Below are 42,101 nucleotides of genomic sequence, written 5' to 3'. Positions count from 1 at the left end.
CTAACAACATGATAACATATTTATTGAAATAAAATCAACTGCTAAAAAGTCGCCCGCTTATGGGCGAGGCTTTAAACCCAATTTTCTGGTAACCACAAAATACTCCGGAAATATTGGCTAAAATATAGCTAGTATTAAGTAAGGGTTTGCTCACTAAACCCCTACTCTTTATATTAGCCATGAATGTAAATTTATTCCATCACTTCAAGCCTTAATATTTTTTTTGTTTAGCAAATAATTAAGGTAAAAAGCCTCTCCTTTAAAGGAGAAACAAGCGGTCGTTTTCGGCTGTCGCCGACATGAAACGGTAAGCATTCCGAAGTGCGTCATATCCAATCTCCCCTTGAGAAGAAAAAATTTTCACGCTCCGCATCAATCAATTCGTTTTAGGGAGAGGTAATTATCAATTATCCATTAATGAAAAACACTCTCTAATTTTGAATACGCACCTATTTAAACAACTATGATAAATTATATTCGTTGCTCAAAAAATCCAGAATTTTTTGTACTACTATATCTGGCATCTGTTCAGCCAAGTTATCCTCGCCAGAATTTATTAAATAAAGTTTAGCCATTGGTAATAAATCAGCATAGTATTTACTCATGGAAAGAGCAATATCTGTATCTTTATAACCTTGTAAAATCAATGTTACTACTTTTAAAGAAGCCAATTTTTTTGCTAACAATTCAGCTTTTATCTCTACCCACCTCCGCTGAAATAAAATTTTATTTCCTGTTGAATCAAGCAGTAATTTTTGTCTAATTTGTAGTAGTTCCTTGACCTTCGTTTCAATCCCTAATAACCTAGCAAAAGGATATATTAATCGCAAAATTAAACAGAAAAAAGAAAATCTCGGAGCTAACCAAGCAGACAATTGCCAACGTACTTTTACATTAGGAATATCAATTCCTTCAGGAGATAATAAAATTAAACCCAATAATTTATCTGAATATTTAAGAGCATAACTGGCAGCTATCCAACCTCCGAGAGAGTGAGCAACTAAATATACCTTTTCCAAGTTTAAGGCATTTATATATTCAGCCAAAGACTCTACCATTTGACTAATTGAGTAATGAGTAGAAGAAAATTGCGATTCACTAAATCCAGGTAAATCTGGCGCAAAACAATGGTAATTTAGACTCAATCCCTCCATAATTGATAACCACTGACTACTGTCATACCAAGTTCCATGTAGAAAAACTATATAATTTGAACCAGTACCAATTTCACGCCAAAATAATAGCCCACTAGACAACTTGACACGAGAATTAAGCCATAAAAAGTGCATAAATATTCACAGAGAATAGAATATCAATCAATCAATTAATTAATTAATTAGAGAAATGTTTAGTCTAGAATTGTCAACCCACTCAAATAATCCTTTAATTGTCGAGCATAGTCATAACCAATATCCTGTGGTAAAGATGTAAGTTCAAAAGCTTGAACATGACTAATCTCTAAGGTGTCTTTAACATCCATATTTCCACGAACATCAGCTTCCACCAGAATATTAATAGAATGTACTCTTGGGTCTCGATCGGGTGCAGAATATACTCCCACCAATCTACGAATTTTTACTAATTCTAACCCTGTTTCTTCGAATAACTCCCTTTTCACAGTGGTAGAAATATCTTCGCCCCATTCAACCATACCTCCTGGTAGAGCATATTGATTATTATCGCGGCGACGAACGAAAACTATCCGGCCATCAGGTAAAATAGGGACTACACTGACACCGATAAGAGGATGGCGGAATATTAAGCCAAGTACAGTTTGTCCAACTTGCCATAATCTACGCATAGGCTTGGGTATTAAAGCTAAAATAGAAAGCACTTTCAGTGATTATTTTTATATTTATAGCGAACAAAAATTTAATTTGTAAACTTAGATTAAATTCTTAGTTAATTATGTTTTTTAGTAAGCATTCAGTTATCTTCTATGATTATTCTCAGCCATTAAATTATTGCCTTTTAAGGAGGAATAAATATGGCAAGCTTTGAAGGAGGAGTAAATATGGCAAGGTTGAAGGATAATTAAAAGTTACTATCAAAGTATATCAAGTAGAGCGTGGTAAATTTTGTAGGTTATGTATCAAATTTAAATTAGCTCTAAAGTCAGTTACATCAGTAGCTTAAGGCTTTTGATGTTCAATATACAACCTCTTTTTTTCAGCAAACCCTACTTGGGAATGAGAATTAAATAAAGTCTAGAATTTTTTGGAAATAACTCAGATGATATCGAGTGTAGGCAATTTAACTTGTGTAGATAATAAAATCCTCATTCCTTAGCTAATTTTTCCTATTAATTCAAAAGCTTTTACTACAGTATTACCCAGTGAAAACTGTTTGCCCAGGATAACCTAGAAAAAGCTAATCGCTAATACTTAAATACTTATCCTTGTTTAAGGTAATTAATCATAAATCAAACATAACTAAGTTAAGTATACTCTTTTCTTTATTGAGTTTAAGTCCAGTCTATTCAGGGATGATCTTTTGTTCCAAAATATCATATTTAGTTCAATTCAGATATTGTTTTTCTGATTTTCAGAAAATGGCTGAAGTTTTTTCTATCAATATTTCAAACATAAAAATAAGTCAAAATCTTGACAATTTTAATAATTTAGGTCAAGCAAATTATCATCAAAAGCTTAGTATAATATTGGACATATTGTTATATCATCATCAATTTATAGTTAATCAATTTTTGACAATTGCGTATAAATTTTTATTTGGTTGCTGTCAGGTAACTGAAAGTGATACTGCGTCAAAGCTTAAATGTTGGTTTAACATTTTCTAGAAAACCAATATTTGGGCTTGATTTTTCTAGTTCCCTATTTCCCTACTTTAAGGTTAACAAACCACTACTGTAGAGTTAGCAATTAGAGAAACAAAATCAACTTTCGACTTTTGCATTTTGACTTTATATTCTGGTGGCAAGCATTCAGCCGTCAGCTAGCCTCTTGCCTCCTGCGGAGGAGCTACGCTTTTTCCTGACGTAATGCTCCGAAACATGGCGCGCAGCGAAACAGAGGAACTACGTTAACAGCTAGCCTCCTGGGTTGTAACTGCCTTAAGAGCTATTGCGTTTGGTGTAGAATAAAAGTTTTACTAATTTAGTCAGTATTAAATACTACTACAAAAGCCTGCTTCCTTGACCTTAAAGTCCATAATTCATTTAAACCTCATTTAAGAGCGAGGTCTTATTGCTGAGAGCTGACAGCTAATAGCTGAATGATTACTTCAGGTAATGGGCAAACAGACAAATAAATAAATTTGGGCGTCGTCATCTTTATGTACTTCTTGATTGCCCATTGCCCATCACCAATAGTTAATTTTAGTTAATCTTCTAGACTATCTATACTGAGGGGTACCATATCACCATTAGTCGTAAGTCCTAATAACATCGCTTCACTTGGTCGTATGACTTTGCCAGTAAGTACACATCGTTCCTCTTGTTGAGCTGTTGCAGGTAGACTAGCTCGAATATCCGAATTGGACAACTGTGGCCGATAATCGCCAGACTTTTGCTGGACATAAGTCCAGAGGATATCTCGAATCAGAGCTTGATAGCCTTTATTATTAGCCAGTTTTTTTAGTCTATCCTTTAACTCCTTTTCTAGACGAATACTAGTAACTTCCATGTCAGTAGTCGAGGTTTTGGGAATTGTGTACATGATTTTTTTTCTCCTTAAAATTTAGGTAGACATCTCTGTAATATTAGTGTAGTATAAAAAAGGTTGGATTTGAAACCTACTTTTTGAGAGCCTTCTTGTGAAATTTTCATTTAGCCAAGCCATCGATCAGTCAAACAGCAACCTATTCAAGGGTTGTGAGACTACTTCATGGTTGAGTTTGGGGAAAATCTTATGTGATGGAAGAGATTTTGCCATTGATTATGGAGGCTTAGGACTAATCAAAAAAATTCATCACATTTTTCAGATTGAATGGCCAAAGATCAGGTCAAATCAATTAGGAAGGGGAAGGTACAGGCCGAAAATATCTGTACATAACTCAGACTAAAAGGTATAAATATCTTTTTTCTAGCCCCCGCTTCCGAAGAAACAGAAGCAGGGGCTGTTAGTTTTAGATAGAATCGGGAAATAAAGAAATAAAAGTGAATTTTTGAATTTGGACAATTAATTGAGAAACCAGTCCCTATAAAAAATCTAAAATTTTAAATTAGGAGGTAAAGCAGTGACCAGTATGACTCAAGTATTAAACCAATCTGTAGTAGTATTTTCTCAGAATTACCTACCCATGACCCGCGTAAATATCAAGCGGGCTATTGCTCTATTGGTGACTGGTAAAGCTGAACCTCTAAATTTTGATAATGGAAGTGGCTGGCCTGTGCGTTCTCCTAGTTTGGTTTTATATGTGCCGGAACAAATTCGCTTAACGATGGCCTCCCAAGAACGGGTGTGGAAAGTTCCTCCCGTCAACCGAAGGGAAGTATTAAAGCGAGATCATCATCGTTGTCAATATTGCGGTACTACTAAACGTTTAACCTTAGATCATGTTATTCCTCGCTCAAAAGGTGGTAAGCATAGTTGGGATAATGTAGTTACCGCTTGCGAAAGGTGCAATGCTTTTAAAGGTAGTCGTACTCCTACTGAAGCAGGGATGAAATTATTCAATCAACCGAAGACACCAATACATCCGACTATTGCATTTGCTGAACAGTTCTGGCGCGAACGGCAACACGAGGTTTAAAAGTTCCTATTTTTCTACAGGAGTAGACCTAAAAAGTTGCTCATAAGTTTCGTTAGTTCTAGTGAAGTAACTAGAGCTAAATTTTGATGCCGTCATTTGAGAAGATAATGGCAAGGAAATTATCCAAGGCGCCAGATGTTGTTAACAAAACTAATTTCAATAACTGCAAAGAGTTTTGAGTTTTGAGTTATAGATTAATTACTCAATAACATCCGAAGCTCTTCATATTAAAAAAGGAGAGACCACCGGGAATGCTAAAGTTAACTTATACTGAATCTGGCTTTTATATCGAACGTTTGGCTCAATCTCCCGAACAGTTGGTAGCACTACGGGTAATGTTGGCTATGCGAGTTGGTCAAAAAATTGTAGTTGAACCAAGTTCTGCAGCTTTTTTGCTACCTGTAAGTTTACCTGATTTGTCGATGTTGGAGGTAGCTGTACAAAAGGAAGGTGGGGAAGATATTGCCCTTTGTGTTGCTGATGATGAGTTTGTCGAAGTTAGTTTAGGAGGAATTTGGATTACAGTAGATCCAGAACAAGAAAATGGAATTTTTATCGCTACCTTAAGCGATCGGATTGAGTTGTTACTTTTTAAGTTGTGGCAAGCAACTGAGGCAAATGCGTCAGTGAGTCAGGAAACCAGTGATTGGTAAAATTCTAAATAGGCAATATATAAATGTGGGGATGTTCTATAGAACATCTCTACAAAAATTTCAGGGAATATTCTCTTTTTTATCAGGAACGCGATCGCCAATCATCCAAAAGTAGTTTCAAGTTAAAAATCAGATAAGACAAGTAAACTATAGATTTAACTTATCGCGTTAGTAATTAAAATTGTTTATTTTAATCAAACAAGCTCCTATTTTTCCCAAATTATTACAAAATATTTCACGCACTTGCGTTATTTCATGCATTTGGTATCATTATCTGTACATAAGGTATTGTGCTAATGTTGTGTGTAAAAGTAAAAGATTCTGTCTTGAATAAAGCTACAAGCAAGTATTTACGTTAAAATTATTTAGACTATTCATATTTTTGGCAAAAGCGGATAACCTCAAAACGATAAATTTTAGATTAGTAGAAGTGCTTAAGTAATTATGGCTATTGACAGATGACTTATTATAGGGTAAATAAATTGCTTTTCCAGATTGAAATAGAATATTTTAGGAATGCTCAAGAATAATAGAATTGATTTAAAAATATGAAATTGAAAGTAGTTTCTAGTAAAAAAATAATCTTACTTGAGTTGTCAAATACTGTAGATTTCCTAGAATAAGTTTTTTGATGAGATTTTTATAACTTCTTGCTTCTTGCTCCTTTCTTACATTTTTTTTCTCACAGCGATCGCCAATCAAAATATCTCAACTGAAGTTAGAAAGGCGATAGTCAAAAATTAGAAATTTGCAATCTAGTCGAATATCAGAAATTTAAGTGGGTAGAATAAATTGATTGATGAGATTTTTCCAACTTGTTCCTTTTTTATTCTTTCTTCTTCCTTAATGCTATGTCTTACAGTGAATTTACTCTCTAACAACTAGAATCTGAATTTAATCTGATACTTCAGTAGCGAGTAGAATTATTCAAGTTGATAGAATCTGTAAATCCTAGTGCTTTACTGAAATAAATTTTAGCTGAAAATATTCCTTTAGCATTAGAAATTGATACAGAAAAAGCTCGTTCATAATTGATTATTTATCCAATTATTGTAGAACTCATAAAATATTTCAATCGCCAAATTAGTTTATTTTCTGGCACAGAGTTTAATGTAGATAAAAGCAAGGGATTAACGGGAAGATGTGATTTTATTATTAGTTATTCTCCGAAACAGTTAGAAATAACTGCTCCTGTGGTGACAATTGTTGAAGCAAAAAATGATAATATTAAATCTGGATTGTCTCAATGTATAGCAGAAATGTTGGCAGCTCAGTTGTTTAATCAACAAAAAAATAATCAAATTTTTTGTATTTATGGAATTGTGACAACAGGGAGTAATTGGAAGTTTTTAAGATTGACAGAAGATCGAGTTGATCTTGAAGCTGGCGAGCATTTTATTGGGAATTTGGAATCTCTGTTTGGAATTTTAATTTATATCATTAAAGAGGGAGTAGGGAGTAGGGGAAAATATATTGATAATTACGGAATTTCAGATTTTTGGCTCTAACTGTTCCTGGAGAAAACAAATCTTTTAAGAATTAAGAATTATCGGTTGTGTTGAACAAAGTTTGAGCAAGACTTATCCATAGGAGTCACCTAATAAAAACTCTAAAAATGTGGGGTTTTGGTTCCTCAAGCTAATCTACAGAATTTCAGATTTTTGGCTCTAACTGTTCAATGAGAAAACAAATCTTTGAAGAATGAAGAATTATCGGTTATTTTGAACAAAGTTTGAGCAAGATTTATCCATCAGAATAACCTCAGAAAAATTAGCAAAATGTGGGGTTTCTGTAAGAATAAACTCAGAAAAATGTTGGGTTTCGATTCCTCAACCCAACCTACAATATTTAAGATTTTTGGTTCTAACTTAGTCTTTACCAAAATAGTCACAAGATAGGTAACTTCTGCTGGCGATCTTTTCAGCAACTTTTCTGCGACCTTTAGCTTCCCCAACATCCCTAGCTTCTTGAATTGCTTCCTCTGTTAAACCTCCTTGCTTGGCTCTAATTTCAGTAAGTTCTAAGTTCTGGCGTTCAGCCTCAATTCTATTTTGTCTCCTTTGATATTGCTGATCAGTCTCGTTATTAGGATAAGGTTGTTCATTTTCACAATAGTAAACTGCTGATGCCAACTCTACTTTTTTCAAAAGCTCTTGCTCTTTCCTCTCACTTTGAATATTTCCAATACTTTCACATGATGAGGAGGAAAGAATTATCCCAACTAAAACAAATATCTTGACAATATTGAATTTATTTACGCTATACATAAAAGCAGTTTTGATAGATGAATTTAACTTAACTTTTCTTCCAGTATAATCTTTTGTCTCCAGACACAGTTAACGTAAAATATCCTATTAAATCTTATGTTTTCTAGACGAATACTAATATTAAAGTCTGAAAAAATCGTAAATTGCCGTGTAAAATAAAGCTATAATACCTAAAACTTAACTATATCTGGAGTTTATGACTATTGCAGAGGTATTACAATTAGCAGATCGGTTAGTTTTCTCGAAAACTGGTAAACACTTAGACGATCTTCAACAGGTAGTTATTCAAGGAGTCTGGCAAGGTAAAAGTTACAGTCAAATTGGAGAAGAATGTCATCGCAGTGAGAGTCGAGTTAGGGATGTGGGTTATAGATTATGGCAAATTTTATCCGAGCAGTTAGGGGAAGATATTAATAAAAATAATTTTCGTTCAACGATAGAAAGATTATTTATAAATTCATCGTTTATTAATTTGTTTAATCATAAAAATCATCACCATATTTTTAATTTATGTTCGCCGATATCTGAGGAACCACAACAACAACCAGATATTGAAAATAAAGTAGAACCTAAATCCTGCTATGAAGATTTAGGAATAGCACCTAAAATCAATTTTTTTTATGGCAGAAACGAAGAACTGAAAATTATCTATGATTGGATATTTTTACAAAAAGCTCGTTTGATTAGTGTTTTAGGATTAAGTGGAATTGGTAAAACAACTTTAGTGAAAAGATTCGTCGATCTAAACAGTAAATCTTTTGATGTTCTGATGTGGAAAAGTTTAAGATTTCCTCAACCGTTAAATTTGCTTTTAACTGAAATCTTCAAGAATTTTTATCTAGGAAATGATAGTGTCAGTCTTAATGAAGAAACCTGGAGAAAGTTGTTTGATATTTTACGCCAGAAAAAATGCTTAATTGTCTTGGATGACGTTCAGAATATTTTTACGGAAAAACAATTAGCAGGACAGTATCAACCAGAATATAGAGATTACAAAACATTCTTGAAAATGATGACTGACATTGAACATCAAAGCTGTTTAATTTTAGTCAGTCAAGAGAAATCTCAAGAAATGAAATCTTTAAATGAGGAATTATATCCAATTAAAGTTTTAGAGTTAATAGGTTTATACGAAACAGAGCTGTTGAATCATCAAGATTTAGAGAATCCTGAATCTTGGTCTACCTTAATCAAACTCTATGAAGGAAATCCTTTATATTTACAGAATATAGCCGATTTAATTAAAGATGTATTTCAAGGTGATGTTTTAAGTTTTGTCAATGGGGACGAATTGATTTTAACAGAAGATTTGAAAGATATATTTAATTCATTATTCGATAAATTATCTAAGGTCGAACAAAAAATTATTCTGGAAATGAGTCAACAAAACCAAGAATTTTCCATAGAGACTTTAAAAGAACATTTATCCTTATCATCCACAGATTTGATTAATGGTTTACAATCTTTATCCAGACGATATATTTTACAAACAACTCCTCAAAATAAAAAAATGTTTCGACTTTCTCCAGTCTTTCAAGAATATCTTAAACAAAGTAATAATTTTCATCCATGACAAATATTTTTTGACATGAATTAATTTGACCTTTAAGAATTCAAATTTCCCAATAATTGTATTAGAGTTGTTGGGAATTAAGCTAAAAAAATGGCTAAAACCCTTATCAGTCAAAGTTTATAGCCTTTTCAAGCCCTAAAATCCTGAAAACCTTATAGAGTAACCTTTTGAGCATTATTCAATTTTTATTTCCGAACAACTCTATTAATTATGATGAGCCAAACTTTCTTAATTTCTAGCTTTATCTGCTGAGTTATGCTCTACGAATATATAGCAGTCGCCATTACTGGTGCGGATATTCTCAAATATACTCACCAGCAAGAATTTCACTTCTAATATTATCTCTGGTTGAATAGTTATAATTAGAGCTTCGTAGTGAGAGAGTGAATGCACAAGTAAAGATTAAGATAGACAGAGTAGTTAATGTTCGGTGGGTTACGGCGGAAAGTAAAATTTTGGTTCCAGTTCATAATTATTGCCGCCTAACCCACCCTACGCCTGGATTTAACATTCCTTTTACAAACAGTCTCTAAGTGTTTAGGCAAAATTAATTACCTAATTTTATTCCCTGTAATTTTTACAGCATGAGCTTTTTAGCCTTATAGTATGTGTAATTAATTTTGCATAACTACTTAGGGCTTGAGCAATATAGTGTAGATAGGGCTAAAGCCTTACTACACACAGAAACTTTTTTATCACTTACTTACCCAGACATGATATAACTTACGATTTATAACTTCTAACTTCTGACTTCTGACTTCTGACTTCATTAACCCATCCCTGCCAATACTCCCCTCAATACATCTGCACTTACCTTATCTGTCACTGTTACTACTCCTACTCCAGTAGGTAAGACAAACCGCACCTTACCCGCTTTTACCTTTTTATCAGTCTGTAAAGAAACCAAAATATCCTCAATATCCAACCCACTCGGCAACTTTGTCGGCAAACTAGCTTTTTCTATCAAACCTAACTGACGGCGATCGCTCACCTCATCCCACATTCCTAACTCTATCGCCAACCGACTCCCTGCCACCATCCCAATACCTACTGCCTCCCCATGAGTCACAACAGTATAACCAGTCAAACTTTCCACAGCATGACCAACAGTATGACCGTAATTCAAAATTGCTCTTAACCCCGACTCTTTCTCATCTTTTGCTACGACATCTGCCTTACTTTGGCAAGACCTAATCAAGATTTCCTCTAATAACCCTGGTGTTAAATTATTAATTTCATCAAGACCTTGACTATTCTCCATCTGAGCAAATAATTCGGCATCCCAAATTACTCCATATTTAATCACTTCTGCCATTCCTCCCCGAAATTCTCGCACGGGTAAAGTTTTCAGCACCTCTGGGTCAATTAATACTAAACGTGGTTGATGGAAAGCACCAATAAGATTTTTTCCTTGAGGATGATTAACTCCCGTTTTTCCTCCAATGGCAGCATCCACCATCGCCAAAAGAGAAGTAGGAACTTGCACCACATTCAAACCCCGCAACCAAGTTGCAGCAGCAAACCCAGTCATATCTCCAACTACTCCACCTCCAAGAGCAACCATTGTCGAAGAGCGTTCCAGACGATGTGCTAAAGCTGCATCGTAAATATTGTGCAGAGTCTGGGGAGTTTTATATTCTTCTCCTGCGGGGAGAATGCAGTGAGAGAGATCAAAACCTGCTTGTTCGAGAGAGGCGATCGCTCTTTCGCCATAATGAGCAAATATTTCTGGGTTGGAAACTAGCAAAACCTTTTTACCCAAGTTGAGGGGTTGCATTTTTGGGCCAAGTTGGTCGAGGTTGCCTGGAGCGATCGCTATTTCATAGGATTTTTGGGGAAGTTGAACGGTTATGGATGCCATGAGTGGTTTAGGACTTTGCTATTTTGAACAATAAATATTAGACTTAATTTTATAGTTTTATTCGCCATTTTGGAGAAAATTTAATGACTGTTGAAGGAATTATTGCTTTTTTTGTCTTATTTGTTGCTTTTTTAGGTGTAGCTACAGTTTTAATGTTTGGCTTGCGTGCTGTTAAGTTAATCTAGAATTGTAGAATTTCTCCCGTTAGACTTTTCGATAGTTTGGCGGGAGAATAGTTGCTCACAGATAGAGATTAAATATGGTTAATCAAATTACTGATTTAAAGTTACTTTATGAAACTAATTATTTACAGTGGTTAGAAAATACTATCAAACTACTAAATAATCGTCAAGTTAAAAAATCTTGATTATGAGAATTTAATTGCAGAGACTATTAAAAATGACTGGTTGCCCACTTACCGAAAATTTATGATGAAATTTGGATAATTGATGAAAAAACTATAAAAAGCAAATCTCCCTACTCCTCTGCGATGCTAACTGGAATGCTTGACAAAATATTTGTGAATTTTCCAATTATTTAATTTCAGTAGTTAGCATTATTTACCACCTGGCAGTCCATACTTTTTGGCAAAACCAAGTCTCAACTTTTTAGCAATGAGCAAATTCGAGCGATCTCGCAAGTAATTTCCTTTATCCTGTAAATCTTCTAAACAAACTAGATCGAAGAGAGCTTGGTTAAAAATTGGAGAAGACTCTTGAGCTTTAGGAAAAAGCCTCTGACGTACCCAGTTAACAAGCCACATAACTGAAGGTTCCGTCTGGAGCTTTTGCCGCACTTCTGTAGGAAGGTAAACTTCCAGAAACTCTTGGGCAAGGAAAAGTCCCAGAAATAGTCTTCTCTGACAGCAAAGTCTAATAGCTTGTTCGAGCATCTCTTGCCAATTAAGGTTTTGATGGGTGCGGAGCACTTCGGCAATGTCACAAATTTGCAGCAATTTCTGCCACCGATCGCCACTGCCGTGGGCGCACAGGTAAAGGATCTCATCTTCAGGCGAAAGATTAGAGACTTTGGTATCACCTAAAGATACTGAAGTAAGTCGCTTCCACAAGCTTTCATAGTCGAGAGGAAAAGCTGAATAATTTGCTCGCAGTTGCCAGTGAAGCTCCACAATAACTCTCAGCTCATTATGTTTATAGGTATACGCTTTCACATAAGGAGATTGTAGTTGCGCGATTTCCTGTTCGTAAGTTAACTGTTCTGCATTCTGGTATCCTAGTGATATTAGCAGGTTTCTAGCTTTTAAGACATCTTCTTGCTTGTTAAACAAAATATCCAGGTCTCCAAACTGCCGGAGTGCTAAATGTCGGTAGGCTGAAGTGGCGAGAACTGGTCCTTTGAATGGGACAGCAAGGATATCGTGTTTCTCGAACAGATTCAGGAGTTGGAGGAGTGAACTGGTTAGAAATCGGTTGTGAGCAGCATTGGTTTCAAAAAGGGCTTTGAGTTTAGTCAGGATATCTTTTGGAACTACTTCTGGACAAATGGTGCTCAGACTTCTGTAGAGGAGTGGCATAACTCCGTGCCTTACTGCTGTATGTGTTAGATACGACCAGTCGAGGCTTTTCTGGAGCAGTTTTCTAATTATCTGAGATCTGTTAGAATCTATATTGGTTCTTGCGCAGCAGAGCAGCAGTTCCACTTCTAGAGCATTATCTGCTACTTGCTTTTGCCTAGATCGTTCAGGTAAGATGTTCATCAAACGTTCACTGGTAACTTTATAGCTGTAGTAGTTTGTATAATTGTTTGAGTTGACATTGCTACCACTAATAATAACACCAACTCGCTTTCCAGGAGTAGCCACAACTACTTCTAGTCGGGAAGTTGAACTGGCGTTGGTTGCACTGGTTCACTCAAGCATTTTGCTGCAATTTCTACCTCGTTATAATTAATTGCTAAGGATTCATCAATAATCTGATGGAAAGGTTTAATAAAAAGTTTTGGTATAGGATTGGGGTAAAGTAATTATATAGTCTTTATCTATAATATTGGGCTTGGGTTTCAAATAACTGGGCATAGGTAGCGTCTAGCTGAATAAGTTCTTCATGAGTGCCATTCTCAATTATTCTTCCCTTGGAAAGTACATAAATACGATCAGCCATTTTTACAGTGGATAATCGATGGCTGATTAGGACAGCAGATTGTCCTTGAAGTAGTTGGCGAAATTGTTTAAATACTTCATATTCAGCTTTGGGATCTAAAGCACTCGTTGGTTCGTCTAGGACAATTATTTGAGATTCTCGTAGAAATGCCCTGGCGATCGCCACTTTTTGCCATTGACCAATACTTAGTTGCTCTCCCTGTTCAAATTGCTTACCCAGCATTGAATCATAGCCTTGAGGTAATTCTTCAATCACCTTGTCCGCGCCAGAATAGCAGGCAGCTCTCACAATCTTATCATCATTAGGAGGACATTCTATATTGCCGAACCAGATATTCTCCCGCGCCGTAAGATCGTATTTCATATAATCCTGAAAAATGACGCTCATTTGTCGGCGGAGGTCTTCGGTGGCAAACTCCCGCAAGTCAATACCATCCAGAGTGATTCTCCCAACAGTTGGGTCGTACAAACGACATAAGAGTTTAATGAGAGAAGTTTTACCAGAGCCGTTTTCTCCTACTAAAGCTATTACTTCTCCCGGACGAATTGTCAGGTTGATATCCTCAAGAGCTGTGCGACTACTGTTAGCATATTGAAAACTGACCTGATGAAAGGTAATACCTCGGCGCATTGGTTGGGGAACAGGTAGGGGATGGGAAGGTTCAATTACCTTGGGTTTGAGGTTCAAAAATTCGTATAAATTGGAAATGAAAAGGTTATCTTCATACAGACCGCTGAAACTACTAAACAGCCCCCACAGAGAGCTATACCCTCGCTGAAATGCCTGGTTGTACATTACCAAGCTTCCTAATGTAATACTGTTGTGTATTGCTTGATAGGCAATAAAGCCATAAGCTCCTAACATAACAACAGTAGATAGCAGTTGGGTAGCTAAATCTGTTATAGACTGGCGGACTCTGATAGCAAACTGTTCCCGGCGAAGTTGTCTGCGAAAATCGAAAAACCGATTCTTGAACAGATGACCTAAATTAAACAGCCGAATTTCTTTAGCAGAGTTATCATTGGTAATAATTCGACTATAATAGTTAGTCCGCCTTTGGGTGGATGTACGCTTGCGTTGCCAGTTATAAATTACTTTAGTATGTTTTAATCTGACGATTATGCGAGGAATTATGGAGACGAACATGAGAGCGGTGAGTTGCCAATTGAAAAATACCAACAAACCTCCCATCGCTCCGAGAGAGATAAAACTCTGACCAATTTGCATCAAGCGATTGAGAATTTGGAGACAGCGACCAGAAGACTGTTTTCTTGCGCGATTGAGGATGTCGTAATACTCTGAATTTTCATAGTATTCCAAATCCATTTCAATTGCTTTAGAATGGAGAATATTATCAACATGGTCAGAAACAACTTGTGCTTGCAAGGTACTGACAAGATTGCCGATGGATTGGGAAATTGCTTTTACCAGGCTGAGTATACCTATGAAACCAATCAGAAGTAATATTTGTCGAAAAGCGGCCTCTCTGTCTGCTGCTGTTAGACCTTGAGCTACTGCATCAATTAAAAGTTTATTCAGATACAGGCCCAATAATGGTAGTACTCCTTGAAAAAGTAGTAGGAATCCCCTAGCAATTATCCAGCCTGGGCCACTTTCCCAAACTAAGCGTAACGCCTGTCCGAGATGGAGTGACTCCTCAATTTTACGTTTGATCTTAGTCAGCATTTATATGGTCGATTCTTAAGAATCCCTCCTGGATAAATTTGCTGGCTAAGTCGATTTTTCCTTCAGGGGTGATTAGTCCACCAATGTCTTTAATGGCAAAAGATTTAGTTTGTAAGATGCTATTAATTGAGGAATTAACAAATAGAGGAAATTCTAACTTTTTGCCATAGAAATTAATGTAGATATTCTCGTCGTCTTTATCGACTTTAAAAATAATATTTTCTCGCTGAGAAAGAACAGAATTAAAATTCAGTTTATTGAGTTGAATGGAGTCTTTAAAGCGGTTTTTGTCTTCTGAACGTTTGTTACCGATATACTGGTCAAATTTTCTTTCCAGTAAAGTATCTAGATCCAAATCATCAATTAATGCTTGGGTAAGCTGGAGAAATTCTTGTTTAAATTGATTTTTATAATCTTCAGTAGTTAAAGAATTGGGAACGGCTTTTCTAAATTCAACTTTGTCTTCAGCGAGTTCGGCAATTTCTTTTACCAGTTCAAACCAGTAGTTGGGGTGTAAACCCAAGGTGATGTGAACAGAAGCGCTATCTGTTGTTACTGCATCATGAATTAAGCCTCTGGGAATATATAATAAATCTCCTGGTTTAAGTTCTACTTCAAAGCTAGGTTCCCCTAATTCATATTTATCTTTAATTTTCTTATGGGGTTGTTTGCGAGAAGGGAGTTCAATGGGAGTGTTATATAAACGCCATTTTTTTGTGCCTGTGGTTTGCAAGATGAAGACATCGTGGTCGTCGTAATGAGGGGCAAATCCTTGGGCGTTGTGTGGGGTGATGTAGATATTGAATTGTAAGCGAATTTGCAGTTCTCGTTCCAGGTCATTGCAATAGTTGATTAATTTGAGGATGGATTTGTCTCCACCGTTGATAATCAGGGTATGTCCTTGATTGAATAACACAAACAGGCGATCGTTATTGGCAATGGATGAGTTGTTGTTACTCCATTTCCAGGCGTGGACTTCATCTCCTTCTTTACAGACTCTCAGTCCAGAGGAGAGTAAGCTTTTGTTTTGGAAAAATAGGTCGATGTCGTCGGTATTGAGGATTGCATTGTAATAAGTTTCCTTATTTCGGGAAATATGAAGAAAGTTTTTTTCGTAATAGTTATGAAAGAATTCTTCCTTGGTAAAAGGAGAAATCATGTTCTCAAATTTGTAGTTATTCATTGGTAAATACCTTCAAACAACATTTTTTAAATAGCGCGTAGGTTGGGTTGAAGAATGAAACCCAACACTAATAATCATAAATCGTGAAAATTGTAGGCTGTGTTATAGAGCTTAAATTCATACTAAGGACTTACGCAAATGTAGTATATATAGAGCTTTGGTGCGTTACGCTAGCGCTAACACACCCTACTGGACTGTTTCAGCTAAAACTGTGCATTAAATTTGTCATTGCGAACGAATGTGTTTGCGGAGCATTCCGTCAGGAAAGCAATCTCAGGCCAACTTCCTATTGCACCATTTAAGATGAAACAATCCACTAGCAATAGCGTTCATGCGTAAGTCCTAATACTATTAAAGGTAAATAGGTAGGCGCGAATAAACTTCACTATGTAACAAAATATTAGAGCAGTTGAAACCCTTGAGATTGCTTCCTTCCGCTCCGCTCCAGTCGCAATGACGTACTTGTAATTTTTTCACTTACCTACTTATTCAGCTTTTTTCTCCTTTGTTCAAAATTTTAAGCCAAAACTTTATGTTGATTTTGGTTAATATTTAACTTTTTTTCAACCCCATTTACCACTTGCTTAATTGTCTGAAAATTTTGGGGGTTTTCTAATTGCCAGATATCCACTTCCCTTAACAATTGAATACACTCCTGAAGGTGTCGCTCGCGAGCATTTCCTTGTAAAATACTACTAGGTAAAGGAAAGAAGCGAGTTAAGTTAAAAAATGCTTCTGTACCTTCCATTGGTGTGATTTTCAGATTTTCTCCTTCTCCTAAGATAAACATGTGAGTCAGGGGAAAATGTTTTACAGGAAAGTTTTCTATCTGTCGAATAACTCGTTTGCGGGAGCCGGGAAAAAGTGTGGGTAAAGCCGATAAATTATAATCTAATCCCCTAGCTGTTGAAGGCCAGATTTTTATTTGAGGGAACCCTGGAACAACCATTGCTTTTCCGGTGGCATCAAGTTTTATGGCGACCATATCATCAGCTAAAACTGTATAGCCACATTTGGCAAAAGCAGCAGCAGTGGTAGATTTTCCTGCACCTGGAGGCCCGGCAAAGATAACTACTTGTTCACCTATTTTTACCGCACTAGCATGGAGGAGAAAGAAGCCTCTTTGATAGAGGATTAAGCCTAAAGCTTCGCTTAAAATATACAGGCTTAATAGTTGGGGGTTGATGTGATCAGAATCGGGATTAACTATGAGAGTATCACCGTTTTTTGCCAGGAAGGTTGTTACTCCTTCCCATCGCAAGTAAGCCTCCTGTGTGTTACCACCAAAGTAGGCTTCTTTTCCTTGACGTTGGATGGTAGTTGTTTCTAAGGTTGGTAGTTTGACTTTAGCTTTTTGGATATAAATATCGGGTTGATTGTCGCTTTTTATTAGTTCGGGAAGAAGGAATTCTGATTGAATATTTAAGCCATAGGTTTGATGAAAAAACATTTGTTTGGTTTTTTTTTATGTTTAGAAATGCTACTGGTAGGGTGGGTATTACCCACCAATTCGATTTATGAAGTTGTTGGTTGGTGGGTTATGTCTGATTGATAGATTCTCGATGATTTTGAATAGTTATTGCCGCTTAACCCACCCTACAATATTTGCTATAATAATGCGATAACTTTAATTGTTTAATTGAGTTGTTAGTTGGTGGGTTAAGGCAGATTGATAAATTGTGGTTAAGTTTGAATATTTATTGCCGCCTAACCCACACTACTGGAGTGCGATTGATTACGCTGGAGATGTCTATTAATCTTGACCTGCATTAACTGACAATGGCAAATCATCATTATCATTTCCAAAAGATAAGAAAGAGTCATTTGCCAGATTGGAAAAATCACCTACTACATCAGGATCTTGTGCAGTATTCGGCGTTAAACCACCACTTCCACTTGAATCAAGTGTTAATTCTTTCATCGTTCCATATTTCTTCAGAGTTGGTTGCTCATAAATCTGAGTTTCCATTTCCGTTGACATTTTTTCTGGATTAATTTCCATTTATTTACTCCTTAATTAAATTGATTTATCGAAACACTTACAGCAAATCGTTAACCACAATCTTTTGATTGCCTTAACCACATTGACAAGAACATTGCACAAACAATCATCCTTGCCCTACGCCTCCTCGACTTCCAAGGAGTCGCAGACTTTGAAAAATCTTGGTACTCTTGATATAAAACATTGGTATCTATAATAACGCGACAACTTTGATTGTTTAATTAAGTTGTTGGTTGGTGGGTTACGGCGGATTGATACATTCTGGATTATTTTGAATGTTTATTACCGCCTAACCCAAGCTAAAATAGGGCGATCATACTAACCTATTTTACTAGCGATCGCAATTACACTTATTTAGGTTCTAGCATCATCTCCACCTGTTGGATCATCATTTAAATTTTCACCAATTCCTCGATTATCTACAGGAAAAGCTCGACCTCCAAAATCCTCAAAATCCGCAGTTTCTTTAGCTCGACCAGAGGCATCGCCTCCACTTCCAGTAGTTCCAAGTGTCAGCTCTTTCATCGTTCCATATTTTTTCAGACTTGGTTGCTCATAAATTATTTCCATTTCCGTTGACATTTTTTCTGGATTAATTTCCATTTATTTACTCCTTAATTAAATTGATTTATCGAAACACTTACAGCAAATCGTTCAAGCACAATTCTTAGACTGTCTTAACCACATTGATAAGAACATTGCACAAACAATCATCCTTGCCCTACGTCTCCTCGACTTCCAAGGAGCCGCAGACTTTGAAAAATCTTGGTACTCTTGATATAAAACATCGGTATCTATATAATGCGACAACTTTGATTGTTTATCTAACAACAAATCCTCAATTAAAGGACTTTCATCCTCCTCCATTTGACTCACAATAAAACCATAAAAATCAACCTTACTGCGACGATGACGCACCTCCTCAGATAAAATCCCCTTCATCGCCCGACGCATCACCCCTCGTCCAAACCCATGAAAATACTTCAAATTAGCAGGCACAGCCAGACACAACTCAACCAACCGCTTATCCAGAAAAGGGTGGCGTGCTTCAACACCTAATCCCCCACTGATGCCATCAATTTGCTCTGTGCCATCCAATAGATTACCCGACGTTATTCCCCGATAGTGGTTTAAATACTCAGAAGATAAATAGGCAAATTGATAGTCATATTCTTGCTTCAGTAACTGACTTAAATTAATCTGACGGGTAAACTGAATATTGAGATTAGGATTGAATCTTTTCCATGTTGCTGCTCTCACATATTGTAACCAATGATAGGCATTTCTGGCAAGTAAATAAAAGATTTTTTTCAGAATAAATTTTCTTCGTTGGGAAATCGTGGTCAATACCTCAAAAGCCTTGGCATAATTCCTCACATTGAAAGTTTTGGTCAAATCCTTTAGATAAGGATCTGCATAATCATACAGTTTAGCTGCAACCCTTCCATTGACAGCTGTTTCCGCTAGATTACCATTATCAAAATGAGACCGAATCATCTTCCTCAGATAATCCCACTCCCCTGACACTATCAACTCCGTCGGATAATCCTCACCATGAGAAACAATAGTATCCCCATCATGTCCAGTCAACATCACCCTAGCACCCTGCTGCTGCACCGACTGTAAGATCGCCAATAACATAGCTGGAGTAGGCATTTGCACTGGTTGGTCTAGCAAAGGAATCACCACTTGCCCCGAACTAATAGGACCTGTTACAGATGCGATGTGATGCTTAAATCCACCCTGTGCCAAAACAGTATTAACATAGTCTTTCTCATCAGTAGAAGGTACGCCACAATCTGCATAAACAGTCAGTAATTCTGTTTGATTAGTGTACTGACTCAACAAATTCCGTGCCACACAGCTTACAGAAGAAGAATCCAATCCCCCACTAAGAGTCGATGCCACTGGATAAGCACTCCGCAAACGACAGCGAATTGCTTCTGTAAACCGCTCCCGAAATGCTTCTATATACTCAGCATCAGTCTTTAAACTCTGCTGTATCTTTTTAGCTTCCGCATCCAAATCCCAATAAGACTGGAATTTTAATTCTCGCTCACTTAAACTCAGCCAATGAGCAGGTGGGAGACGAAAAATATCCTGATAGAAAGTATCCGGCTTTAATTCAGCAAATCCGCTTAACTGACACAGATAAATACCGACTTTTGCCTCATTAACCTCACAAGGAACACCTTCCAAACAAAGTAACCCTTTAATTTCCGAAGCAAAGGCAAAAAATTTACCAGGCTCGTAATAATAATAAAAAGGCTTAACTCCCATGTGGTCTCTGGCACAAAACAAGACCTGCTTGTGTTTATCCCAGATAGCAAAAGCAAAATCACCTATAAGTCTTTCCGGACATTGGTTTCCCCATTCTGCATAAGCCGCCAAAATTAGAGCGCTATCTGTAATTTTCTCTACTGGAGAATCATTTAACCTCAGTGCAGAAATCAGTTCACCTCGATTATCAATCCGAGCATCCGCCGTCAGCACCAAATTACCTGTTCGGTCAACCAAAGGTTGCTTTTCCATTAGTGATTCAGGAGTTGTCCACAACATCCGATGTCCTAGACCAATATTCCCTTCACACCAAATATCTGCTCCATCTGGTCCACGGTGAGCCAAGATATCAACCATCCGTCCCAGAGTTTCTACCTCCACTGGACGACCATTAATGTAGTAAATCCCAACGATACCGCTCATAATCTATTTTCTGGCCCTCCAAAAGATGGCATCGGGCTGTATCGCTTAAGGTCTGCCAGATGACCAATCACAATTTCTCCCTGACTTTCGACCCAAGCATGGGCCTCAAATTCTCCTCTTTCCCCTTTAGCAACCCCAATGCGAAGTTCAGATAAGTAACCAAAGCGGTTCATCAGTACCTGAGTTGTCAAAGCACGGGCGAGACATTTTGCACCACCAGGCATATAGCGACTGCTAATATTCACAGCCTTGGCAATAGTCTCTATAGTAGGGGCGTATTGTTTGGCCTTTACAGCATTCACCTGACTAATGCTTGCCATAAATCGCTGCAAAGTACCGAATGGCAATAACAAAAGCCCTAATCTGACCAATCCCAACAAGACAAAACTGCTCAGTAAGAGTTGTTTCTCTTCTGGTGTAAGACTGAGAAACTTACGCAGTCGCTCCATCTCTTACCTCGATCAACCCTTCAGTTTCCAATTCTTGGAGTAATGTCAGTATGTCGCTCTCGCATTGTTCAGAATCAATCTTATACTTTGTTAGAATAGCATCCCGAATCTCGTTGACAGCCTTTGGCTCCTGAATATGACTCCAGATTGTAGTACCTACCTTATTCAAGCCATAGTACACACCAGACTTGAGATTAAGAACGACTGTTTCTTTATCCAGTTCTTCTGAGGTATTATCCTTAGCTGCTACTACAACACAATTTTTGGTTATCATAATTTCAAAAATCCTTGTTTAATTAAGTCGTCAAAATAACTCACTGCAAACTTAAAGTCTTTGCTGTTCCCATCTCACTACCGATAGCATTTAGAAAAAGCTAGGAGAAAGTTTTGGAGAGATCTCATGGATTTTAGTCGAAGTACCTCAATATTATTCCTAGCAAAAAACAGTAGCATTCATCAGTTTTTTTCATAGGCTTTTTTTGAGTCTCGCTAAAAAGAGATTTCTAAAGTAGACTACCTATTCCCAGTGGGAGATAGAATGCAAAATCTAAGTATTATTCAGAATACAGAATCTATTCCGCAGCGATCGCTCATTTTTCTGTTCACCTATCCGTTCAGTTATCTATTCAATCTGTTCAGTTACCTATTCAAATTGTTAAATTTGTTTACAATTTCCCTGTAAAAACTGAGCAAAACTGTCAATTTAAGGTAATATAGATAACATTATTATTTCAGCAAGTTGAACCAAAACTTGAACTACCCTGGGGCACTACCAAATAACTAGGCATGATCAGAATCTTGCCATATCAACCCAGTCGGAAGTAAAAATTATGGCCTTTAGAGCATCTCCACAGGGACTAGGAATTGTGGAGCGGGCTAGAATCAGGAAAAACTGGACAAAAGCCGCTCCCCAATGGTTAGAAGCTGCTTACACCTCCGAAGCAACCTTGAGGAGGTTTTGGCGCAGAGAACCCATTAAACAACAAACTTTTCAAGATATTTGTGCGGCTGTCAACGTTAATTGGCAAGAAGTTGTCGAAAAAACCAAAGCCATAGCACCAGACTCCAATTTTGTCGGACGGGAAAAGGCCATTAATGACCTTAACCAACTCACTGCCCAAGGGGCTAAACTGATTCTCATCCAAGGAGAAGGGGGTATAGGTAAAACTACCTTAGCTCGCTACTATTTTGATACTCAAGGGTTTGATTTACTAATCAAATTGCATATCGCTATAGAAAGAGAAAACATTATATCTGTGGAATTAGCTATAGAGGAATGGTTGCAATACTATTTTGAATCAGAGCCGGGAAGGGAATTTGGGATTACTTTGGATCGGTTGCGACGTAAACTCCAAAGTAGTAAGCCAAAGATTGGCATACTCATTGATCGTTTGGAAACAGCGTTGCAAAGAGGTCGTTTGATTTCTCAGCATCGCTGCTACGCCGAACTTTTAAGGATGCTAGGAAACCCCAGTTTAAATTGTCTCACTCTAATTACCAGTCGCGAACAATTATGGGAACCTGCTGTTATTGTTAAAACTTATCGTTTGGCAGGGTTGAGCGAAGCAGCTTGGGAAGAGTTTTTTTGCAGTCACCAGGTGGAGATAGATACTGCTGCTTTAAAAGAAATGCACCACGGTTATGCTGGTAATGCCGAAGCAATGTGTATTCTTGCCAATGCTATTCGCCTGGACTTTGCAGGAAATTTACACGCATATTGGCAAGAAAATCGCCATGACTTGCTCCTCGATCCTACCTTGGAAAACCTGATTGAAGGGCAGTTTGACAAACTCAATGGTGATTATCGCCAAGCTTATCAACTCCTTTGTCGCTTAGGATGTTACCGCTATCAAGAAATTCCTACTTTACCGAAAGCAGCACTTTTATCTTTGTTGTGGGATGTACCAGCACCGCGTCGAGAAAGAGTCATCAAAGCTTTACGCGATCGCGCGTTAATTGGGTGGGATGACGGTGGTTATTACCTACATCCTGTAATGCAGGCTAAAGCTAAAGAGAGGTTGAAGGAAAAAATTAGTAATGAAAAGGAGCAGTCTCAGGAATGGTTGTTAGCTAACCGCGTTGCTGCCCAATTTTATCTCGAACTTTATGAAGCTGAAAAAGTTGGCTCGGAAAAATCTCTGAAATATGCTTTTGAAGCTATTGAACATTTGGCAGTTATTAAAGATTTTGAGGAGTGTTGCAATGTTTTATTGTTCCAGGTTTTAGCTCCAGATAAAATTGAAAATCTTCGGGGAACAGCTAATCTGTGGAATCATATGTCGCGGTTTATTTCTAGCAGCGAAAAAATTATAAATCACTTATCAGGAATAAAAAAAGCTCTCCTTTTTATCCCTCTAGGAACAATTTATTCAGAAGTTGGTAAGAATAGCCTTGCACTGAAAATTAGCGAGCAAATTCTCACAATTACTAATCAAAAAATTGATTTAGAACAACAAGTTAATTTTGCTCGGATGTCTGCTTATTCAATAGCAGGTAAAACTTATCGTTATCAAGGGTATTTGCATAAAGCGGAAGTAGCTTGTCAACAAGTCTATAAAATCGCCTTAAAGTCTGGTAAAAACTATTGGCAAGCACTAGCTTTTTATGGTTTAGGAGCAGTTTATCTAGAAAAAGCTCAACCCAGAAAAGCTTTGCGTAATTTTCTGGCAGCAGCAGCTTATGCCAAACTCGGTGGCATTACCCAAGAGTTGAAAAGGGAGTTAAAAAAGCTATTGCGATTACTATTTAATCCCAAAATTGAGCAAATAGCCGAGATTCAACAATTCTTTCAAAAATATAATCAAAACCAGCAAGAAGACCGCATCAAAAAATTTAATATTCTCTGGAATATTGCTAGATGCTTTAATGCTATGAAATCTTTTGAAATGGCTAAGAATGTTTTAGATTTAACCCAAAGATTGCTGAAACCAGAAGATAATAATCAACAATGTTTATTAGCTTTAGAATTAGCCATTTACTACTCTGGCAAAAAGCAAATACAACTAGCACAAGAATGGTATCAAAAAGCCTTAGATTTATCTGTCAATCAAGGCGAAAAATGGTCAATAGCTTATCCTCTGCAATGTTATGCTAATTGGCTTTACTCTCAAAGTCAATATTTAGAAGCTCTAGAAAAATATAGGCAGTTAGAAAAGTTACTGCGAGAAACTGAATTTTGGTCTATGCAAGCTTATAATTACTATTATCTGGGTATCACTACTTTACAAGTTAATCCTCAACAACAGCAACAAGCTGACAAGTATCTGAAAAAAGCAAGAAAGATTGCTACAGAGATAGGATTAGTATTTTCTAAAAGCGTAGAAGATGAAGCAGAGCTATTTCATGTTAAGTAAGTAGGTGTACTGAATGTTTACCTATGCAGGTTTTCTGGAGTCAAATTAGAATTAACAACTTGACCGTCACTAAACCAAACTATCCGCTTAGTTTGTTTGGCAACTTCTGGTTCGTGAGTTACCATTATTACTGTAATGCCAGTAGCATTTAATTCTGTGAAAATATCTAAAACTTCCTGAGTAGTTTTAGTGTCTAGAGCACCTGTAGGTTCGTCTGCCAATAATAATACTGGACGGTTAACAATTGCACGAGCAATCGCTACTCTTTGTTGTTGCCCTCCTGATAGTTGATTTGGTTTATTATTCATCCGATTTTCTAATCCCACTCGCTTTAAAGCTGCTGCTGCTCTTTCTCTTCTTTCTTGACCTGAAATACCAGCATAAAGCATTGGCAACATGACGTTATCAAGAGCAGTTATTTGGGGTAATAAATGAAATTGCTGAAAGACAAATCCGATTTTAAGATTACGAATTTTAGCTAAGTCTTTTTCTGAGGTATTAGCTATGTCTAAACCGTCGAGATAATAATTGCCAGATGTGGGGTTATCAAGACAACCAATAATATTCATGCAGGTAGATTTACCGGAACCGGATGCTCCCATAATGGAACAATATTCTCCTTCTTTTATAGTTAAACTAACATCGTTTAAAGCGCGCACTTCTACATCACCCATAACATAAATTTTAGATACATTTTCTAAACCGACGATGACTGCTTTTGTGGTTTTATTCTCTGGAAGAATTACCGAACTATTTTCAGATGATTTGTATTGCATAATAATTGTTCTAGAACTTTTCAAGTTGATGGGATACAAAATTTTAGGAATTTAGGGAACAGATATAGCTGGAGTCAAAAGTCAGAAGTTAAATTCTGACTGTGACTAAATTTGATAGGTTGAAAATGTCCGTGCTAGTAATCGCAACTCCTATAATAGGGAACATAACATTAATAATCTCTAATTCACCATCCTAAAAAGTGCCGTAATTATTAATTGTTAATTACCTAATTAAAGACTTCTTAAAGCAACAATAGGATCTAATTTAGCTGCTTGTTTTGCAGGAACAACTCCAAAAAACAAACCAATGGCACTAGAAACCCCTGAAGCAAGAAAGACAGCTGCTATTGGAATTCCTGTTTCTAAGGGACTTAAAACTCCTAAAATCAATACCCCACTTACACCTATTCCAGTACCAACTAATCCACCTGCAACGGACAAAATTACTGACTCAATGATAAACTGTACTAAAATGTCCTTCTGGGAAGCTCCAATAGCCTTTCTTAATCCAATTTCTTTAGTTCTTTCTGTCACTGAAACTAACATAATATTCATAATACCAATGCCACCTACTACTAAAGAAATCCCTGCTGTAGCTGCCAATAATAAAGTCAAAGCTGCCGTAATACCTCCTAAAGTTTGCAATAAATCTTTCTGAGTTCTGACAGTAAAATCATCTTCATAAATAATTTTATGTCGCAGTCGCAAGAGATTTTCTATTTGAAACTGGGCAGCTTCCATACTATCTTCATCCTCGATCGACACAGAAATCAAACTTACTTGAGTGCCATAAGGAGAAGACCTACCAACAATTCTATTTGCCATAGTAGTAATTGGAATAAAAGCGCTCATATCCTCATTATTACCGAGATTAGTACCTTTAGGTGCCATTACTCCAATAACTTGCAAGCTAGTATTTTTGACACGCACTCGTTTTCCAATAGGATCTTCATTACCAAATAATTGTTCTGCTAATTCTGAACCCAAGGCTACTATATTTTCTTGTTTTTGTAAATCTAAATCTGTCAAAAATCTACCTTTGGCAACATCAAAATTTCTGACAGTTAAAAATTCTGGAGTTGTACCCACTAAATTTGATGACGCATTTTTATTTCGGTAGCTAACTAATTCGTTAGCATTAAGAATAGGAGCAACTTCTTTCACCGTTGGAACTTGAGAAGCGATCGCCTCTGCATCTGCTAATACTAATGTTTGGGGTTGAACGACAGGTTTTCTTTGAGCTTCAGCAGTTCCTGGCACAATAAATAAAACATTTGGTCCGAGAGAATTAACCTGATCGTTAACAAATCTTTGCGTTCCCTCGCCAATACCAATCATAGCAATAACAGAAGCATTACCTATGATAATTCCTAACATCGTTAAGCTACTGCGAACTTTATTAGCTAGCAGCGTTGTAGTTGCCATTTTGATACTTTCTAAGATGTTCATATTGGGAAATTGTTAATTGTAGGGTATGTTTGTTTGATGAATCCAAGCTAGATAATATAATGCTATTTTTTTTAGACAAAATATAGCAGATTTTACCATTAGCAATAGACATATCCAGAAAATAAACAAGCCTTTTATTTAACCATTGCTATTGATAGCAATAGAGTTGTGCAAGTCACCAAGTAAATCATTTTTAGTACATTTTTACTAAAAAAATCTTGCATGAGTACCTATTTACTTTGGTTTTAATGATCCATTACCAAATACTATATACTATTAAGATATGAATTTAATTTGGGTGGCAATTCCTGAATAATTAGTTGATTTTTTTTAATTTGTGAGAAAAATTATTCCACTCTTGAGTAATAAACCAAACCTGATATTGAGCTAATCAGGTTTGGTCATAATTTCGATAATTGTTAATTACCAAAAATATCTTCTAGTTTTTTACCTTCTGGGAGTTCGATAAAAACTCTATCTCCAGCTTTTATTCCTTGGAGAATCTGAATTTTATTGCCAATATTAAAACCTATAGTAACAGGCTGAAACTTCGGTTGATTTTTGGCATCCGGAATTAATACTCCAGTCTCTCCTTTCTTAGAAACTATCGCCACCGTCGGTACTACCAAAGCATTGTCTAAGCGATCGCCTAAAAACTCTAAATCTACATTCATCCCTGACTGTAATTTTTCTTTACCAGTCTCTAGAGCTACTCGCACTTCAAATAATGTTACATCTCTTTCTATTACTGCCTCCGGAGCAATTAATTTTACCTTACCTTTAAATACTTGATCGGGATAAGCATCAGCAACAATATCTACAGTTTGACCAGATTTAATCTGACCTATATCTGCTTCTGGAACTTTTGCCAAAACTTCTAAACCTCTAGCTAAAGCAACAATAGAAGTCGAAGATGCAGAACTAGCATTAGAGGCAGAAGTAGCAGGTGTGACAAATGCTCCTTGAGTAGCATATCTTTGAGTAATAATCCCGGAAAAAGGAGCGCGAACTTTAGTCTCTTCCAATATAATTTCCTGATAGCGAACTTGTGCTTCAGTTTCGGCAACTTCAGCTTTAGCTCTAGCAATTTCCTCTGGGCGAGTACCATTAACCAACTCCTCCAACTGGCTGCGAGCTTCGGCAACTTCAGCTTTAGCTCTAGCAATTTCTTCCGGGCGAGTACCATTAATTAACTCCTCCAACTGACTGCGAGCTTCGGCAACTTCAGCTTTAGCTTTAGCAATTTCCTCCAGGCGAGTGCCCTTTTCTAACAATTGAAAAGCCTGTTTTTCCTGTTCCACAGCAGCAGTTAAGCGCTCTATTTCGGCAAGTCTAAATTGGGTGAGTTGTTCTAAACGTTTTTCAGCTTCCCGTAAATTAGCCTTGACTCGGCGATCGTCTCTAACATACTCTTCGTAAGCATCGCGAGCTATCGCACCTTCATTGGCTAGATCTTGATATCGCTCTAGCCGTTTTGTCGTTAACTCTAACTCTGCTGTTGTAGCTTCTATTCTAGCTTTTGCTTGTTCAATTTCCTCTTTCATGCTTCCAGTTGTTGCATCTTCCAAACGAGCAATCCCTTGTTCTAAACGCGCCCTCCCCTGAGCAATTTCTTCACGACGGTTCCCTGCTCGTAGTTGAGATAAATTAGCTTGGGTTCGATCTAAACGTGCCCTCGCTACAGCAACTTCTTCGCGACGACTGCCAGCTTGCAGTTGGGATAGACGGGCTTCCACTTGGTTTAAACGCGCTCTGGCAGCAGCAATTTCTTCTGGACGACTACCTGTTTCCAGTCTGGCTAAGTTTGCTTTACTACTTTTTAGTCTGGCCTGAGCTTGGCGGAGTTGGACTTCTAAGTCGCGACTTTCCATGCGAGCGATAACTTGGCCTGCTTGGACGCGATCGCCCTGTTCAACATACAATTCTGCTAAACGGCCTTGATTTTTCGGAGAGAGGTTAACTCTTTGTATCGGTTGAACTTCACCACTAGCTGTGATTCTAACTAGTAAATCTTGGGCTTGAACTGGTATCGTGAGGGTTTCGAGAATTGCTGGTTGGCCTCTGGCCTGGTTGCGGACTAGATAAATGCCTGTGGATAGAGCTAAGAGTCCGGCTGCCACCAGAGAGATTGCCCAGGATCTACCTCTCTTAAAGCGATCTAAGGAGAATTGTTCTTTACGTCTACTTTGCTCTTGAGGTAGAGTTGAGGCATACTTTGTGTTATTTTGGAGGCTAGTTTTCATGGTTTTTTCCTCTCTCAAATATTGAGAATTACTGTTTATTCTTGACTAATTCAGGACTTACGCAAGGGCACTAATTATAGGTAAAATATCGGCAATATTGACCAAACTATAAACCATATATAGAGGTACTGCGTAAGTCCCGTAATTTATAATTATATGGTGATAGTTTAGGATCTGCTTTTAACCCTAGTAGTTAAGGCTTTCATATATGTACTCATCTTTATCTAACACTTACCAGGTAACCCGCTCCAGAAAAAAAGCGAGTAGCTTTGAGAATGTTAACCGTTTCGTGGAAGTCAAAAGTATTCCCCAGGCACTTCTGAATAAAATAAGTATGTTCAGAAGTTAGGGGTTAAGAGTCAGGAGTCAGGAGGGGAAAAAGAAGATATAAAAAATTAAGCCTTGATGTAGGGTGGGTATGAAAAGCGCAACATGAAAAAGCCGGAATAATTTCACACAATAAAATAATATTTCCCTTTAGCAACCTAAATAATTCAGAATTTAGGAGGCACACCCTCTAACTATTTTTTTTTTGACGTTTATTATCTATTTTTTGTCTATTTGCAGCTATTATAGCAATTTTCATTAATATAGAGTACAGAGATTTGGGTTGAAACGAAGAAGGAAGAAGGAAGAATTTTTGTAGTCTACCTTTGTGAAAACCGCTATAAGCGTTCCTTGGACACAAACGTAATGCTTGATTTTTAGCCTCATAGACATCAAGAAAAGTCTTTCAATTGCTCAAGATTATTTATAAAATTGTTTTACTAAATTGGAATAAAAGACAAAAAAAGAACTGAAAAATGGTAGATTTTGTTGCTCAATCAGATCAAGAAGTTTATAGGAAAATAAAGCATTTAACTATTTCAGAAATTGCCTCAAATTATAACTAATAACTGATAACTGAATTCTTATCCCAATTTCCAAAGTTTAATAGTTTGATCAAAACTAGCACTAGCTAAAATTTCTCCATCAGGACTAAATGCAACGGAACTAACCCATCGAGAATGCCCTTTAATAGTGCGTAAAAGTTTCCCTGTTTCTAGATGCCAAATTTTGATGGTATGGTCTTTACTTCCACTAACTAAAGTTTGATTATCCGGACTAATAATTACAGAATTAACCTCATTACCATGACCGCTTAAAGTGCGTAAAAGCTTCCCTGTTTCTAACTGCCAAATTTTAATAGTTTTATCGCTACTACCACTAGCTATTTTGTTTCCATCAGGACTAACAGTAACAGATAAAATTCTGCCTTGATGACCAACTAATGTATAAATCTCTGTTCCTGTTTCTAAATTCCAAGTTTTAATATTATTGTGACTACCTGTAACTAAAACTTTTCCATCAGGACTAATATTAACTGCATAAATACTGTCAGAATGACCACGAAAAGTATGCAGCATTTTTCCTGTAGGTATATGCCAAATTTTAATAGAATCATCACTACTACCACTCACTAATTTTTCTCCATCAGGACTAATAGCAATAGAAGTAACTCGGAGGAAATGACTTTGCAAAGTTAGTTTTGTTTCTGTTTCTAAATGCCAAATTTTAATCGTGCCGTCATAACTACCACTAGCTAATATATTTCCATCTTTGCTAATAGCGATCGCCACTACATCATTAGTGTGACCTTCAATTATGCCTAGTTCTTCTATATCTAATTCTTCTCCTATTTCCAGATGCCAAACTTGAATAGTACCATCACCATTACCACACGCTAAAATTTGCCCATCTTGACTAATAACTACAGAATAAACTCTTTCTGAATCTGTACTCAAAGTTCCTTCTAAGGAAACTCCGTTCGGCAAACTTAACCTTAAATGTTTGGGATGAATCCGAAAATAACCAACAAAATGACTGCCTCCTAGAGCTAAGATTAAAACTATTCCTCCTACTAGAAATTTACCTTTATTTTGAGAGAAAAATTTCTCTAGTTTCTCATATTTAATTTGCCTTTGCTTATTTTCTGGAAAAAATGCTTCAGGATTTAATCTCTGTTGGAAATGACTAAAAATTTGAATTGCACCTAATCCTAGAAGTAAAATTGCTGTACCTAAGAATAATTTTCTCTTAACTGGATAATATTTTTGGGGGATTAACGGTTGAGATAAATTATTTTTTAATCTTTCTAATATTTGTAAGAGTATCTGAGTATTTTTTTGCTGTTTTTGTGAAATTAATTCATCAATAAAATCTGCTAATTTTGGTGAGATATTAGGAACTTTGCTTCGCCAGTTTAATGTATTAGTATCAGGATTTAAGAATGTAGATGGCAGTTGACCAGTTAACAAATAAATAAAAGTATATCCTAGGGCAACAAAATCTGATTCTGCTGACTGTAACTGTAGAGAAAAATTAGTTAATGTTAATTGCTCATTGGGACGAATAATAATATTACTTGGTTGAATATTTTGATAGAAAAATTGTTTTTTATGTAATAAGTCTAAAATTTCTATGAGTTGAGTCAACCATTCAAGAGCTAATTCTTGACTCAGAGGTGAATTGTTTTTTCCTAACCAAGTTTGTAGGTTGTCTCCAAGAATTTTTTCGATCGCTAAACAGTGTAATTTTTGATTACTATTTCTCGGCAAAAATGTAAAATATGCACCAGGTTTTACTTGAGGAACTCCAGGATGATTAAGTTCTGCTAATACTTTAGCTTGTTCTTGAAATTGAGAAATACATTCAGGATGATCTATATATAATACTTTGAGAATTTCAGTGTTTTTTTCTCCTTTTACTTCTACTTCGTAGATAGCTAACCCACGATTGTCACTAAGTTTTTTGACAACTTGATATTGCCCTTCTATTAATAATTTCGAGCCACAAGCTTGACAATATAATGGATTATTATTATTTTCTGGGTCAGAGCAATTAGGATTAATACAATAGCTCATAATCACTGCCAATTCTTTTTTCTGATTATAGCTAATTAAAGCAGGAGGTAGAGGTCAGAAGGTAGGCTACATTTTTTTGACTATGCAACTATTTTTATTCATAAAAAATCTTTTCTCTATAATTGCACACTAACTATACCCCTTACCCTTTATAATTTTTACCTTGCCCATGAATTAGTGGTGCTAAACTTAGCTAACTATCATATTTATCTATGTTATGTGTTATCTTTGAGATACATCTGTACAATTTTATTAAAACAAACGTCAAAATAATATAGTCAAAAGTCAAAAAAAGGAATGTATGAGCAGCCAAGTTTGAATTGACAATTATTTCCAGTGATAATTTCATACCCTAGGGTGTGAAATTATTTGTAATATTATTTAAGTGAATTTCCATGGAGTCTGTCCTAGTGTAATCAGAATTTTTTACTATTATTTCAGAGATTTTAGTAGCGACTAAGAATCTAGATGGTCAACTACTAGTCCAACCTCTAGTCTTAACCATACCCAACCCCAGGGACAGTCAAAATTTGGTATTACCTTAAACTTATCCTCGCATTAGACTATTTTTTAATATTTAGTTTTACTTTACTGTTTTGTGCTAAATTTATGATGTATTTATAATTAATTATCTGTAATGTAAAGTACTAGTTTTGTAGGTAAAGTTTAGATATTTTGTAGCTAAAATTTTCAGAATTTGCCTATTTTTAACTAATAGCCTATTTTTAACTAATATTAGCGAAGCTAAAACTAAACTCTAATGACCTATCAGTCTGTAAAAGTTGCCTCTGAAAACTCCTGAAAGAACATCATGCTCCACCACAAATCCACTTTTTTTATTATTACATGGTTGACTTTCTGCTGCTTTTCTCCAACTGCGAGTAGAGCTATCATTGATGATTCTAGCATTGGGGAATTTAGCAATCGTACCTTTACCAAAACAGTAAACCTACAACAATCTCATCAAAGTTATCCAGTTCCTCTGTATCTTGCTCAAGATAGTGACTCAAAAAGTAAGGAATCTGAGACCAAGAAAAAAAAATCGAACTCTTCTGATTCAAAAGTGCCTAAACCAGTTCGTTCCATACTCAATGCTCTAGGAGGACGGAAAACACTATTTCTGTTGAGCATAATATCTGTTCTAGTTACTGGCACTGCAGTATTTATTTTACTCAAGCTGTTTGACGATCATCAACCTAAAGATTTAGATCCAGAAGAATTATCATCTCCAGAGAAAGTACCAGAAGCAACTTCACCTGATCTAGAAACTAACTATCCCAATCTTAATCATCCTCAATGGCCAGCATCTCCAGAAAACTCTTCCATGGCCAATACAGAAAATTCTTTAGATTCTTTTGTTCCTCCACAACGAATGGATTTAAGGGAAAATCCTTATATACCAATTTCCGAGAATAGCTCCAAACTGCATCATCAAGAAATTGAAACAGAAACATTTCCTATAATTGATAGTAATTCTTCTATAGATCGCCAAGAAGATAATAATTATGAGCAAAAAGAAATTCCACTAAATTTATCAAAATCAACTGAAGAAAATTATATAGTTCAAGATTCCAAAATTACTACTCAAGCAAATAATTATCCTTTGCCTCAAGTTAATATTGTTGAGCAATTGATTAATGAATTACACAATTTTGAGCCCGAGAAAAGACATCAAGCTATTTGGGAGCTTGGTCAAAAAGGAGATTCTAGAGCTGTTCAACCATTAGTTAATTTACTCATAGATTCTGATTCTAAACAGCAAAGTTTAATTTTAGCGACTCTCTCGGAAATTGGTACTAAAACATTAAAACCAATGAGTAGAGCTTTAGCAATATCGCTTCAGAATGATAATGCAGAAGTTAGAAAAAATGCTATCCGAGATTTAACACGAATTTATGAGTTAATTATTCAAATAACGAATCTCTTGCAACAAGCAGAATATGACCCAGATCCAGAAGTTGAAAAAACAGCAAAATGGGCTTTAGAACAGTTAAATAGAATTCACACGAGGTGAGTTAAAAAATTACAACTTACAGAAAGTTTCTATCTTTATTTTTAATCATAAAAATTATTTATTTATTATTTCATATATTAAGTAGGTAGGTCTAATTAAACTTTAAAAAAATTGTAGGGGCGTGTTTAACCGAAAGTCTTGACATAAGCACGATCTAGTTCTCACTCACCGGCCCTCTAATATTGCGCGAACCTTTATCCTCACCTACTTATACGAAATTCATGGATAGGCAGTTACATCTTAATTTGTGATTTATTCATAAATTATAAAAATTCAACATTTTTTCCTCTTTTTTATTATGTTTTTCTTTCCCTATTCCCTGTTCCCTGTGTCGTGACTGTAGCAATATTTTCTGAAATTGGTATTGGAGATTGAATGTATAGCTGAAGTCATATAGAATCTGGTTCATTAATTGATAATTGATAATGGATAATTGATAATTACCTCTGGTTAAAACCGAGAGGATTGAATATAAGGAAATATTATTTCTTTTTTTCCTCTTGAAAGAGGAGGCTTTAAACCTGAATTATTTAATTAATAATTAATAATTAATAATTATTCGGTAATTAGTTATCGTCTCACTGAGAAGTCAGAAGTCAGGAATCAGGAATCAGGAGTCAGGAATCAGAAGAAAGATAAGGATAACTATTAAATTTTTAAATCCATATTCATATAGAACCAATTTGAGATCTATTTAACAAATTACAAGTCCAGTACCCATCTAGGTTTTATGATTTTGGCAGTCATTTTTCATAATTTTTCAGTTTCCTGAACCCTTATAGTTGTTAGGCTCCTTAAAACGGCTTTCCTAAAGCCTTTGTCTTTCAGGAAAAGATACCAAATGAGTTCTATAGAACATCTGTATTAAGAGGAAGTAATTTTGCGATTACTGTATAACCGTATTTTATATTAGCATATACAAAAATAGGATTAAGGCAATAGAATTATCTGCCCAATTAAATTTGATTGAGATTAATTTTTTGCAAGAATCCAGGTTTTTTCTTTCAAATTTATACCTACAGCAAAGTTAGAGTATTTTTGACAAAATAATTAATCATCTGGTGTTATAAGATATGCCTCAAGAGGCTGTGTAACCGGACTTTTACTAAACCATTTTTTCTCAACCTGAAACTTTGTACCAACAATAGTTTCTTGGATAGATTTCATATCTTTTTTCTGTTCGCATAACTTCCAACATACTAACCATAAGCGTGATTTAATAGGTGACAAATTATTCAACTCTTGCTCTGTTTCTAAACTTCCCCATTCATCAGCCTGCGGAGAATTATGAATGTGATATAGTGGTAGTTGACCATTATAATAACGAGTTAAAGAATAATCCTTACGCCCCTCATAAAAAATAGGTGAATAATAAATGATTATATCGGTAGGTTTTTCATTACTACGAATACTCTGTACTACGCCTCGCCAATCATCGCGATACAGAGTCGTGTAGTAATTTCCTAATCCTCCTCCTACTGCGACTAGATATGAAATAGCTAAAACAATAGCAATTTGACGTTGCCAATGCCAAATCTGCATAAAACCTTCTGCTAAAAGAATAAAAATATATGGGCTGACAAAAATTAAGTAACGATCTATCCAGATGTTGCTTTTGATATATGAGATAAACAAGATACTAGCAGCAGGTAAGAAAGCCCAAGCCATTACCCAGATTAACTTTGGTGAGTGATACCTCTTCTTAAAAGCAATAAATAGGGCAACACCCAACAAGTAAATCAATACCAAAGTAATTAACTTGTAATAACTAAGAACGATCGCATTTACATCTTTTGACTCAAAGACTGATGGTGGCCAAAAGACTGTAAAACCAATTAACCTAGCAATAATATGTCTGATATCTGGTTTAGGTAATTCCTTTGCCCAACCATCCATAAATTGAGGCCCAAAAACAGTAGCTAGATCAAATGCAGTAGGAAGCCAGGAAATGCAAATAAACAATAGCCCAGTTCCAAAAACTATTAACCATCGTTTTTGTTGGCGAAACTTCCAGCCAAATATGATACTATCTGGTAGTAGTAAAGTAATATTAAGAGGAGTTGTAAGAATTGCTAGAAGTCTTGCTATACTCCAACAGCCAAGAGAGAAATTTTTGGGATTTTCGAGAGCATAGATCAAAGCTAAACTTCCAGCAATTGTTATAAAGGTACTGAGGGTATAATATCTAATCTCTTGTGAATGCCATATAAATAGTGGTGACAATGCCATTATCAAAGCAGCAATTAAGGCTACTGGCTTTTCAGAAATTTGAAGAGCTAGCTTATAAATTAAAAAGACACTAGTGATCCCAAAAATTACAGCTAACCCTCTTAACCAGGAATCACTTGTACCAAACTTCATCCAAAAACCTAGAAGAAAGAAATAAACAACTCGTGAATTACCAAAACTTGTATCATCGTTCTGAGCTGAACCAATACTAAACATTTCATCTAACCACAAACCTTCTGTACCAAGTTGATATAGACGTAATACAGTTGCTAACAATAGGATTAGAGCAATTGGGAGCCATCTTTTTAGGAAATCTATTCTGATACTATTTTGTTGTGCTACTTTCATACTAAATTCTTCTCAAGAGTTAAAGTGCTCTAATCAAGATTTTCTATTTGTGTAATCCATATCAAATTCTACTTAACAGCTCGATAATATCACAATAAATGCGTTGGTGAATTTAGTTATAATTTTCTATTTTCTTGCTTAGAGACTACATTCCACACTTCAAAATATAGTACAAAAAATCAGCACTCAGGTAGGGAAGCCATCGGATTGGCGACGTACAGGAGTCAGGATTTATATCATGTCCGTTGGTATCGTTTGTGTAAAATCCGGGAAAATATCCACCATATTTAAGGTTTTTTCTTCTCTCAAAGCTTCTTCCTTCTTCCTTCTTCCTTACCTTCTCTATACAATACCAATGCTACCGGACATGATATTATATAGAATCCGGTTAATTAGACATTGCAAATGGTTGACGGCCACCAGTGAAATTGAGTTATTGCCCGGAAGATTTCTGGATTGTTTGATTAGGTGACAACAGCGATAGAACTCCGTTCCGCTGCGCGAACGTAGATTATCTGTTTCAGAACTTCAGCGAGAATCAAAAACTTTATTCATGATTGATTCGTCTAGTAATAGCCACAGCCTCTCAGCAGGCTGTAGTTCAGGAGAATAATACCAATTCTCAAAAATATTGCTACACTTATAATCTGGCAAAAATAACTTTCCTTCATAACTGAAGTTACCAAATATCAAGTATTTGCTACAACAAATAATATTGAGAAATAGAAAATGCAAGTATAGCAAAGTTTATGGTAATTGGTATAAGTAGGTAGAAACTCTCAAAACAGACCCGGGGGGATTTATAAGTTATGTGTGATGTGCCATCGGGCTCCATCCAGTACCAGTAATGCTGGATGCTGCCGATTAATTCCCTGGGCTTGGGCAAAAGCTTCGAGAATCAGACTCATTATTTGTGTTTCCACGCTGGTCAAACAGCCAACATTCACTTTCCCAATAGTAGGTTCAACTCTCGCCATACACCTAGCACCATTCAAATCACTAGTAAACCTGAGCTATAGGTACTTCCCAATTTGAGAAGCGTGAGAATGTCAGCGTCAGTAATGGCGACTGCTATAGCTAGTCTTCTGTAGGGGTGAGGTAACCCAACCCCCTACTGTAATAATCTTTTGTCCAAATGGTATTATATTAGCAATTCCTGATTATTTAACTGTCAAAGTTCGCAGACGATTTATCGCTGCAACTAACTCGAAGCGTCGGAATAGAGCTAAATCTCCTTGTGGAAAAGGAACTAAAACATCCAAACTCTTGGATTCAATATCTGCCATGACAGCATCAATAATTTCTAATAAAGTCCGATCGCCATCCATATATTGTTTTTTAGCATAAACCATAGCTGCACCAATTGCCCTAAGTTGATCTTTACTCACCAATTGTTCGACTGCAGAAAGGTCAACATCTTCATTTCCAAATATTACCTCATCAACATCTCGCACTTTTAAACGCACATCTCGTCGCCCCCGACTGGGGTCTAAACTTGCTGGTTGTGGTATTCGGGCTCGAATTTCACCAAATTTTTCACCACCTTCAGCAGTACGACCAGTGGCATATTTTTCGGCGATCTCCTTAGCTTTTTCTGTAACTTCTTGTGCTTGGAAGTTTTCCATCGCAATGATTTTATCTGCCATCTCAAAATAGTCACCAGTACCACCCATAACTAAAATAGTTGAGACTTGATAATCCTTATATAACTGTCGTACCTTATCAATAAAAGGCGTAATTGGTTCTTGATCTTTAGAAATAAGTTCTTGCATTCGGCGATCGCGAATCATAAAATTAGTAGCTGCTGTATCTTCATCCACTAATAACACAGGGGGAGTAGCAGTAGTTGCAGTTTCTGTAGTTTCAGTTTCTGTAGTTTCAGTTTCTGTAGTTTCAGTTTCTTCAGATTTACTATTTCCCAGACCTGCCTCCAAAGCTTCCATAATATTTGCAGCTTGAGAGGTACTACCACTAGCATTTTCAGTCGTAAACTGAGTAGTTGAACGACCTTGAGGCAATTGATTAATAAAAGGAGAAATATCTACGCCAGCAACACTACGACCATCCTCCGCTCTAATTTTAATTGCTGCCGGATCTGTCACCACAAATTCACGTCCATCGCCAGGAACATGATTGTACACCCCTCTTTCAATTGCTTTGAGGAGAGTAGACTTACCATGATAACCACCACCAACAATTAATGTCACCCCTTGAGGAATTCCCATACCAGAAATTTTACCTTGATTTGGACATTCAAACTCTACCTCCAGAGAAGGGGGAGACTTAAATGGGACTACTTCCTCAGATGATAAAGGGCGATCATCAACCCCACTCCGACGAGGTAAAATAGCTCCATTAGCCACAAAAGCCACTAAATTTTTTTCTGGCAACTGTTTCCGTAACCAATCTGTATCTTCTACAGTTTCTACATGACGGCGACAAGCATCTGCATCTAATTGTTCATATTTGAGACTCCGGTGAACAATATAAGGGATATCATCACAAAGCATTTCTGCTGCTTGCCTACCTAAAATCCGACGACCACCAGCAGGTAATCCTACTATTAATCGGACTTCAACACCCTTTTGATTGCTTAATTTTATTGGTTTTGCCCTTTGTAAAGCTGGGTTTGTACCAGGAGCAGGTTTAGGAGCTGGGGGGGCCAACTTAATCAGGTATACTGATGTCCTTTCTAGAACTTCCTGCCCCATTTTCGTAATTGCTATCATCCCACTCTTGCCAGTTCCACGACGTCCACTTACTTCGTAGGCCAGTCTATCAAATTTACGGGTTAGGAAATCTCGTAGGGCCATTTCCCGAATGGGATTGTTATAAAGTTCTGGAGGAAAGCCAGTAACTGTATAAGGCACCTGTACCCGAAGCTTACTAGGGGCGGCAAAAGGGTCTCCCTGAACATAGTCAATAATTAGTGTAAAGTCAGGAAATTCGTAACTACCTTGAATGTCTCTATAGGCTTTGTAGTTACCGTTGTCTAAGTCTAAGAGTTTCCGCCTGAGAGTTTGTTGATTAGTCATTTTTCAGGTGCCAGATGTCATTATAGATTTGAGATTTGACAATTAATTTTTCAGTTAGTGCTTCTGAGAATTATTTTTAAAGATTAGAATATATACCCAGTAGTAATCAAAAAGCTTACACTAAAAATCTTGATTATGGTCTAATGAAAGCCATTGTTTTCAAAATTATATAAGTTAATGCAAATCTTTTAATTTTCTCTTAGCAATAGTGTAATGTCAAGCCGATTAAATTCTATTCTATTAAATCTGGTTAAACCTTTATATTTGATACTAATTCACTTTAAAGATGTGACAAATAGTTTCAAACTCTTAGATGTGAAAGAATTTCCTGAAATTACTGTATAGTTAAAGTTTTGAGCCTATAAAATCTTACTTTTAACTTTTGACTGTCTTGAGTGTGTCTTACATTCTGGAGGGGCTGTGTGCGGAATTACTTCCGCACTTTATACGCCCCGTAGGGGACCTCAGAATTACACACTCGCTTTTGACTTTTTACTTTTGAATTCCGTGAAACGGTATAAGTTAAGGAGTCAGATAGGGGAGTCGTTGGGTTGGGGACGAACATGAGGAAACAGGATGATAAAGATTTTGCTAGTTAGTACAATCAGACAATTTTGTTTTACTTACATAGGGCTTACGCAGTAAAACATATTTTCGTCATTGCGACCGACAGGGAAGCAATCTCAAATCCTAGTTTTTCCTACCTTATGCGTAAGTCCTATTAGAATTAAAGGGATTTGATATATTAATTTCCAGTAAAATACCCATAATAAAAATACCTAACATTAAATCAAAGTTATTTTAACGTTGGTTTAGTCGCATTATCCTCTCAAAAGAACCTCGGGACGAAAACCAATTAGTTCAGTCCAACTATCTAAATTAACAGCAAAAGTGATGGAGCAATTCATTGGTCAAGTTTTACACGATCGCTATCGCATCCAATCTGTACTTGGTGGTCAAACTGGTCGTAGAACTTTTCTTGCTAATGACTTACATAGGACTTACGCAGTACAACGTATTTTCGTCATTGCGACCGACAGGGAAGCAATCTCAAATCCTAGTTTTTCGTACCTCATGCGTAAGTCCTGTTACAAACAGATTTGTTAGTTGTCGTTAAGTTGTTGCTATTCAGCCCCGACTTTACTTGGGAACATCTGAAACTGTTTGAACGGGAAGCTGAAGTGCTGAAATTTCTCGAAAATCCAGCTATTCCTCAATACCTGGATTACTTCGATGTGGAGATGGAGTTAGGAAAAGGTTTTGCCTTAGTTCAAACTTATATTGAGGCTAAATCGTTATCCGACTGGATAGAGTCTGGTCGTACCTTTAGCGAAAATGATATCAAAGCGATCGCCAAAGAGCTATTAAAAATTTTAGATTACCTGCATAGCCGTCAACCACCTGTGATTCATCGGGATATTAAACCCAGTAACATTTTATTAGCTGACCGTAGTGGTAATAGCATTGGGCAAGTTTACCTAATTGATTTGGGTTCAGTTCAAACGGCAGTACATGGTGGAACCAGGACAATTGTTGGCACTTATGGCTATATGCCACTTGAACAATTTGGGGGAAAAACTACACCTGCTTCAGATTTATATGCTTTGGGAGCGACTCTTATTTATTTGGCAACCGGACAACATCCCGATCAATTACCTCAAGAGCAGATGTGTATCCAGTTTGAAGAGCAGGTTAATCTCAGTCCACATCTAATCGACTGGCTGAAATCAATGACAGAGCCAAGTATAGATTTACGGCTGAAATCAGTAAAACAAGCATTAGAAGCTCTAGAAACATCCAACCTCGGAAAAAATCAGTTGACTGCCGTTACCAAACCTGATGGTAGCAGAGTTCAAGTTACTAAAACCAGACATCTGTTGGAGATTGTTATTCCACTAGGTAGATTCTCTTCAAAACTAATCTTATCTACAATTCTTACTATTCCAATTAGTGGATTACTTGCTATGATGGTGACTATTATAAGTTATATAGTATTTAACATTATACTTGCGATATATGGGAATCCTACTTTATGGGTTATCCCTATAGCCACTGTAATGGGCTTTATATTGTTTTTTTTACTTGTTCTACGACAAATTAGGATAATTATCTTGAGTTTATTTGGAACAATTAGACTTCGTATTACTCAATCAAAAATTTATCGCTCTCTGGAAATATTTGGCTTGAAGTGCTGGCTACCCTTGGTTGCTTCTCGACAGAACATTATCAAAATTGAACTCACCTCCGTTTCATCTCAAAAAGATTTCAAAGGAGAAAATTGGACAATACCTCCTGAAATTAATATTTGGGCAGGAACAAAGAAATTTACACTGGGTAATAATATTATCAGTTTAACTCCCCCTGAGGTTGATTGGCTTGCTCAGGAGTTAAGTGCCTGGCTAAATTTACCGATTAGCAAGGATTTTTAATAAAAAATTATGAGAATTAAATAAAATCCAGAATTTTTTTTAAGAACTCCCATGATAGGGAGCTTACAGCGCTTTTCAGTTGAGTAGACCACAAAACTGTTGTAGGAGTAATGAG

30 protein-coding genes are annotated in these 42,101 nt (G+C 36.4%); 9 read left to right on the top strand and 21 right to left on the bottom strand.

Annotated features, from left to right (window positions below; translation table 11 throughout):
* Positions 1–461 precede the first annotated feature (461 nt).
* From ACP6PL_RS11480 to ACP6PL_RS11470, 3 genes are all read right to left on the bottom strand, one after another.
* Entirely contained in the window at positions 462–1,289 is an 828-nt protein-coding gene (locus ACP6PL_RS11480) for an alpha/beta fold hydrolase (RefSeq protein ID WP_426545390.1), read from the bottom strand.
* 59 nt (positions 1,290–1,348) lie between these two features.
* Entirely contained in the window at positions 1,349–1,801 is a 453-nt protein-coding gene (locus tag ACP6PL_RS11475) for an NUDIX domain-containing protein (protein ID WP_426545391.1), read from the bottom strand.
* 1,537 nt (positions 1,802–3,338) lie between these two features.
* Entirely contained in the window at positions 3,339–3,674 is a 336-nt protein-coding gene (locus ACP6PL_RS11470; RefSeq protein ID WP_426545389.1) for a ribbon-helix-helix domain-containing protein, read from the bottom strand.
* A 520-nt stretch (positions 3,675–4,194) separates the two neighbouring features.
* Between ACP6PL_RS11470 and ACP6PL_RS11465 the strand changes: the two genes are divergently transcribed.
* The 3 genes from ACP6PL_RS11465 to ACP6PL_RS11455 all read left to right on the top strand — a co-directional run bounded on the left by ACP6PL_RS11465 (position 4,195) and on the right by ACP6PL_RS11455 (position 6,871).
* Positions 4,195–4,710: an HNH endonuclease gene (locus ACP6PL_RS11465; protein WP_426545388.1), complete on the top strand. Its 516-nt coding sequence runs from the start codon at positions 4,195–4,197 to the stop codon at positions 4,708–4,710.
* A gap of 251 nt (positions 4,711–4,961) precedes the next feature.
* Entirely contained in the window at positions 4,962–5,363 is a 402-nt protein-coding gene (locus tag ACP6PL_RS11460; protein WP_426545387.1) for an alr0857 family protein, read from the top strand.
* Positions 5,364–6,394: 1,031 nt separating this feature from the next.
* Positions 6,395–6,871, top strand: coding sequence for a hypothetical protein (locus ACP6PL_RS11455; protein WP_426545386.1), 477 nt, complete (start codon positions 6,395–6,397; stop codon positions 6,869–6,871).
* 360 nt (positions 6,872–7,231) lie between these two features.
* Here the strand turns inward: ACP6PL_RS11455 and ACP6PL_RS11450 are convergent, their stop codons facing one another.
* Complete coding sequence (locus ACP6PL_RS11450; protein WP_426545385.1) at positions 7,232–7,630, bottom strand: hypothetical protein; 399 nt, start codon at positions 7,628–7,630, stop codon at positions 7,232–7,234.
* A gap of 196 nt (positions 7,631–7,826) precedes the next feature.
* Here ACP6PL_RS11450 and ACP6PL_RS11445 point away from each other — a divergent pair, with 196 nt between their 5' ends.
* Positions 7,827–9,203 (top strand): helix-turn-helix domain-containing protein, encoded by a 1,377-nt coding sequence (locus tag ACP6PL_RS11445; protein ID WP_426545384.1) that lies wholly within the window; start codon positions 7,827–7,829, stop codon positions 9,201–9,203.
* 769 nt (positions 9,204–9,972) lie between these two features.
* Here ACP6PL_RS11445 and aroB read toward each other — a convergent pair.
* Positions 9,973–11,064, bottom strand: coding sequence for a 3-dehydroquinate synthase (gene aroB / locus ACP6PL_RS11440; protein ID WP_426545383.1), 1,092 nt, complete (start codon positions 11,062–11,064; stop codon positions 9,973–9,975).
* A gap of 83 nt (positions 11,065–11,147) precedes the next feature.
* On the opposite strand from aroB, the gene petL reads away from it, so the two are divergent.
* Positions 11,148–11,249 (top strand): cytochrome b6-f complex subunit PetL, encoded by a 102-nt coding sequence (gene petL / locus ACP6PL_RS11435; RefSeq protein WP_293097775.1) that lies wholly within the window; start codon positions 11,148–11,150, stop codon positions 11,247–11,249.
* Between the two features lie 371 nt (positions 11,250–11,620).
* Here petL and ACP6PL_RS11430 read toward each other — a convergent pair whose 3' ends face one another.
* From ACP6PL_RS11430 to ACP6PL_RS11390, 9 genes are all read right to left on the bottom strand, one after another.
* Complete coding sequence (locus ACP6PL_RS11430; protein ID WP_426545382.1) at positions 11,621–12,886, bottom strand: nucleotidyltransferase domain-containing protein; 1,266 nt, start codon at positions 12,884–12,886, stop codon at positions 11,621–11,623.
* Between the two features lie 172 nt (positions 12,887–13,058).
* The gene (locus ACP6PL_RS11425; RefSeq protein WP_426545381.1) at positions 13,059–14,870 is read right to left on the bottom strand and encodes an ABC transporter ATP-binding protein; all 1,812 of its coding nucleotides are present in this window, start codon (positions 14,868–14,870) and stop codon (positions 13,059–13,061) included.
* Positions 14,860–16,053, bottom strand: a complete 1,194-nt coding sequence (locus tag ACP6PL_RS11420) for a cupin domain-containing protein (RefSeq protein WP_426545380.1) — start codon at positions 16,051–16,053, stop codon at positions 14,860–14,862. Before ACP6PL_RS11420 ends, ACP6PL_RS11425 begins: the two co-directional genes overlap by 11 nt.
* A gap of 517 nt (positions 16,054–16,570) precedes the next feature.
* Positions 16,571–17,503 (bottom strand): hypothetical protein, encoded by a 933-nt coding sequence (locus ACP6PL_RS11415; protein ID WP_426545379.1) that lies wholly within the window; start codon positions 17,501–17,503, stop codon positions 16,571–16,573.
* A gap of 303 nt (positions 17,504–17,806) precedes the next feature.
* Positions 17,807–18,055 carry a hypothetical protein gene (locus tag ACP6PL_RS11410; RefSeq protein ID WP_426545378.1) on the bottom strand — a complete coding sequence of 83 codons (249 nt, stop codon included), beginning with the start codon at positions 18,053–18,055 and terminating at the stop codon, positions 17,807–17,809.
* A gap of 354 nt (positions 18,056–18,409) precedes the next feature.
* Positions 18,410–18,658 carry a hypothetical protein gene (locus ACP6PL_RS11405; RefSeq protein WP_426545377.1) on the bottom strand — a complete coding sequence of 83 codons (249 nt, stop codon included), beginning with the start codon at positions 18,656–18,658 and terminating at the stop codon, positions 18,410–18,412.
* A 51-nt stretch (positions 18,659–18,709) separates the two neighbouring features.
* Positions 18,710–20,758 (bottom strand): lasso peptide isopeptide bond-forming cyclase, encoded by a 2,049-nt coding sequence (locus tag ACP6PL_RS11400; RefSeq protein WP_426545376.1) that lies wholly within the window; start codon positions 20,756–20,758, stop codon positions 18,710–18,712.
* Entirely contained in the window at positions 20,755–21,207 is a 453-nt protein-coding gene (locus ACP6PL_RS11395; protein ID WP_426545375.1) for a lasso peptide biosynthesis B2 protein, read from the bottom strand. Before ACP6PL_RS11395 ends, ACP6PL_RS11400 begins: the two co-directional genes overlap by 4 nt.
* Positions 21,191–21,481: a PqqD family peptide modification chaperone gene (locus ACP6PL_RS11390; RefSeq protein WP_426545374.1), complete on the bottom strand. Its 291-nt coding sequence runs from the start codon at positions 21,479–21,481 to the stop codon at positions 21,191–21,193. The genes ACP6PL_RS11395 and ACP6PL_RS11390 overlap by 17 nt, the downstream gene beginning before the upstream one ends.
* Positions 21,482–22,037: 556 nt before the next feature.
* On the opposite strand from ACP6PL_RS11390, the gene ACP6PL_RS11385 reads away from it, so the two are divergent.
* Positions 22,038–24,560 carry an ATP-binding protein gene (locus tag ACP6PL_RS11385; protein ID WP_426545373.1) on the top strand — a complete coding sequence of 841 codons (2,523 nt, stop codon included), beginning with the start codon at positions 22,038–22,040 and terminating at the stop codon, positions 24,558–24,560.
* Positions 24,561–24,577: 17 nt separating this feature from the next.
* On the opposite strand, the gene ACP6PL_RS11380 is transcribed toward ACP6PL_RS11385, so the two are convergent.
* The 4 genes from ACP6PL_RS11380 to ACP6PL_RS11365 form a co-directional block, all read right to left on the bottom strand.
* Positions 24,578–25,336, bottom strand: coding sequence for an ABC transporter ATP-binding protein (locus tag ACP6PL_RS11380; RefSeq protein ID WP_426545372.1), 759 nt, complete (start codon positions 25,334–25,336; stop codon positions 24,578–24,580).
* A 231-nt stretch (positions 25,337–25,567) separates the two neighbouring features.
* Positions 25,568–26,785 carry an ABC transporter permease gene (locus tag ACP6PL_RS11375; RefSeq protein ID WP_426545371.1) on the bottom strand — a complete coding sequence of 406 codons (1,218 nt, stop codon included), beginning with the start codon at positions 26,783–26,785 and terminating at the stop codon, positions 25,568–25,570.
* A gap of 419 nt (positions 26,786–27,204) precedes the next feature.
* Positions 27,205–29,028 (bottom strand): efflux RND transporter periplasmic adaptor subunit, encoded by a 1,824-nt coding sequence (locus ACP6PL_RS11370; protein ID WP_426545370.1) that lies wholly within the window; start codon positions 29,026–29,028, stop codon positions 27,205–27,207.
* 911 nt (positions 29,029–29,939) lie between these two features.
* The gene (locus ACP6PL_RS11365) at positions 29,940–31,931 is read right to left on the bottom strand and encodes a WD40 domain-containing protein (protein WP_426545369.1); all 1,992 of its coding nucleotides are present in this window, start codon (positions 31,929–31,931) and stop codon (positions 29,940–29,942) included.
* Between the two features lie 811 nt (positions 31,932–32,742).
* On the opposite strand from ACP6PL_RS11365, the gene ACP6PL_RS11360 reads away from it, so the two are divergent.
* A complete protein-coding gene (locus tag ACP6PL_RS11360; RefSeq protein ID WP_426545368.1) occupies positions 32,743–33,945 on the top strand; it encodes a HEAT repeat domain-containing protein in 1,203 nt (400 codons plus the stop codon).
* A gap of 1,050 nt (positions 33,946–34,995) precedes the next feature.
* On the opposite strand, the gene ACP6PL_RS11355 is transcribed toward ACP6PL_RS11360, so the two are convergent.
* From ACP6PL_RS11355 to ACP6PL_RS11345, 3 genes are all read right to left on the bottom strand, one after another.
* On the bottom strand, positions 34,996–36,522 hold the full coding sequence (locus tag ACP6PL_RS11355; RefSeq protein ID WP_426545367.1) for a glycosyltransferase family 39 protein: 1,527 nt from the start codon (positions 36,520–36,522) through the stop codon (positions 34,996–34,998).
* Positions 36,523–37,322: 800 nt separating this feature from the next.
* A complete protein-coding gene (locus tag ACP6PL_RS11350) occupies positions 37,323–37,499 on the bottom strand; it encodes a hypothetical protein (RefSeq protein WP_426545366.1) in 177 nt (58 codons plus the stop codon).
* A gap of 183 nt (positions 37,500–37,682) precedes the next feature.
* Positions 37,683–39,557 (bottom strand): ABC-ATPase domain-containing protein, encoded by a 1,875-nt coding sequence (locus tag ACP6PL_RS11345; protein ID WP_426545365.1) that lies wholly within the window; start codon positions 39,555–39,557, stop codon positions 37,683–37,685.
* Between the two features lie 894 nt (positions 39,558–40,451).
* Between ACP6PL_RS11345 and ACP6PL_RS11340 the strand changes: the two genes are divergently transcribed.
* Entirely contained in the window at positions 40,452–40,664 is a 213-nt protein-coding gene (locus tag ACP6PL_RS11340; protein WP_426545364.1) for a hypothetical protein, read from the top strand.
* On the top strand, positions 40,658–41,986 hold the full coding sequence (locus ACP6PL_RS11335) for a serine/threonine protein kinase (protein WP_426545363.1): 1,329 nt from the start codon (positions 40,658–40,660) through the stop codon (positions 41,984–41,986). The genes ACP6PL_RS11340 and ACP6PL_RS11335 overlap by 7 nt, the downstream gene beginning before the upstream one ends.
* Positions 41,987–42,101: the final 115 nt, after the last annotated feature.

The sequence above is a fragment of the Dapis purpurea BLCC-M126 genome (assembly GCF_050015975.1).
GTDB lineage: Bacteria > Cyanobacteriota > Cyanobacteriia > Cyanobacteriales > Microcoleaceae > Trichodesmium.
This window is presented reverse-complemented; position numbering and strand designations above follow the sequence as displayed.

Excerpts from the sequence above, each read along its gene's own strand:
- ACP6PL_RS11365 (WP_426545369.1), bottom strand. The coding sequence starts at position 31,931 with ATGAGCTATTGTATTAATCCTAATTGCTCTGACCCAGAAAATAATAAT.
- petL (WP_293097775.1), top strand. The coding sequence starts at position 11,148 with ATGACTGTTGAAGGAATTATTGCTTTTTTTGTCTTATTTGTTGCTTTT.
- ACP6PL_RS11370 (WP_426545370.1), bottom strand. The coding sequence starts at position 29,028 with ATGAAAACTAGCCTCCAAAATAACACAAAGTATGCCTCAACTCTACCT.
- ACP6PL_RS11460 (WP_426545387.1), top strand. The coding sequence starts at position 4,962 with ATGCTAAAGTTAACTTATACTGAATCTGGCTTTTATATCGAACGTTTG.
- ACP6PL_RS11380 (WP_426545372.1), bottom strand. The coding sequence starts at position 25,336 with ATGCAATACAAATCATCTGAAAATAGTTCGGTAATTCTTCCAGAGAAT.
- ACP6PL_RS11470 (WP_426545389.1), bottom strand. The coding sequence starts at position 3,674 with ATGTACACAATTCCCAAAACCTCGACTACTGACATGGAAGTTACTAGT.
- ACP6PL_RS11415 (WP_426545379.1), bottom strand. The coding sequence starts at position 17,503 with ATGTTTTTTCATCAAACCTATGGCTTAAATATTCAATCAGAATTCCTT.
- ACP6PL_RS11480 (WP_426545390.1), bottom strand. The coding sequence starts at position 1,289 with ATGCACTTTTTATGGCTTAATTCTCGTGTCAAGTTGTCTAGTGGGCTA.
- ACP6PL_RS11410 (WP_426545378.1), bottom strand. The coding sequence starts at position 18,055 with ATGGAAATTAATCCAGAAAAAATGTCAACGGAAATGGAAACTCAGATT.
- aroB (WP_426545383.1), bottom strand. The coding sequence starts at position 11,064 with ATGGCATCCATAACCGTTCAACTTCCCCAAAAATCCTATGAAATAGCG.
- ACP6PL_RS11390 (WP_426545374.1), bottom strand. The coding sequence starts at position 21,481 with ATGATAACCAAAAATTGTGTTGTAGTAGCAGCTAAGGATAATACCTCA.
- ACP6PL_RS11475 (WP_426545391.1), bottom strand. The coding sequence starts at position 1,801 with ATGCGTAGATTATGGCAAGTTGGACAAACTGTACTTGGCTTAATATTC.
- ACP6PL_RS11345 (WP_426545365.1), bottom strand. The coding sequence starts at position 39,557 with ATGACTAATCAACAAACTCTCAGGCGGAAACTCTTAGACTTAGACAAC.
- ACP6PL_RS11400 (WP_426545376.1), bottom strand. The coding sequence starts at position 20,758 with ATGAGCGGTATCGTTGGGATTTACTACATTAATGGTCGTCCAGTGGAG.
- ACP6PL_RS11395 (WP_426545375.1), bottom strand. The coding sequence starts at position 21,207 with ATGGAGCGACTGCGTAAGTTTCTCAGTCTTACACCAGAAGAGAAACAA.
- ACP6PL_RS11445 (WP_426545384.1), top strand. The coding sequence starts at position 7,827 with ATGACTATTGCAGAGGTATTACAATTAGCAGATCGGTTAGTTTTCTCG.
- ACP6PL_RS11385 (WP_426545373.1), top strand. The coding sequence starts at position 22,038 with ATGGCCTTTAGAGCATCTCCACAGGGACTAGGAATTGTGGAGCGGGCT.
- ACP6PL_RS11375 (WP_426545371.1), bottom strand. The coding sequence starts at position 26,785 with ATGAACATCTTAGAAAGTATCAAAATGGCAACTACAACGCTGCTAGCT.
- ACP6PL_RS11450 (WP_426545385.1), bottom strand. The coding sequence starts at position 7,630 with ATGTATAGCGTAAATAAATTCAATATTGTCAAGATATTTGTTTTAGTT.
- ACP6PL_RS11405 (WP_426545377.1), bottom strand. The coding sequence starts at position 18,658 with ATGGAAATTAATCCAGAAAAAATGTCAACGGAAATGGAAATAATTTAT.
- ACP6PL_RS11425 (WP_426545381.1), bottom strand. The coding sequence starts at position 14,870 with ATGCTGACTAAGATCAAACGTAAAATTGAGGAGTCACTCCATCTCGGA.
- ACP6PL_RS11350 (WP_426545366.1), bottom strand. The coding sequence starts at position 37,499 with ATGGCGAGAGTTGAACCTACTATTGGGAAAGTGAATGTTGGCTGTTTG.
- ACP6PL_RS11340 (WP_426545364.1), top strand. The coding sequence starts at position 40,452 with ATGGAGCAATTCATTGGTCAAGTTTTACACGATCGCTATCGCATCCAA.
- ACP6PL_RS11360 (WP_426545368.1), top strand. The coding sequence starts at position 32,743 with ATGCTCCACCACAAATCCACTTTTTTTATTATTACATGGTTGACTTTC.
- ACP6PL_RS11355 (WP_426545367.1), bottom strand. The coding sequence starts at position 36,522 with ATGAAAGTAGCACAACAAAATAGTATCAGAATAGATTTCCTAAAAAGA.
- ACP6PL_RS11420 (WP_426545380.1), bottom strand. The coding sequence starts at position 16,053 with ATGAATAACTACAAATTTGAGAACATGATTTCTCCTTTTACCAAGGAA.